General features: G+C 44.3%; 55 protein-coding genes and 2 tRNA genes (1 of these 57 running past the window's edge). 7 read left to right on the forward strand and 50 right to left on the reverse strand.

The window, feature by feature from the left end; genetic code table 11:
* Nucleotides 1-164: 164 nt before the first annotated feature.
* From DXD92_RS16640 to DXD92_RS16785, 32 genes are all read right to left on the reverse strand, one after another.
* Complete coding sequence (locus DXD92_RS16640) at nt 165-1,562, reverse strand: ATP-binding protein (RefSeq protein WP_118641044.1); 1,398 nt, start codon at nt 1,560-1,562, stop codon at nt 165-167.
* A gap of 360 nt (nt 1,563-1,922) precedes the next feature.
* On the reverse strand, nt 1,923-2,081 hold the full coding sequence (locus DXD92_RS18620) for a hypothetical protein (protein WP_158581799.1): 159 nt from the start codon (nt 2,079-2,081) through the stop codon (nt 1,923-1,925).
* Nucleotides 2,082-2,105: 24 nt separating this feature from the next.
* On the reverse strand, nt 2,106-2,246 hold the full coding sequence (locus DXD92_RS18625) for a hypothetical protein (RefSeq protein WP_158581800.1): 141 nt from the start codon (nt 2,244-2,246) through the stop codon (nt 2,106-2,108).
* Nucleotides 2,247-2,357: 111 nt separating this feature from the next.
* Nucleotides 2,358-3,131: a hypothetical protein gene (locus DXD92_RS19115; protein WP_243104938.1), complete on the reverse strand. Its 774-nt coding sequence runs from the start codon at nt 3,129-3,131 to the stop codon at nt 2,358-2,360.
* 1 nt (nt 3,132) lies between these two features.
* Nucleotides 3,133-3,516 (reverse strand): SMU1112c/YaeR family gloxylase I-like metalloprotein, encoded by a 384-nt coding sequence (gene gloA2, locus DXD92_RS16650; RefSeq protein WP_118641046.1) that lies wholly within the window; start codon nt 3,514-3,516, stop codon nt 3,133-3,135.
* A gap of 139 nt (nt 3,517-3,655) precedes the next feature.
* The gene (locus DXD92_RS16655) at nt 3,656-3,988 is read right to left on the reverse strand and encodes a hypothetical protein (protein WP_118641125.1); all 333 of its coding nucleotides are present in this window, start codon (nt 3,986-3,988) and stop codon (nt 3,656-3,658) included.
* Between the two features lie 45 nt (nt 3,989-4,033).
* Nucleotides 4,034-4,339 carry a hypothetical protein gene (locus tag DXD92_RS16660; protein ID WP_147399082.1) on the reverse strand — a complete coding sequence of 102 codons (306 nt, stop codon included), beginning with the start codon at nt 4,337-4,339 and terminating at the stop codon, nt 4,034-4,036.
* 191 nt (nt 4,340-4,530) lie between these two features.
* Nucleotides 4,531-5,469 carry an acyltransferase family protein gene (locus DXD92_RS16665; RefSeq protein WP_158580172.1) on the reverse strand — a complete coding sequence of 313 codons (939 nt, stop codon included), beginning with the start codon at nt 5,467-5,469 and terminating at the stop codon, nt 4,531-4,533.
* Nucleotides 5,470-5,602: 133 nt separating this feature from the next.
* The gene (locus tag DXD92_RS16670; protein WP_118641052.1) at nt 5,603-6,439 is read right to left on the reverse strand and encodes an SDR family NAD(P)-dependent oxidoreductase; all 837 of its coding nucleotides are present in this window, start codon (nt 6,437-6,439) and stop codon (nt 5,603-5,605) included.
* A gap of 9 nt (nt 6,440-6,448) precedes the next feature.
* Nucleotides 6,449-8,206, reverse strand: a complete 1,758-nt coding sequence (locus DXD92_RS16675) for a thiamine pyrophosphate-binding protein (protein ID WP_118641054.1) — start codon at nt 8,204-8,206, stop codon at nt 6,449-6,451.
* A 47-nt stretch (nt 8,207-8,253) separates the two neighbouring features.
* Complete coding sequence (locus DXD92_RS16680) at nt 8,254-9,804, reverse strand: lipopolysaccharide biosynthesis protein (RefSeq protein WP_118641056.1); 1,551 nt, start codon at nt 9,802-9,804, stop codon at nt 8,254-8,256.
* Between the two features lies 1 nt (nt 9,805).
* Entirely contained in the window at nt 9,806-11,038 is a 1,233-nt protein-coding gene (locus tag DXD92_RS16685; RefSeq protein WP_118641057.1) for a polysaccharide pyruvyl transferase family protein, read from the reverse strand.
* Nucleotides 11,039-11,050: 12 nt separating this feature from the next.
* Nucleotides 11,051-12,001 (reverse strand): hypothetical protein, encoded by a 951-nt coding sequence (locus DXD92_RS16690; protein ID WP_147399057.1) that lies wholly within the window; start codon nt 11,999-12,001, stop codon nt 11,051-11,053.
* Nucleotides 12,002-12,018: 17 nt separating this feature from the next.
* A complete protein-coding gene (locus tag DXD92_RS16695) occupies nt 12,019-12,933 on the reverse strand; it encodes a glycosyltransferase (RefSeq protein ID WP_118641061.1) in 915 nt (304 codons plus the stop codon).
* Between the two features lie 24 nt (nt 12,934-12,957).
* The gene (locus tag DXD92_RS16700; protein WP_118641063.1) at nt 12,958-13,986 is read right to left on the reverse strand and encodes a glycosyltransferase family 2 protein; all 1,029 of its coding nucleotides are present in this window, start codon (nt 13,984-13,986) and stop codon (nt 12,958-12,960) included.
* A 19-nt stretch (nt 13,987-14,005) separates the two neighbouring features.
* On the reverse strand, nt 14,006-14,914 hold the full coding sequence (locus DXD92_RS16705; RefSeq protein WP_118641065.1) for a glycosyltransferase: 909 nt from the start codon (nt 14,912-14,914) through the stop codon (nt 14,006-14,008).
* Nucleotides 14,911-16,101: a hypothetical protein gene (locus tag DXD92_RS16710; RefSeq protein ID WP_118641067.1), complete on the reverse strand. Its 1,191-nt coding sequence runs from the start codon at nt 16,099-16,101 to the stop codon at nt 14,911-14,913. The genes DXD92_RS16705 and DXD92_RS16710 overlap by 4 nt, the downstream gene beginning before the upstream one ends.
* On the reverse strand, nt 16,098-16,946 hold the full coding sequence (locus DXD92_RS16715) for a glycosyltransferase (RefSeq protein WP_118641069.1): 849 nt from the start codon (nt 16,944-16,946) through the stop codon (nt 16,098-16,100). Before DXD92_RS16715 ends, DXD92_RS16710 begins: the two co-directional genes overlap by 4 nt.
* A gap of 11 nt (nt 16,947-16,957) precedes the next feature.
* Nucleotides 16,958-18,202: a beta 1-4 rhamnosyltransferase Cps2T gene (cps2T, locus tag DXD92_RS16720; protein WP_118641071.1), complete on the reverse strand. Its 1,245-nt coding sequence runs from the start codon at nt 18,200-18,202 to the stop codon at nt 16,958-16,960.
* 19 nt (nt 18,203-18,221) lie between these two features.
* A complete protein-coding gene (gene rfbC / locus DXD92_RS16725; RefSeq protein ID WP_118641073.1) occupies nt 18,222-18,830 on the reverse strand; it encodes a dTDP-4-dehydrorhamnose 3,5-epimerase in 609 nt (202 codons plus the stop codon).
* Nucleotides 18,831-18,847: 17 nt separating this feature from the next.
* Nucleotides 18,848-19,762 (reverse strand): dTDP-4-dehydrorhamnose reductase, encoded by a 915-nt coding sequence (gene rfbD / locus DXD92_RS16730; RefSeq protein ID WP_118641075.1) that lies wholly within the window; start codon nt 19,760-19,762, stop codon nt 18,848-18,850.
* Between the two features lie 14 nt (nt 19,763-19,776).
* Nucleotides 19,777-20,796, reverse strand: a complete 1,020-nt coding sequence (rfbB, locus tag DXD92_RS16735; RefSeq protein ID WP_118641077.1) for a dTDP-glucose 4,6-dehydratase — start codon at nt 20,794-20,796, stop codon at nt 19,777-19,779.
* A gap of 49 nt (nt 20,797-20,845) precedes the next feature.
* The gene (rfbA, locus tag DXD92_RS16740) at nt 20,846-21,742 is read right to left on the reverse strand and encodes a glucose-1-phosphate thymidylyltransferase RfbA (protein WP_118641079.1); all 897 of its coding nucleotides are present in this window, start codon (nt 21,740-21,742) and stop codon (nt 20,846-20,848) included.
* A gap of 1,060 nt (nt 21,743-22,802) precedes the next feature.
* Entirely contained in the window at nt 22,803-24,032 is a 1,230-nt protein-coding gene (locus tag DXD92_RS16745) for a peptidase U32 family protein (RefSeq protein ID WP_118641081.1), read from the reverse strand.
* Complete coding sequence (locus DXD92_RS16750) at nt 24,029-24,694, reverse strand: O-methyltransferase (protein WP_022461075.1); 666 nt, start codon at nt 24,692-24,694, stop codon at nt 24,029-24,031. Before DXD92_RS16750 ends, DXD92_RS16745 begins: the two co-directional genes overlap by 4 nt.
* A 30-nt stretch (nt 24,695-24,724) precedes the next feature.
* A complete protein-coding gene (locus DXD92_RS16755; protein WP_022461074.1) occupies nt 24,725-25,138 on the reverse strand; it encodes a hypothetical protein in 414 nt (137 codons plus the stop codon).
* A gap of 26 nt (nt 25,139-25,164) precedes the next feature.
* Nucleotides 25,165-25,500: a YlbF family regulator gene (locus DXD92_RS16760; RefSeq protein WP_158568317.1), complete on the reverse strand. Its 336-nt coding sequence runs from the start codon at nt 25,498-25,500 to the stop codon at nt 25,165-25,167.
* Nucleotides 25,501-25,505: 5 nt separating this feature from the next.
* Nucleotides 25,506-27,170 carry a ribonuclease J gene (locus DXD92_RS16765; RefSeq protein WP_055218756.1) on the reverse strand — a complete coding sequence of 555 codons (1,665 nt, stop codon included), beginning with the start codon at nt 27,168-27,170 and terminating at the stop codon, nt 25,506-25,508.
* Between the two features lie 178 nt (nt 27,171-27,348).
* A complete protein-coding gene (locus DXD92_RS16770; RefSeq protein ID WP_022461718.1) occupies nt 27,349-27,609 on the reverse strand; it encodes a DUF1292 domain-containing protein in 261 nt (86 codons plus the stop codon).
* A gap of 15 nt (nt 27,610-27,624) precedes the next feature.
* Complete coding sequence (ruvX, locus tag DXD92_RS16775) at nt 27,625-28,068, reverse strand: Holliday junction resolvase RuvX (RefSeq protein ID WP_022461717.1); 444 nt, start codon at nt 28,066-28,068, stop codon at nt 27,625-27,627.
* Between the two features lie 11 nt (nt 28,069-28,079).
* Nucleotides 28,080-28,343 carry an IreB family regulatory phosphoprotein gene (locus DXD92_RS16780; RefSeq protein WP_022461716.1) on the reverse strand — a complete coding sequence of 88 codons (264 nt, stop codon included), beginning with the start codon at nt 28,341-28,343 and terminating at the stop codon, nt 28,080-28,082.
* Nucleotides 28,344-28,549: 206 nt separating this feature from the next.
* Nucleotides 28,550-29,032, reverse strand: coding sequence for a glycoside hydrolase family 3 N-terminal domain-containing protein (locus tag DXD92_RS16785; protein WP_416388409.1), 483 nt, complete (start codon nt 29,030-29,032; stop codon nt 28,550-28,552).
* Between the two features lie 136 nt (nt 29,033-29,168).
* Here DXD92_RS16785 and DXD92_RS16790 point away from each other — a divergent pair, with 136 nt between their 5' ends.
* Nucleotides 29,169-29,411, forward strand: coding sequence for a hypothetical protein (locus DXD92_RS16790; RefSeq protein WP_055265060.1), 243 nt, complete (start codon nt 29,169-29,171; stop codon nt 29,409-29,411).
* Between the two features lie 38 nt (nt 29,412-29,449).
* Entirely contained in the window at nt 29,450-29,650 is a 201-nt protein-coding gene (locus DXD92_RS16795) for a hypothetical protein (protein WP_147398277.1), read from the forward strand.
* Here the strand turns inward: DXD92_RS16795 and DXD92_RS16800 are convergent.
* Nucleotides 29,636-29,911 carry a hypothetical protein gene (locus DXD92_RS16800; RefSeq protein ID WP_118641083.1) on the reverse strand — a complete coding sequence of 92 codons (276 nt, stop codon included), beginning with the start codon at nt 29,909-29,911 and terminating at the stop codon, nt 29,636-29,638. The two genes, DXD92_RS16795 and DXD92_RS16800, sit on opposite strands and share 15 nt — an antisense overlap.
* Nucleotides 29,912-30,060: 149 nt before the next feature.
* On the opposite strand from DXD92_RS16800, the gene DXD92_RS16805 reads away from it, so the two are divergent.
* The gene (locus tag DXD92_RS16805) at nt 30,061-30,696 is read left to right on the forward strand and encodes a helix-turn-helix domain-containing protein (RefSeq protein WP_118641085.1); all 636 of its coding nucleotides are present in this window, start codon (nt 30,061-30,063) and stop codon (nt 30,694-30,696) included.
* The gene (locus DXD92_RS16810; RefSeq protein WP_118641087.1) at nt 30,677-31,498 is read left to right on the forward strand and encodes a hypothetical protein; all 822 of its coding nucleotides are present in this window, start codon (nt 30,677-30,679) and stop codon (nt 31,496-31,498) included. Before DXD92_RS16805 ends, DXD92_RS16810 begins: the two co-directional genes overlap by 20 nt.
* Nucleotides 31,499-31,582: 84 nt before the next feature.
* Here the strand turns inward: DXD92_RS16810 and DXD92_RS16815 are convergent, their stop codons facing one another.
* The 3 genes from DXD92_RS16815 to DXD92_RS16830 form a co-directional block, all read right to left on the reverse strand.
* Nucleotides 31,583-33,610, reverse strand: coding sequence for a glycoside hydrolase family 31 protein (locus tag DXD92_RS16815; RefSeq protein WP_118641089.1), 2,028 nt, complete (start codon nt 33,608-33,610; stop codon nt 31,583-31,585).
* A gap of 84 nt (nt 33,611-33,694) precedes the next feature.
* Nucleotides 33,695-36,013, reverse strand: coding sequence for an alpha-xylosidase (yicI, locus tag DXD92_RS16820; RefSeq protein ID WP_118641091.1), 2,319 nt, complete (start codon nt 36,011-36,013; stop codon nt 33,695-33,697).
* 303 nt (nt 36,014-36,316) lie between these two features.
* On the reverse strand, nt 36,317-37,267 hold the full coding sequence (locus tag DXD92_RS16830) for a phospho-N-acetylmuramoyl-pentapeptide-transferase (protein WP_118641095.1): 951 nt from the start codon (nt 37,265-37,267) through the stop codon (nt 36,317-36,319).
* 167 nt (nt 37,268-37,434) lie between these two features.
* On the opposite strand from DXD92_RS16830, the gene DXD92_RS16835 reads away from it, so the two are divergent.
* Nucleotides 37,435-38,310, forward strand: coding sequence for an AraC family transcriptional regulator (locus DXD92_RS16835; RefSeq protein ID WP_117509585.1), 876 nt, complete (start codon nt 37,435-37,437; stop codon nt 38,308-38,310).
* Between the two features lie 45 nt (nt 38,311-38,355).
* Nucleotides 38,356-38,997 carry an endonuclease III domain-containing protein gene (locus tag DXD92_RS16840; protein ID WP_117509586.1) on the forward strand — a complete coding sequence of 214 codons (642 nt, stop codon included), beginning with the start codon at nt 38,356-38,358 and terminating at the stop codon, nt 38,995-38,997.
* A 90-nt stretch (nt 38,998-39,087) separates the two neighbouring features.
* On the opposite strand, the gene DXD92_RS16845 is transcribed toward DXD92_RS16840, so the two are convergent.
* From DXD92_RS16845 to tadA, 12 genes are all read right to left on the reverse strand, one after another.
* The gene (locus DXD92_RS16845; protein WP_022463033.1) at nt 39,088-39,525 is read right to left on the reverse strand and encodes a MarR family winged helix-turn-helix transcriptional regulator; all 438 of its coding nucleotides are present in this window, start codon (nt 39,523-39,525) and stop codon (nt 39,088-39,090) included.
* Nucleotides 39,526-39,688: 163 nt separating this feature from the next.
* Nucleotides 39,689-41,038 (reverse strand): MATE family efflux transporter, encoded by a 1,350-nt coding sequence (locus tag DXD92_RS16850; protein ID WP_118641097.1) that lies wholly within the window; start codon nt 41,036-41,038, stop codon nt 39,689-39,691.
* Nucleotides 41,022-41,486, reverse strand: a complete 465-nt coding sequence (locus DXD92_RS16855) for a MarR family winged helix-turn-helix transcriptional regulator (RefSeq protein ID WP_022463031.1) — start codon at nt 41,484-41,486, stop codon at nt 41,022-41,024. Before DXD92_RS16855 ends, DXD92_RS16850 begins: the two co-directional genes overlap by 17 nt.
* Before the next feature lie 173 nt (nt 41,487-41,659).
* A complete protein-coding gene (locus DXD92_RS16860) occupies nt 41,660-43,801 on the reverse strand; it encodes an ATP-binding protein (protein ID WP_118641127.1) in 2,142 nt (713 codons plus the stop codon).
* Nucleotides 43,802-43,947: 146 nt separating this feature from the next.
* A complete protein-coding gene (locus DXD92_RS16865) occupies nt 43,948-45,792 on the reverse strand; it encodes an ABC transporter substrate-binding protein (RefSeq protein WP_118641109.1) in 1,845 nt (614 codons plus the stop codon).
* Nucleotides 45,793-45,850: 58 nt separating this feature from the next.
* Complete coding sequence (locus DXD92_RS16870; RefSeq protein WP_117509590.1) at nt 45,851-49,057, reverse strand: response regulator; 3,207 nt, start codon at nt 49,055-49,057, stop codon at nt 45,851-45,853.
* Between the two features lie 510 nt (nt 49,058-49,567).
* Complete coding sequence (locus DXD92_RS16880; protein ID WP_242857168.1) at nt 49,568-50,353, reverse strand: Cof-type HAD-IIB family hydrolase; 786 nt, start codon at nt 50,351-50,353, stop codon at nt 49,568-49,570.
* Nucleotides 50,354-50,452: 99 nt separating this feature from the next.
* Nucleotides 50,453-50,526, reverse strand: a tRNA-Pro gene (locus tag DXD92_RS16885).
* 236 nt (nt 50,527-50,762) lie between these two features.
* Nucleotides 50,763-52,058, reverse strand: coding sequence for a PcsB-like coiled-coil domain-containing protein (locus DXD92_RS16890; protein WP_117761688.1), 1,296 nt, complete (start codon nt 52,056-52,058; stop codon nt 50,763-50,765).
* A 190-nt stretch (nt 52,059-52,248) separates the two neighbouring features.
* Nucleotides 52,249-53,682, reverse strand: a complete 1,434-nt coding sequence (locus DXD92_RS16895) for an RsmF rRNA methyltransferase first C-terminal domain-containing protein (protein WP_118641111.1) — start codon at nt 53,680-53,682, stop codon at nt 52,249-52,251.
* 172 nt (nt 53,683-53,854) lie between these two features.
* Nucleotides 53,855-53,940, reverse strand: a tRNA-Ser gene (locus DXD92_RS16900).
* Between the two features lie 179 nt (nt 53,941-54,119).
* Nucleotides 54,120-54,668 (reverse strand): tRNA adenosine(34) deaminase TadA, encoded by a 549-nt coding sequence (gene tadA / locus DXD92_RS16905; RefSeq protein ID WP_022461309.1) that lies wholly within the window; start codon nt 54,666-54,668, stop codon nt 54,120-54,122.
* 107 nt (nt 54,669-54,775) lie between these two features.
* Here tadA and DXD92_RS16910 point away from each other — a divergent pair, with 107 nt between their 5' ends.
* The gene (locus tag DXD92_RS16910; RefSeq protein WP_118641113.1) at nt 54,776-55,957 is read left to right on the forward strand and encodes a DUF6128 domain-containing protein; all 1,182 of its coding nucleotides are present in this window, start codon (nt 54,776-54,778) and stop codon (nt 55,955-55,957) included.
* An 8-nt stretch (nt 55,958-55,965) separates the two neighbouring features.
* Here DXD92_RS16910 and DXD92_RS16915 read toward each other — a convergent pair whose 3' ends face one another.
* Together DXD92_RS16915 and trpS are read right to left on the reverse strand one after the other, a co-directional pair.
* A complete protein-coding gene (locus DXD92_RS16915; RefSeq protein WP_118641115.1) occupies nt 55,966-56,661 on the reverse strand; it encodes an anaerobic ribonucleoside-triphosphate reductase activating protein in 696 nt (231 codons plus the stop codon).
* 102 nt (nt 56,662-56,763) lie between these two features.
* Nucleotides 56,764-57,671, reverse strand: partial view of a tryptophan--tRNA ligase gene (gene trpS / locus DXD92_RS16920; RefSeq protein WP_055228307.1) — the 3' portion only. Its footprint extends 178 nt past the window's final position; the window shows 908 of its 1,086 coding nt (coding positions 179-1,086); the start codon falls outside the window, past its right edge — the gene reads right to left on this strand; it ends in the stop codon at nt 56,764-56,766.

Here is a 57,671-nt window from a genome sequence, read left to right on the forward strand (position 1 = left end):
CATTTTGGTGCAAGCGTAATTCATGAGTAATGTAGCAATATTTTGCGCTTACGAATAAAAAACAAAAAAACAGATACGGATGATTACCTACTTACGAGCAGACAGGCTAAAAATGGGTATAAAAATACCCTGCCAGCTTTCACCAGCAGGGTTGATTAGAATTTTTACTTGTAAAGGTCTTCCAGCGTTATCAGCCGAACTTCACCTCGCTCTTGTGCCTGAAGAAGTCCATCTGTGAATCCGCCTTTCGAGAAGATATAGTAGTGATAGTTGTTGCCCTTTCCAAAAACTGAGGCATAATTCCGAATCAAATCGAGTTCATCCACACCGATTTTCTCATTACGGTATTTGCATGAACCGATGATATAGTCTTTGCCCTCAACAGGAGTTCCGACGATATCAATCTGTATCTGCTTTTTCTTCTTCGGGTCTGTCCCCCACCAATGGCCGATTTCACTCAGCTCAATAGGAAGGCTATCCGAATAATAGAGCAGATAATCCTGACACATCTTCTCATAAATTAGACCCATGTAATCAGGAAGATACTGCTTTACAGCGTGTGGATAGGTCTTTGCAATTCTGCCAGAGTCAATGGCACTCATATTGATTGGCACAAACCGATACCAGAAACGGAAGAAGTTATCAGCCAGCAGATAGATGGTTTTCTTACCCGGTTCTTCTGTAATCGGTGTTTCTTTCTTCGCAATGCCAAGGTCGATCAGCGTTTTCAGGTACTTCGATACGACCGAGTTTTCCTCGCCGACCTTCATCTTGATATCGTTCATTCGGGAAGCGCCTTCTGCAATCGCTTTAATGATTGCATTATAAATGGCCGGCTCCCGGAGTTCCTGCTTCAGTAAGTTCCCCGGTTCCTCATACAGATAGCTGGAGCGGTCAAAGAAATTATCCAACAGAGCTTCATCCACACTATCTCGCACATCCAACTTATTGATATAGTGGGGAACTCCTCCCGTGATCCCATAAATCAGGGAATTGTCTTCTGCAGACAGATTTGGGTGGAACCCAGCGGTTTCTTTATAGTCTAGCGGCTCAATCTTAAACTGGCCAGTACGTCTGCCATACAACGGACTTTCCTTTCCAAGCACCTGACTCTCCATGAAGCTCATAGAGGAGCCGCAAAGAATCAGGTACATCTTGGACTCTGTCCATTTGTGGTCGATGATGTGCTGCAGCATCGCTGAAATAGCTGGTTTTGCTTTTGCAAGATAAGGATACTCATCAATGACAAAGACAATCCTCTTTTCCTTTGAAAGTGCTGTCAGCTCATCCAAAGCTGCATCATAGGACCTGAACTCCGGTGCAGACTCCATATCCGGCCGCTCAAAACTCATAATCGACTTTGAGAGAGCTTCCAGATTTTCCTTTCCTGTCGTGTTCAATGCAGAAAAGAAAATGGTAGGCTTATCTTTGCAGAACTCGTTGATCAGTGCCGTTTTACCAACACGCCGTCTGCCGTAGATGACAATGCACTCAAACTTATCACCTGCATACCGTTTATTCAGTTTCCGCAGCTCATCCTCACGGCAATAGAATTGACTCATCTGCTCACCTCCAATAATTATACTCGTGAGTTAGTAACTCGTAAGTTACTTCTTTACGAGTATAATAAATCAGATAGTCTGCAAAGTCAAGTAAAATAAGTCGAACCTTTAAAATCGATCGAAGTCCGACTGACTTGCCAGCTCTTTGTACGAATGTAAGCGCCAAATAATAATGCGGTTAGATACAAGATTACTCCAGCCCTTTGCGAGTTGGAGCAATTCACTATAATTCACATGCGATTTTTGATAGATTGGAGTTTTTCACTCCAAGGTGCCAGTTCCGCCAGCTGTTCATCGGTCATATTTTTACTCGGTCGGTTCTCCAGCAGAAATTTAAGATAGGAGTTCATTTTATTTCCATTACAAACTATACGCTTCCACCATAAGCCGTATCCCGACTTTCAGACCTTCCTCAAAAGCAGTCTTCTCCCATGCACAACACACCGTCCCCTGCCGGTCCATGATCTTTTCCCAGAGCGGAATCTTATCTCCGACATAGTCATCTACCAGCCTATCCACACCATCTAGCCCACGCAGCCACTCTTACAGTTCCTTTTCCTTGGCCTTCGCTGCCCTCCCAGCAACTGTGTTTTTCTCTACTGGGTTTTTCTCTGTATAATGCTCGTAGATCAGATCCAGCAGATTCTCCACTGGCGGGTAATACTCCGGCTCTGTTTTCTTCAAATACTCCTCCAGCATTTCCTTCAATTTTTCTATAATGCTACCGTCCTTCCCAACTGAGATTCACCTCCTCAGTTACGGCACATATTACCGTAGACTTTTGCACATAGCAACCTATTTTTTGTGGTCTTTTGGATGCCCTATCTTCTCCTTCACTTCATCCGGCACATCGATCAATCCGAACCGATAGAACATTCCGTAGATGTAAGTCACTCCCCGGATATCGCCCAGAGCCTTTGGCCTCTCTACTACTTTCCCTTTAATATTTCCCAGTGCCAGTAGCACAGAACTCCACGCCAGGCTTTTACTCTTCTCCCGTCTGTCGATCCACAGTTCTTTCGTGTACTCGCCATTCCTGCCTTTTTTTATTTCGTAAGAGAATGGCAACCCAGAGTAGGTTTTGAATTTCACACCGGCATAGACCAGAACCACACCCCAGAAGTTTTCTTCTGTCGGATCAGCCCTCCATCGCTTCATTGCCCTGTATCTCTGCTGCCGCTCTGCTCCGACACTGATCTTCTCTTTTTCTGCTGTACTTGGGAAGTACACACCTTTCTGATATGGCAGGTACGAGGTGATGGAGGCTTTGGAGAGTTGAAGAGTAGAGGATGTTGAAAGTATGGAGGTTTTGTAGTCCTGTGTTTCTCGGTATTCTTCAAAAGTGTTTTTTACTTTTTCCGCCACTTCAGATTCATACACACCAGCCGTGATAAGGAGCTTCCTTACTTTGATAGGGTTTAGGTTCAGAGCATTGCCGATGGCCTGCAAGGACATCTCAGAATCATAAAGCGTCACAGCAGCATTCATCTGCTCTTTCAGATTTTTCTCGGCATCGTACTCCGGCTTCAGCTTCTTCCGGCCGCCACCGGGTTTTCTTGTTTTCTTCATTTTATTCGTGCAGTTCCAGCGGCAGTCCATCCGGGTCGTGGAAGAAAGTCATCTTCTTGCCGGTATAATCATCTACACGAACCGACTCACATTCAATTCCTACCTCCGCCAGCTCGTTCACCGTCTGCTCCACGCTATCAACGCAGAACGCAAGGTGACGCAAACCACATGCCTCCGGGCGGTTCACACGCTTCGGCGGGTTTTCCTCAGCGAAAATCTCCAGCTCTGTGTATTCATTGACACGCAGATCCAGTTTCCAGTCCTTACGCTCCGGGCGATAGTTTTCTCTGATAACAGAGAAGCCCAGCTTGTTCACATAAAAATCCTTTGCGGCTTCGTAGTCAGATACGATGATTGCAATATGATGTATTTTTGATAAGTTCATTATTCTCACACTCCATTTCTTTTAATTATGTTTTTCTTTTATTTCCGTTATAAACTATATAGCAACCTTCAAAAATTACCGTGTGAACTCCTGGAGTTCAGTTTGTTCACACGGATTTTATTTTTTCTTGGGCTCTTGTTTATTTCAGTTTTTCAAGGATCTCATCCGCGCTCATCCCGCTTGCCAGTAGCTTCTTCAACACAGCCTCCGCTTCTGCTTTCTTTGCTTCTTCTGCAGCCTTAGCATCTGCCTTTGCCTTCTTTGCTTCCAGGAATGCCACTTCTTTTTCGGCCTTCTTCAGAGCAGTCTTCTTCTCTTTCAGGTCAGCCTTCAAAGTGTCAATGTTGGCGGTGATGGATGCGATCTCAGTATTCAGAGATGCAATAGTTTCCTGCTTCTCCGCAATCTGAGTTGCGTAGTCTTTGGTGACATTGGTTTTGGGACGGTTTTTGCTGCCTTTTGTTCTGGGCATATTCATTCAGCCTTTCTTTTACACGCACTCATTTTCCATTGAGTATTAAATGTACTGCTCGACAATTGAGCTGAGCTCATCAATATAATTTCTTACCTCATCGGCTGCATTATTCTCGTCCGGATATTCAAAAATAGTCTCATATTTATTGAGGAACTCATCAAACTGGTACGGACCACTCTCACGATGATTAGCATGAATATAAGAAACAACCAAAACTGCTGCCTGAATTGGATGACCTTCAAAATAATCTGCTTCAGCCATACCAGAAACACCGCCTCGATCACAGCCATAAAGTCTTCTAACCTGATGTTCCAACTCAATCGCATCATTGTGATTAATTCTAAACATATTATTGTCCCCCAATCTAATTTTCTTTTCTCACATCTTCGCCGATCGTAAGACCGTTGCCTGCTGCTCACCACGAAGAGGTGTGTGAAATTTCGAGCAGCGTAGGGAGCATCCGCTCCCAGTATATCACAAGTCTGCAAATAAATCAGCCTTGTACACGCCTTTTTCTAACATCTTCTTGAAGCTGTCTTTCACTGCTGCGACATCTTCTGACGATAAGAATCCAATCGATAAATTGTAGCACCAAAAAGCCATTCTCTTATGCAATCAATCAAAGTACAGCTTATAAAAATCATTGTTCCTATTCCTATTGCAATAATCGGGAATAAAGGAGATTGAAACTTAGTAGAAATTTTTAACAAATCATTCCAAATGAAATCTCTATACATATTGTCGTGCAATAAATATATTCCAAATGTAGATTTAGCAATTATATTAATCGTCTTGTTACTATAAGGATTTGCCGAGACGAATATCAAAAAAAGTGATACAGCACAACTGACAATAATTAAGCCATTAAAAATTATACTATCACCAATTGCACTAAACAGTCTGCTGTTATTCCCTCCAGAATAGTACACATATCCAATAGGAACATATATAATCCATATCAGAGTAAATGCCATCATTAACTGCTGCTTAAATGTTCGTATTTTATCAATATCTATTTCCGTCCTAATATAAGCACCCAGCAAATAAAAAAGGACACCTCTTTCCAAGCCATAATACTGCACAGAAAAAAGATACGGCAACGTGTAAAGAAATGCCCACGCAAATGCAATCATGATTTTTTTCTGTTTTTTATTCAACTTCAAGAAATATTCATTTATTGCCGGCGAACAGAGCATCAATAAAATATAACTAGATACATACCACCAGTTACCTGAAGCAATTGGTAAAAAACTTCTTATCAGGCTTCCTAATGACCCTATTTTTAAAATTAAAGCAATTACTTGTAGAAATATGGAATAAAAAATTGTTTCCCCTACAACTTTCTTCACCGAAACAGTTGATTTGCATATTTGAAAATATCCCGATATTAAAAAAAACAAAGCAACTCCAACCCTACCGCCTGGAATTAAAAGGATGGCAAATAATTTATTGAGCGTTGCCCCCCAGCCACATTTCAAAAGAATCTGTCGTTGTAACTTTTAATATTCCATGTCCCGCCAAATGTCCCACAACAATAAACATCATTGCTATAATGCGAACCATTTCAATTGAAGAATTCCTTTTCACATTTTCCCCTTCTATTTCACATTATCAATATTGGATAGTTCCAGATCCCCCACTAATATAAAATGTATCTCCTATTACCAAATCACACATATCACTAACCATTATCACTGCCAGTTGTCCAATCTCTGAAGGTGTTGCAAAACGCTTTGCCGGAATACAATCTGTATACAAAGTATCTCCCTCCTTGCGCCCAAGCATTGCCGTTGCAACTGGTCCTGGAGCAATTGCATTTACAACAATTCCATATGGGATCAATTCAGCTGCTGCTCCCAATGTAAACGAGCGAACGCCACTTTTTGATATTTCATAAGGAGTATAACCAGGTTTTAAGGCAGCGGCCGAACTAACATTAAGAATATGTCCTTTTATTTTTTTCTCTTTCATATAGTTACTCACTATCTGCGTCATAAAAAATAATCCTTTAAGATTCGTATTCATAACTGCATCATATGTTGCTTCTGAAACAATTCCAAATTTTTGATCGCCATGTACTCCTGCGCAATTCACAAGAATATCAATCCTATTTTCAGGAAACAAACTAATAGACTGTGAGACTTTATTATCAAATTCTGTCACATTGTTTAAATCTATCTGTATACCTCTTGCAGCATTTCCAAGTTTTTCAACAGTCTTTGTTACTTTTTCTTCGCTTGTTCCTGAAATAATAACTTTTGCACCAGCTTCCAAAAATGACTCTGCGATTGCTACTCCAATACCACCAGTTCCGCCAACTATCAATGCAACTTTATTTTCCAGTAAATTACTCTTGTTTTTCGGAATATTGATTGGAACTACATTCTTTTCATTCTTTTTTGAGTAATAATAATCTATCAACTCTCGGATTTTTGAACCCACTCCCATTTTTACACCTCAGTCATTTTTGTGCATAACTTTTTGAATCATTTTTACTCCATTTCGGCCAAGAATATTTTTAGCTAGTTTTTTTGTTTTAGCCATAACATTTTGGTCATTTTCTGAAAAATCTCTTAGACTCTGAATCAAATCAAGAGCACTTACATCCTCATGTTCATCCATAAACACTTCAAAAAGTATCGGCTTTTCCTTATGTTCCGTAGCGGTAAACTCTTTCATTGCCGCAAGAAAGCTTGTTTTATCATTTGCCGACAAATACTGAAATCCCAAATCTTGTGCATAATGCTTTAAAAGTTCCTGTGATTTCTCGCCATAATGCCCATAAGCAGAAATATACGCATCTGCCGAGTCACCAAGGCCTGCTTTCTGAACGTTTCCCAACGAATTTTTAAATTCTCCTCCCAATCCATTATTGGCAACAAGAATACGTACATTCGATGAAATATGTCGGTTTCCCAAGCTATTCATATCGTAAAAAAATGCTAAATCTCCAAAAATACCATAGTATATGGTATCAGAGTTCACAAGGGATGCGCCTATTAAACTTGATACACCTCCATCAATTCCAAAACCGCCTGTATTCGAATAACCGCGAATGCTACGATCAATTTCAAAACAATTCCAACAACGGAGAGAATTCAAAATTCCAAAATGAATAATGGAATTCTTTGGCATTTCTTTATACATGTTCTGTGCAATCCACAAAGAAGAAAATGCCATATCATTATTACTGTTCTGCATCGCCTCTATTTGTGAACGATATACAGCATGCCACTTTTCATATTGTGTAATCCGACTTTTTGGATTGTTTCCGCAATATGCCTTAAAGAAATCTTCTTCTTGCATTTCAAATACTTTTGTAAGATGTTGATATGTATCACGAATCTCGCCATCAGGATTCACTCTCCAGATTTCTTCGGCAGATGCTGGCCATGATGCTGAAATATTCCCCAAATGAATCAAAAGATTTATCTTTAAATTAGGAAACCCTACAATATCGAATACGCCACAAGGAATACCATACTTTCCGGTATAATTGCTTGTTTGATCATAAAAAACAAACGCATTATATTCTTCACAGAATGATTCAACCGAGGCTTTTAGTTTCTCATTCCATACCGAATGCGCTCCTACAAATATTGCAATATTTCCCTTAGATAATTCAGGTAATTTACTTTCTAAATCAACTCTTTGAATTACACGTTCTTCTGGAAGTTTGCTTACAGAAAAATCAAGGCTGTAGGATGTAGTCAAATTTATATGTACGGGTCCGCCTCCATTTCTTCGAAGTTCCAATAAAGCATCATTAATTTTTAAATTACATTCCCATTCATCTTGCTCATTCTCTATTACTGGAAGATGTACACTTTTTACTGCAATATCCTTTGGTATAACAGTTCTATCAATTAGCTGATCACGATTTTGCCCCAGCCATGCAATTGGTCGCGTTGCCGTTACCGCAATAACAGGCAATTTTCTATAGTATGCTTCTGTCAATCCGGGCATATAATTTCTTGATGCTGTAGCTCCAGTGCAACAAATCACAACAGGCTCTTGAGATTCTTCTGCTAGCCCACAGGCAATATATGCTGCGGATCGCTCATCAACAGAAGAATACAATTCAAAATCTCCATCATATTGTGCACTTGCTACAAAAGACGCGTTTGCACTTCCTGGGCTTAATACCATTTTTTTTATTTTATGCGCTTTTAATAGCGATAATAGCATTTGCACATTTCTTTCACTTGAATACATAATTTATTTTCCCCTTTACTATATGCTTTTGCAGAAAGGTTTCCTTGCTATTTTTTTATTATTTTCAATACTCGTGTAAATTTAAACTTGGTTATCCTATCAACCAGTTCAACCATCTGATTATAATAGCTATTTTTTCTATATATAACAAACATTGCTATATTTGACAAAACAACTGAAAAAATCAAATTTATTATAACCTGTCCTAACAAGGAAAGCTCTCTTGTTATTCTACATAAAATACAGCATAAAAATGTAATAATGCATGCGGCAATGAAATATGTCACAAACTCTTTCATGAATTGCTTCAAGCTTCTATGAAATACATACCTAAAAACATTACTAATCATCCATGGCATTGATATAAAAACATAACTAATGATGGTTGAAAGTAATATTGCGTAAATACCCCAAAATTGAACTAATACAATGTTAAGAAACAAATTGACCATTGCCGCAATAAGCGGACGAAATCTATCCTGATGCCATACGCCCGCAGCATCCTTATACATTCCATTTACCTGCTGCATCGTTACAAGATAAAAATAAACGCAAAAAAGTGCAACAACTATTTCATCAAAAATATAATCTTTTCCTACCCAAAGTTCTATAAATGGTTGGTATACTGTTGCAAAGCAACACATACAGACAGTAACGATCCAATTTATTAAAAATGTAAGAACTCTAAAATCATTATAATTTTTTTCTGCACTCTCCGTCACCATGCTATTACCGACTCCAGCTAAACAGGAGCTAAAAACTACTGTCAATATACCCATAACAGAGGACATAATAAAATAATAGTTTTGATACATGGCAAGAATTGTCAAACCTAAAAACGCTGATATAACAATTGTGTCTGCCGAATTAACAATCGTTGCACCAAGTTTTGCGGTAAACAAGTCTTTAATTCTTTGATTAATTGTTTTGACCGTTCTATCAGGCAAGTCTCCTTTTGGTTCCATGTCTGGATACAGATGCGATGCTGCCATCGCAGTAATAACATTCGCCATTGCCTGTGTAAAAAGCATAACGATAATGTAAAGATAATAGTTATGAAACAACCATAGGACAATTAATTGTGTCGCATATTGGAGCGATGTTGTTACAATCGTTATCTTGCTCGCTATATCGCTTCGTTGATAAGCTTGAAGTAAAGAATTTTTATAGGCAAACAGCCAATATGTCATTACTGTAGCTGCTAAGTTTAGCAGATATAAAATATAAACATTTAATTGTCCAGGAATATCTCCACTAATTAGTTTTGGAATCAAAGGGGTCAGCAAAACACCTACACAAGCGATTATTAGTCCAATAAAAAAATAGTATTTTTTATATAACTTTAACAATGCGCAAATAGTTGATTTGTCATTCTCAGCAATTGGCTTATACATACTATAAACCATCGCCGAACCCACTCCCAGTTCTGCAAGATTCAAAACTTGCAAAATGGATGTAAACAAACTATTTAATCCCAGATATTCTACACCCATCAGATAAATCATTGCCGTTCGCATTATAAACGGCAATAAAATCTGGTAAATCTTTAAAATGACTCCAAACACTATATTTCTTGTTGCGTTTTGAGTTCTGTTCATATCACTGTGCCTTCTCTTTTCTTTCCAATACCGTTGCTAAAATATCTGTTGTTTTATGAGCTTCAGACTTCATAAAGGTATGTTTATTACAGAGATACTTCTTGTATTCATCATAATGATTTACAAGCTGCTCAAAACGATTTTCAATAGTATCTTTTGATAAGTTTTTAAGGTCAATGCAATATTCTGCCAAATTCATTTTTTCCATAAAGCCTTTCATCTTTTGCTCATATGATATCGAAATGAAAGGTGTTCCCATCTTTGCAGAAAAAATATTACTATGGTATCGCATACCAATAACTGCGTATAATTGACCTATCAAATACTGCTGAAAGTAAGTATCATATCGCTCATCACTTGCTGTTACTACAAAATAATCATTTGTATCACAACAGAATGTACGCATCAAATCATAATCGTTTCCGTTTCCATATAATTGCGGAATAAACACCACGCCATAACCAGCCTTTGTAAGACTTGAAAGAAATTCGTGGAATACATCATGAATATTTTTTGAAATTGCAGGATTTTTAGAATACACCGGATGCCACAGTAAATCAGTAATTGTCACACCTACACATTTTTCATGTTTTTCTAAAAATCTCTTTAATTCCATATATTGATTCAGCTTTTCTTTGTTCTGCTCAATATTCACATCGTGTTGAAAAGCTGAGTCTAAGGTCAAAGAAATTGTTTTATCCGGAACAAAATCTCGTACATATTTCTCTGAAATAGGATCTCTTAACACAATAGCCTCTGAATGTTCCAGTACTTTTTTGCGCCATGAATTACGTTCTTCTCTCTGAAACGGTCCCATAGACGGAGCATAAAACATATATGGTTTATGCATTGCAATCAGCAAATCATAAATTGCAAGATAAGTTGGCTCATCACTATAATATGTATCTCCAATGCTTGGACCACCCGGTGCATGTAAAACAATATCAGCTTTAGAAATCTCCGAAATCAAAGTTTTTTCATTTGAAGAAATTGATACCCTTCCATCTGTCAGCACAGCGATTCTATGTGCAACCTTAGCTTTAGAAGAAATTGGCATAAACTGATGTATCATTTTTACATTTGATGGCATATTAGGGTACTTTGTACCCGCACCACGGATAGCTAATGTAATTTCAACTCCTGGATATGCAGCACTTATTTCATCTACCATCGCATGAACAGCCGCTTCATCGCCACGGTTGTCTGGATGACAATTAATAACTAGAATTTTCATTTTTCTTTATCCTTATAAATCAAATTTTTTTAACCATTCTGGAATAGCCAATGCTTGATACCCCGTTTCAATATATGGCTTATTTATAAACGCATCATCTATGACTATGTTGTTCCTGTCTACAATCAAGATGTTATCAGAATAAATTGGATATTCTTTTATGAACGGATTTACTGTGACCACTTTCGTTTTTGTTAACAATGCATCAAATGAACGTGTAGTAGGGCCTTCTTGTGTAGATTGCGGTACGTCTATAAGAACTTTTGACTTTCGCATATATTCGATATATTTTTCATATGTCAATGGCTGGTCATGGCAAAACTGTCCATTTGTATGTGTAGGATCATACAAATAAATGAATAGCCTGTACTCTTTTCCGTATTTTGAATACAATTCATCCGCAATTTTCTGTCGATCCGAGTGCGCTGATCCGATAAAAAGAATGTCATATAAATCTTTGGAATCATGCCCTACTATTTCATTTTGGACAAACATCGGGCAATACGAAAAATTGTACTTTTTACATTCAGAAATATTATATGCAAACTTCTCATTAAAGAACTTGATATGTGATTGTTTTATCAAATTTTTCACATCATCCCACGCATAGTAAATAAACCGCGCTTGCGGATTTCTTTCCTTTACTACTTGATAGAATTTATCAGACAAAAAAGATCCATTGATGCAAAAAACCACTGAATAGTAATTCTTCGCTGAATTTATCTTTTTAAGCGTTTGCATCAAATACTTAGCTTCAGCTCTTTCTTGATCATGTTCCTTAATTACGGAAAAAAGATTTCGCACCATCCACCGAAGTTTACTGCATTTTTTATATTCTTCGAGAATCGCTTTATCATATTGGTCGCAATTAAGCAATGTTACTTCATATTTTTTCCCCAACTGATTTTGCAAGCTTTTCTCATATCCCATAAATGAGGGCATTAAAAGTAAAAGCTTCTCCACCTAAACCATCCTTTCAGTTATATATGCTCTCTTAGCAACAGTGTTGTTTTTTCAACGATATCTCTCCAGAAAAATCGATTTATCGGAATTTGCACAGTGCTTTTTAGTTTTTCAATCCCGGATCCATTTTTTAACAGTTGCTTTGCGTTTTTATAGTGCGAAAGTTGTTCAAGCTGCCAATTGAACTTTTCGGAATTGAGAAATTTTGTAATGGCATCTTCCGTAAGCGAATCAATTTGTTTCATATTTTTGGCAAGATAATCTCTGAGCAGGAACTGCTCTGCCTCATGTGATTTCGATACGCCACTTTGACGTATTCTATAACTCAGTTCAACTTTAGGGATATTTCCAACTTTATATCCATGTGCTATTGCCCGAAGAATAAAATCATAATCTTCACAATGTGGTGTTTTGCGGTATCCTTGTAATTCAAAACAAACTTCTCGTTTTAGAAGCCACGTAGGATGACAAATACAGCTTCCCCATCGCATAAATTTTACAATTTGATTATGATTTATTGGAAACCTCATCAAAGATTTTATCGTTTTTCCATTTTCATCAATCGTTTCAATATAGCTACCAACCATATCCAAATGATTGTTTTGCAAATACAGTAACTCATCCTGTATTCTGGATGGACAACTTATATCATCAGCGTCCATTCTTGCCACATATTGACCGTTACAACATTTTAATCCGCTGTTTAAGCTTTTTACAAGTCCTAAATTTTTTTCATTATGTATAATTTTAATTCGACTGTCCTTATATGATTTCAATGTTTTTTCCAGTGCGTAATTATTGGGATTATCATTGATAATCAAAAATTCAAAATTGGAATATGTCTGGTGTAAAATGGAATTTATACTCTCATCCAATTCTTTTGTTGTTTCATTGTAGGTACTCATAAGGATAGAAATTAAAGGAGTATCCATACCACATCCTCCATTTTCAAAGGTTTACTCGATTCTCTTTTTTTTATTCTGAAGCCATGTCAGAAAATAAATAGCATAAATCCACCTATGCTCCATTGTAAAATTGTATATATACTGCGACTTATTAAAAGAGGCTTTAGGATAATTTTCTATTAATATTTGGACATCTTTTCTGGAACATATTTTCCTGATATTTTGAATTGCCGTTCCAAAACCATTTTTATCAGCATAAAATACTTCAAGTTTAATGCAGGTGCGAATATGCCCAATAAAATTCGTATTCAAACGATATTGTGCCTCTTTCGGCAATCCTAATTCCTGTATTTTTGTGCCCATATAATGATACAATTCCATAACAAGTTCTAACTTATTCGGCTTGTACGTATGTGTCAAAGACCCCTCATTAAAGCAATAATAATAAACAGGTTTATGGAGAACGTATACTTTTTCGCACAGAGGATATGCCTCTACACTAAACGCCAAGTCTTCCCAGATAAGTTTTCGTTCAGATGGAAAGACAAGATTGTTTTTAGTGAACAGTTCTTTTTTATACAATTTCCCCCATGCCGTATAAGATAGGGCATCAAGTTTGTTTCCGTTGTTGCCCATCATATGAACCATAAGTGCTTTCTTAATTTCATTTCCGCTATATAAACGCTCTGGTATTGCAACTCCTTGTACTTCATTTTTATAATAGTGAGTCGCAATTACCACATCTGCGTTTGTCGCAATAGCTCGATCCAGCATGGCTGTAATCGCATCCGAAGTTAAATAATCATCCGAATCAACAAATGTAATATACTCACCAGTAGCTCTTTCAATACCATAATTTCGTGTCAAGCCAAGACCTTCATTTTCTTTATGAAATACTCGAATCCGAGAATCTTTCAGCTCATATTCCTTACAGATTGAAAGTGAACTATCTTTTGATCCATCATCTACCAAGAGGATTTCAAGATTAGAATAGCTTTGTCCAATAAGCGAGTTCACGCATCTCTTCAGATACTTTTCTACATTATACACGGGAACAACAATTGATACTTTCTGCTCCATCCTTTCTTCCTCCTTTCCCTCAATACCAATTTAATAAAATCCCCAATTTTAGAGCAAGTGTTCCGCTGAATGTCAGCCTTTTGAAAGTTGGATCAAATAAAAGTGATATTTTGTCTTTGAACACTTTTTTGTAATCGCTTGCCTTTTTCAGAAAAGCGCGATCCTCTGACTGCAGAAGGTCACTATAAGCCTCTAACATAGCTGTACTGATATTAGGATACGATTTCTTTTGTAGCGTCTTTTTCAGTCTATATTGAATTGCAGTTCCTTTTGTTCCTTCTCCCGTAACACTGGTATCATACCGAATCCAATAATAAAGTTCTTCATCCACAAAGTATACCTTACCAAACCAGTGGCATAATGTTCCAACCCACATATCATGAGGCAAATCGTCCACTTCAGGCCACACTCGACAAACCAGCTCTTTTGCACTTTTATTGATAACCGTCGCTGCACCATAATTATATGTTTTGATCAGCGTAAGTTTTTTTGTCAGCTGTTCAGGCTTCAAAACTTCAACCTGTTCATCCAAGCGATTCAGCTGAACGTCACTCCGTTGCATTTTGCAATATGCCAGCTGTGGAACTTTATCTACCTCCTGCATCACATTAATACACCGAATCAATTTATTCGGTTTCCAGACATCATCCTGATCTGCAAATGCATAATAGTCTGCATCCCTGCACATCGAAAGACCAAGCCAAAAGCTTTTTGCAAATCCAACATTTTCTCCCTTAATAATTTCAATTTTGTTTTGTGGATGATTTTGTGCATATTTTTGTACAACTTCTACCGTATTATCTTTACTGCAATCATCTCGCACTAAGACTTGAACATCTACACCAACCTGTTCAAAAATTGAATCCAATTGTCGTTCAATATGTTTTGCGCCATTATATGCAGAAATTACAACTATTACTGTTTTCATATTTTTTCTATATTTCCTTTATATATTTCGTCGACTTTCTTTTCCACGTTTTTAATGATACTATCAACTCTAACATCATTAAAAGCCCAAAGAATAAACGGAAGAAACGAGTAATCCACCAAGTCATTATCAACAAAATTTGCTATAAAGACTGCGATTAATGCTCCTAATACACATGCGTTTTCCTTATTCTTTTTCGCCAAACAATAGGCAATCAAAAAGTAAACAAGTATAATTAAGATTCCATATCTCAATATTACATACAGATATCCATTATCCAAAACAATCGAACTTATATCTTTTCCATCAACATAAGTAGTGTTGTCTTTCACGAACGATTCATTACTCATAATATTTATAAGGTGAAGACCAATTCTTCTCATTTTAAATATCGCCAGTCTAAATCTACCTGAAAAGAAAGTGTCAATTGTGTTCCAAATTCCGCCTTTTAGTAGTAAAAACATCATTGAAAATGAAAAGATTGACATACAAGGTATACTTAAAACCGTAGTTCGATACAATATTTTATGCTCATCTTTCTTCATTTGCTTTGCAAAAACAACAAATAATGATAAAGCTAATGACAGAATTAATGCATTTCTCGAATGACAGAAAGTATTTGTGGCTCCTGCAAGTAACACAAAAAGAACTATTACGTTATCTCGTATTTTTTCTTTTACAATACAGATATAATACACTTCTAAATAAAAAATCAACAATGGCAAAACATTGCTATGGTAGAATCCAAATGAATGTCTGTTATAGTTAATTTGCTCTACTGTATTACGAGACGTTAAAATATCTGGCAACACTCCAAACATACAAAGAACCAAAACACTGATTATGCCGATTGCAATTATTCTTGAACTTGTTTTATAAACCCTTTCTATATCAACCTTTTTTGAATTATAAATAAGTAAGATTAAAACACTCCAATATAAATCTCCGGTTTTCACTCCATACAGCAATGTCACCATTAAAATAGCAACCATCCGGAAAAAATCTTTCTTCCTCAATCTCATATTAATGCAAGAAATAAAAATCAATATATATGATCCTATACGCAAATATCTCGCCAATATATCCATGCTACCGATATTATAGACATCGCCAATAAACAATGATATATACTGTATAATGTAGGACAAATAAAATAAAATTTCATCCTTTTTAAATTTTGTTATCACTTTTCTCCCCCATGATTCAACATCTGCGCAATACAAAGTAAACTAAATTTAATCGATCTAAGTTTTATGCCATAAACCAAGCTCCAACCCAAAATACGAATATATCCACAAAGCTTACTGCTAAAACCATTAAGGCTAGAATAATATAACGTATCATTTATTCTGATGCGGAACCGATTCCAGTATTTTTGAACATTCCTGCTGTCACTACGCTGAAAAAAATTTTGATATATTTTTACCGGAAGCGTGCAGAATTTCAACTCTTTTTTCCGAAAATCATCAAACAATTTTGTGTCAACGCAATCCATAAACAACCCTTCGTCATAGGTATACCCTTTGTATGCTTTTAATCTTACAGCAAGACAACTGTTGATCGCATTGAATTTATTCTGTGGAATTTGTTGTTCTGGGGATTTAATATACTTTCCTTTCAGCCAACCTGACTCATTTGGCGAATAAATCACGCCATTTTGCCCATATATCACCGGCACAAATACATCAAACGTTTTATCCACCACTTTATTTTTCAAGCAATCAAAGTATTCCTGTTTTACAGGTGTATCATCGTCAAACCAGATTACAATATCATCCTCAGACTTATCTTTTAGGATAGAAAGTGCATAATTGTATGCTTTTGATAATCCAACGTTTCCTCCCATACTATGATAGGTCAGCAAATCAATTGGGAAATATTCCTTGTTTTCTACCACATAGTCATCTGTGCTATTATCTAATACAATAATATGAAGTTGCTCTTCCTTGAGCTGCATTAAATGCGAAACCGTAATCGATTCCTGTATTTTTTTGTTGTATAAAACAACAACTGCATAATATTCGATCATCATTCCCGCCTTGCTTAGTTTTTTTTGTATTTGAGAAATACATCTTCATACTGTCCGCAGATCTTATTCCACGTGTACTCTTCTGCCACTCGTTTTTTTGCCCTCTGTCCCATCTCTGTAATTTCATCTGCACTCATTTGATCTGCTTTATCTATCAGCTTTGCAAGGCTCCCCGGCTTACGGCTCCAATAAAGAGCACAATCCTCTGCGACTTCTTTATTAAAGCCAACATCAACCAGCAGATTCAGATCCGTGCTGCCAAGAGCCTCAATCAACGACGGGTTTGTACCACCAACCGTATGGCCATGGAAATAGGCATAGGCGTTCTCTCGAATTTTCTTCAGCAATTCCTGATCATAAACAGTGCCAACGAACTTAATTCTCTTATCGCTCTTGAAATGAAGTTTTTCCTCAAGCTCATTCAGGAATTTGTCATTTACATTTGTGATAATGGCAAAGTCTTTTTTGCTCTTGCTCTTCATGAACTCTCGGATCATAACTTCAAAAGAGTTCTCCGGTACAAAGCGACCGACGACAAGGTAATATTCCTTCTTCGTCAGTCCTTTTTCTTTATACCAGTTCACTAGCTTTTCATCATCATCGGACAGCTTGCTAAGGGTCAACTCTGCACCATACGCAATAAACGTAGTCTTCGGATTTCGACCCTTAATGCCCTTTCCGTCATAGCACTCGTGGATATACTTCTCGATGTTCACTGAGTCACAGATAGCAAGGTCGCAGTATTTAACCATCATCTGCTCAGAAATCTTCCAGTATTTCCGAATCGGTGCAGACCACTTCGCTCTCATCCACTCGTGTCCGTCCGGATTCAGGTACACAGTGCCGCCCAGCTTATGAATTTCTTTGTAGAAATGAGCCGCAAAAGGTCCAATGCGGCAAGCCATAATGTAAACAATCGGATTTTTGATCTTATGTTCTTTTATGTATTTGCAGCAAGCATTCAATGCTGCAACATCATAATAAATGGCCTGCGCCGCACCAATTTGAGGGATATCAATTTTGAAACAATGTGCATTGTGGAACTCGAACTCGTGATCATTAATTCTGGTCACACCTTCCACTTTTGTTTCATCCATGCAGCCGTCACCGTTAGCCTTACACGCCACATGATATTTAATATTTTTCTTATTCTGATGGTACTCCGTGAGCTTGTAAACAAAGGTTTCATATCCACCGTATGCGCCTAAGCTCTTGGCTCCTACCAGAAATACGTGCTGTACTTCGTTTTCCCGCTGCATTCTTCCTACCCCTGTGTTCTTAAAATTTAAAAGTATCCTTCAGACCAAGCCACTTCTGGTCCTTATCACTCAAGTTCAGTACAGTACCATCTTCCAGCGTGTAGCCTTCTGCGCTGGCACTACCCTTGTACTCGCCCTTCAACTCCGGCCATTCAATGCCAATCTCCGGGTCATTCCAAGCCATGCCACCTTCATCATTCGGATGCCAGAAGTCATTGACCTTGTAGCAGAACTCTGCTTCATCACTCAGAACCAGGAAGCCATGTGCAAAGCCTTCCGGAATGAGGAACTGTTTCTTATTCTCCGCGGACAGTGTAACGCCATACCACTTGCCATAGGTTTCAGAGTTGCTTCTAAGATCAACCGCAACATCAAACACAGTGCCACGCACGGCACGTACCAGCTTGCACTGCGGATACTGCTTCTGGAAATGCAGGCCACGCAGCACGCCCTTTGTGGACATAGACTGGTTATCCTGTACAAAATGAATGTCGATGCCAGCTTCCTTCATATCTTTTTCGTTGTAGGTTTCCATAAAATAGCCACGGGCATCACCGTGAACAGCAGGCTCAATAACACAAAGTCCTTCAATGCCGCCTACATTTTTCTCAACTTTAATCTGTCCCATTTCTTCTATCTCCTCTATTACTGCTCGATCTCTTTCAGGTAACGGCTCAGTGCATCTTGCCAAGTCGGAAGCGGAGTAAAGCCAGCTTCCACCAGCTTGCTCTTATCTAAACGACTGTTGAACGGACGAGCTGCCTTGCTCAGACCATACTCTGCCGTGGTCACCGGCAGGACTTCCGTCTTATATCCAGCCTGACGATAAATTTCCTTTGTGAAATCATACCAACTGATATAGCCACCCTCATTAGTTGCATGGTAATAGCCGTACTTCTCAGTCTCATTCATATCGACGAGCAGTCGAGCTAAATCATATGTATAGGTCGGTGTGCCAATCTGGTCATTAACCACACGAACAATATCGTGGGTCTTGCCGACATTCAGCATGGTCTTGATAAAGTTCTTACCATTCAAGCCAAACACCCATGCAATGCGGACAATGAAATACTTGTCCAGCGTCTGGCTGACTGCCAGTTCACCTTCCAACTTCGTCTGGCCATACACATTCAGTGGCTTGTAATCCTTGCAGTCCGGCTGCCAGGGCTCAGTGCCCTGACCGTCAAACACATAATCCGTGCTGATATAGGTCATCTTGCAGTCCAATTTCTTGCAGATATTTGCAATGTTCTGAGTGCCACCTGCATTGATAGCACGGACTTTCGCCACTTTATCGTCGTCCTCTGCCATATCCACAGCAGTCCATGCTGCACAATGGATCACGGCATCCGGATTTACTTCTGTAATAACTTTTTCAACGGCATCTTTATCAGTAATGTCCAGTGCTACATACGGTGCTTTTGTTACCGCAGAACCGTCTGACACGCCGCTGTAGTTTTCCTGAATATCAGAACCCACACCTTCGTGACCGCGCTTTAGCAGCTCATTCATCACATCATGTCCCAGCTGACCGCCAACGCCTGTTACAAAAAACTTCATGTTCTTTCCTCCTGTTAGCGGTTGCTGTACATTTTCTCGTAGTAGTTCTGGTATTCACCGCTGATAATGGTCTCCCACCACTCACGGTTATCGAGATACCACTGAATAGTCTTCTTGATGCCATCCTCAAACTTGGTCTCCGGCAACCAGCCCAGCTCATTGTGAATCTTGGTCGGGTCGATGGCATAACGCATATCATGACCCTTACGATCACCAACATGGGTAATCAGACTCTCCGGCTTGCCCAGCTCCTTGCAGATAATCTTCACGATCTCAATGTTCTGCTTCTCGTTGTGGCCGCCGACATTGTAGACTTCGCCCACACGACCCTTGTGGATAATCAGATCAATAGCCTTGCAGTGATCTTCAACATACAGCCAGTCACGGACATTCAGACCTTCGCCATAAACAGGCAGCGGCTTGTCAGCCAGTGCATTGGCGATCATCAGCGGAATCAGCTTCTCCGGGAAGTGATACGGGCCATAGTTGTTGGAGCAACGAGAAATGGTCACAGGCAGGCCGTAGGTACGGTGGTAAGCCAGAACCAACAGGTCAGCAGCAGCTTTGGAGCTACTGTACGGAGAGCTGGTATGAATCGGAGTCTCCTCAGTGAAGAACAGGTCAGGACGATCCAGCGGCAGGTCACCGTAAACCTCATCGGTAGAAACCTGATGATAACGCTGAATACCGTACTTGCGGCAAGCATCCATCAGCACAGAAGTGCCGATAATATTGGTCTGAAGGAAGATGCCAGGATCTTCAATAGAACGGTCAACATGAGACTCTGCCGCAAAGTTGACCACGATGTCCGGATGTTCTTCTTCAAACAGTTTATTCACAGCTTCACGGTCACAAATATCAGCCTTCACAAAGCGGAAGTTCGGATTATCCATAACAGGTGCCAGTGTGGACAGATTTCCTGCATAGGTCAGCTTGTCCAGACAGATAATCCGATAATCCGGATACTTCTTCAGCATGTGGAACACAAAGTTACTACCAATAAAACCAGCACCACCGGTAACAATAATTTTCATGATTTTAATCTCCTCTACACTTATCTATGTATTTTTTACTCGTTTCTAATTAGTACAGATGTTCCTGATACTTGCCGTCCATGACGTCCTTCAGGTACTGACCATACTGGTTCTTCTTCATGACCTCATAGACTTCCATCAGTTCATCCTTGCTGATCCAACCATTCAGGTACGCAATCTCCTCCAAGCAGGCAATCTTGCGATGCTGATGCTGCTCCACGGTCTTCACAAAGTTGGTAGCATCAACAAGGCTCTCATGTGTACCAGTATCCAGCCAAGTAAAGCCCTGACCCAGCAGTTCTACATTCAGAGTACCATCTTCCAGATAAATACGGTTCAAATCGGTAATTTCTAATTCACCACGCGCAGAAGGTTTCAGGTTCTTTGCAAACTCGACCACACGGTTATCGTAGAAATACAGACCGGTTACGCAATAGTTGCTCTTCGGATGCTCCGGTTTTTCCTCGATAGAAATGGCCTTACCGTTCTTGTCAAACTCAACAATTCCGAAACGCTCCGGATCGTCCACATAATAGCCAAACACCGTTGCACCCTTGCCGCTCTCAGCGTTTTCTACTGCGGCAGTCAATCTTTTCTTTAATCCATGACCGGCAAAAATGTTATCGCCCAGAACCATTGCCACAGAATCGTTTCCGATGAAATCAGCACCAATGATAAAAGCCTGTGCCAGTCCATCCGGGGACGGCTGAACAGCATAAGTCAAATTTACACCAAACTGGTGTCCATCGCCCAGTAGGTTCTCGAAACGAGGTGTATCCTGCGGTGTGGAGATGATCAAAATGTCACGGATGCCAGCGTTCATCAGAACGGACATCGGATAATAAATCATCGGTTTATCAAAAATAGGTAAGAGTTGCTTGCTCGTCACTTTCGTTAATGGATACAGACGAGTGCCCGATCCACCTGCTAAAATAATGCCTTTCATAACATCTATTCCTCCGTCTTTTAATCTTTAAAAATATCTATGTACACATCCATATGGATGGTATTTCTCTCTAATTTCTGCTGTGTTCACCACACAATCGGCTAAATGTTTTCTTATGCTGTCGTATCCAATTACCCCAGCAATCGTGTTTTCTACTTCATAAAACATCCGTTGAGTACACTCGTCTCTATTTCTCTATAGCCGAAGTGCTGTTTTATACAGTCGAACCCCGTATACCCTGCAATGATGTTTTTTCTAAGTGTTGGATTGTTGAATCGAACCCTGTCGGCGCATAAGTTTTGTTAAAACCGTATATATCACCCAGTCCAATTTCGTCATTCATTGTTCATTATGAATAAATCATGCACTCTCACCGCCCAAAACATGTATTTATCATCGCCATCTATGCTCTACTCAACAGCTGTTTTATGAAGTAGAAATCATCTGTTTTTCTCTATTTTTCATGACTCAACAAACCGTAATGATGTAGGTGTCATTAGTGGGTCAGATAGTGTACTCAACAGCATTTTCAGACGTTAATGATAAACTCATGGATTTTTGTTGTTTTCTCCTGTTTTCCGCCATTTCTATGATTCTTCTGAAAAGGATGTGCCAATTTTGTGCCACAGGGGTCAAAAGTTCAGCGTTTTGTATGAGTATCTAGCATTTATAGCTCATATAGCTGTGAAATATAGCCAATTTCAGCAACTCAATTAGTGTGCAAAACAGGTTCTTTTCGACTATGCTACGTCAATATGGTTTGTTGAGTAGACATTGCCAGTTATATACATTCCGTTTGTAATGATACTTAACATATTTTTGTGACTTATGGCCTATTAAAACAGCATTTAGCCTTGGTCCAATAATATCATGTACATTCTAGCTTATTTGCTCCAGTTTGTAAACATTATGAAGCAACTTTTTTCACAGAATGTCGAACTTTTTCCTATTTGTTTCTTTTATCATTACCATTATTTTACATAATCTCTATTCGCACAAAAAAAAGGATTAGCAACCTTTCGAAAATGACACGTTCCTAATCCCCTTTTATTTTCCTATCCTATTCCATTTCTTTCCTTCTCAAAATATCAAACCTATCCAATTCCACACCAAGATCAATCCAAAGTTTCTGTTTCGGATGCGGCGCGCTCTCCATGGCATTTCCTTCGTCATCCCAGATTCCTTTCACGGTCACGACAACATTCTCCCCATTCGGTTTCATCACTTCGATTTCTTCCCCAACGGAGAATTTATTTCTCTGATTAATCGTATACCGTCCCTGTTCATTTTTCTCCCCAACAATCCCCAGATACGTATACTCCTTCACATACGTATTACTATCATAAATCTGGCTCTCATGATCCGGCTTCCCATAGAAAAATCCCGTAGTAAACTGCCTGTACGTACAGTTCGAGATCTGATCCCGATACCACTCCATATTCTCCTCATACTTCTTAGGGCTCTCCAGATAATCATCAATCGCCTTCCGATACGTCCTTGCCACCGTCGCCACATACAGCGCCGTCTTCATTCTTCCTTCAATCTTATAACTGTCAATCCCCGCATCCAACAAATCCGGGATATGCTCAATCATACAAAGATCTTTCGAGTTAAAGATATACGTCCCTCTCTCATTCTCATACACCGGCAGATACTCCCCCGGTCTGGACTCTTCCACGACCGCATACTTCCACCGGCACGGATGTGTACAAGCCCCCTGGTTCGCATCTCTTCCCGTGAAATAATTGGACAGCAGACATCTACCCGAGTACGAAATACACATCGCCCCATGAATAAACGTCTCGATCTCCATCTCCTCCGGAATATGCTCCCGAATCTCTTTGATCTCCGCCAGAGACAGTTCTCTTGCCGTCACGACACGTTTCGCTCCCTGCTCATACCAGAACTGATACGTCCCATAGTTCGTATTATTCGCCTGTGTACTGATATGTCGCTCAATCTCCGGGCACACTTCCATCGCAATCCGATACACTCCCGGATCCGAAATAATGAGTGCATCCGGTCCAATCTCTTTCAATTCGGCAAAGTAAGCCCGCACACCCTCCAGATCCTGATTATGTGCCAGAATATTCGCGGTGACATACACTTTCACTCCATGCGCATGCGCAAACTCCACGCCTTCTTTCATATCTTCCATCGAAAAGTTCTTCGCCTTCGCGCGGAGTCCGAAGACTTCTCCGCCGATATATACGGCATCTGCGCCGAAGATCACTGCTACTTTTAATACTTCCAGACTGCTGGCTGGAACCAGTAATTCCGGTTTTCTCATGTTGTTTCCTCTCTCTTCTCATGGCTTTTCATCGTGATCGCGATTCCATCTCCCAGCGGCACGACCGATGTCAGCAGCCCTTCATTGTGTGTCAGTTCAAATAAGTATTCCCGCATCCGTTTGTGGATCGTGCGGTTCCGGCGTTCCACGGCGAAGCGGGATTCGATGACGTCGCCGTCCTGCAGCACGTTGTCGGTGATCAGTACGCCGTTCTTATCAAGGACACGCAGGACTTCCGGCAGGAAGTGGATGTACTGTCCCTTAGCGGCGTCCATAAAGATAAAATCGTACGGACCATCCAGGGTTTTTAAGACTTCTGCAGCGTCTCCCGGGATCAGCGTGATGCGGTCGGCGAAGCCGGATTTTTCGAAGTTCTCCCGTGCGATCGGGATGCGTTTTTCGTAATTTTCTATTGTGGTAATCTCTGCGTCCGGTTCGCCGTACTGTGCCATGAAAACAGCAGAGAATCCTACGGCAGTTCCTACCTCCAGGATTCTCTTTGGCTGTTTCATCTTTAAGAATACTTTTAAAAAGCTCTGCATTTCACGGCGAATGATCGGCACTTTTGTCTGTTTGGCCGTCCGCTCCAGATTTTCCAGAAACGGGGTGTGGCCGGTGTCCAGGGAATTGATGTAGGTTACCATTCGTTCGTCTATTATCATGTAAGATTCCTCTTGTTTTGCAAACGTGCGTTATTCCGCGGACGGCTGTCCTTCGGTGTTGACGCCCGCCAGAATTTCCAGCATTTCATCGACGGTCTGTGCGGTGTTCAGCACGTAGGAACCGTCCTTGATGCCGCCGTAGTAGCCGGACAGGCGGTACTGGACTTCGAAAACCAGAAGGCTTTCGTCGATCAGTCCGTTGTCTTTCAGGAGTTCGCCAAGTTCTTTCGCCTCCATGCCGGAACGCACCTGTACGGTGACTTCCTTTCCTTTTCCTCTGGATGCGACTGGCTCCTCGGCAAACACGTCATGTCCAAACTGATATGAAGTTTTCGCTGCCAGAATGATCACAAGAATCACGCAGACGTAAATGAGCAGGCGCACGGTTCCTTTCGCACCTGTCAGCGCTGCGCGGTATCCGGCATCCCTTTTCTTTTCGGACATGGGCGCTCTCCTTTTGATTTTCGGTTTTAGATTTCCGGTACTCCGATGCGGATTGCCTCTGAAATGCAGTCCTGCACCTTCTGTACCATCTTACAGACCTCGAGTTCCGCTTCAAGATAGGCGTTTGCTTTCTCGCTTTTGCGGAGTGCGTAGGAATCCCGCTCCAGGGAATCTACCGCATCGTAAAGGTCTACGTTTTCGGACTGCTGCAGTCGGTAGTTGCGGATTCGATAGTCGTCGACCCGGCTTTTTAAGTCCGGGTCTTTTTCAAGTTCCTCTTCCATCCACAAGTAATTCTGATATGCCCTGCTCTCCCTCATTTCTTCGATGAGCGCATCCAGACATTCTGTTACTTTGTCCATGGTATTTATGCCTCCATGATGATCGGAAGGATCATCGGTCTTCTCTTTGTTTTCTTCCATACATAATCGCCGAGGGCATCTTTGATCGTGGATTTGATCTTGCCCCAGTCGGAGATATTTTTGGAAAGGCAGCCATCCAGCGCCTCTTCTACAACTTCTCTTGCCTCGCCCATCAAATCCTCGGATTCGCGTACATAGACGAAACCGCGGGATACGATGTCCGGGCCGGCCAGAAGCTGGTTCGTTCTCTTTTCGAGAGTCAGTACAACGACCATGATTCCGTCCTCGGACAGATGCTGGCGGTCACGCAGGACGATATTTCCTACATCACCAACGCCGAGTCCGTCGACCATGATGGCTCCGGTGTGGACTTTGCCAGTTACTGCTGCGCCGTCCTCATCGAGTTCCATGACATCACCGGAATACATGAGAAAGATGTTCTCTTTCGGGATGCCGAGGCTCTGTGCTACTTCTGCGTGTGCTTTTAAGTGGCGGTATTCGCCGTGTACCGGAATGGCGTATTTCGGTTTTACCAGGGAGTAGATCAGTTTGATTTCCTCCTGGCAGGCATGTCCGGATACGTGAACGTCCTGGAATACGACGTTGGCACCCTGTGCAGACAGTTCGTTGATGACGTTTGAAACGGCTTTTTCATTTCCCGGGATTGGGTGGGAACTGAAGATCACGGTGTCGCCCGGCAGGATCGAGATCTTTTTGTGCAGGTGTGCCGCCATACGGGACAGTGCTGCCATGGACTCGCCCTGGCTTCCGGTGGTGATCAGGACAAGCTGCTCGCCGGTGTAGTTTTTCATCTGCTCCACATCGATCAGGGTATTTTCCGGGATATTGATGTAGCCAAGCTCCTGCGCGATGGAGATGATGTTGACCATACTGCGGCCTTCGATGACAACTTTACGGCCGTATTTATAAGCAGAGTTGATGATCTGCTGCACACGGTCAACGTTCGATGCGAAGGTTGCGATGATGATTCGGGAATTCTGATGCTCGGCAAACAGGCCGTCGATCGTCTTTCCTACGGTCCGCTCGGACATGGTAAAGCCAGGCCGCTCTGCATTGGTACTGTCGCACATCAGTGCCAGAACGCCTTTCTTTCCGATCTCTGCGAATCTCTGCAGGTCGATGACATCACCAAAGACTGGTGTGTAGTCGACTTTGAAGTCTCCGGTGTGGACGATGATGCCAGCCGGGGAGTAGATTGCCAGTGCTGCTGCATCTGCAATACTGTGGTTTGTTTTGATAAACTCAATGCGGAATGCGCCCAGGTTGATGGACTGTCCGTGTTTGATGATTTTCCGTTTTGTGGTGCGGAGCAGGTTGTGCTCCTTTAATTTGTTTTCGATCAGGCCAATCGTCAGTTTGGTGGCGTAGACCGGTACATTCACTTCTTTTAAGATGTAAGGCAGGGCTCCGATATGGTCCTCGTGGCCGTGGGTGATGACGAAGCCTTTGACTTTGTCGATGTTTTCTTTCAGATATGTTACATCCGGGATGACCAGGTCGATACCGAGCATGTCGTCTTCCGGGAATGCAAGTCCGCAGTCTACGACGATGATACTGTCCTCATACTCGAAAACGGTGATGTTCATACCGATCTGTTCCAGACCGCCAAGCGGTATAATTTTTAATTTACTTCCATTATTCTTTTTCAAATAGCACCTCCGCGCATGTTTTCCAAACGATTCCGTTACCGGTACGGCTTCACGCACGCATCCCCTGAGCGTCACTTCAGGCTGATGGAGCATATCCCGCACCTGCAGGATTTGCCCTTTAAAGCGCTGTCCCGGTCCCGCTTCGTCTGCGTCCCGGTATGGCTTCAAAACGGCTGGTTCAATAGGTGATGTCTGCCTCGTCATCCAACATGGAAGCAAATACGCCGGAAACGGCATCGAATTCGGTGTCGTCTTCTACCATAACATACTCTGCCTCTGCGTCGGTGTCGGTGGAGATATCCTTCAGAATATAGGCATTTGCCTCGTCGTCCTTCGAATCGGATACCAGAATATAGTTGACTCCGTTGATTCTGGTCTGCTCCTCCACGTAAAATTCTTCTTTGCCGCCATCATCTGTTACAAATGTTATTTTTTCCATACAATATTCCTTTGTTCAGTTTTCCTGTGATTCCTTCTGATGGGAAAGATAGTCCAGATATCCCTGCAGGATAAAAACAGCTGCAATCATATCTACGTACTCCTTGCGGTTTTCCCTGCGGATTCCGGTTTCCATCATGGTGCGGTCTGCTTCGACCGTTGTCAGCCGCTCGTCCCACATGACAACGGGCAGACCTGTCCGTCTCTCCAGCATTTCTTTGAACTCGAGAGATTTTTCGGCCCGCTCTCCGATGTCGTTGTTCATATGTTTCGGGAAGCCGAGTACGATTTTTTCCACGCCGTACTCTTTTGCTATCTCTTCAATCCGGGCCAGCGTCTGACGCAGCTTATTCTCCGATTTTCTGCGGACAATTTCGATTCCCTGCGCAGTAAGACCCAGGGCGTCGCTGACTGCCACCCCTACTGTTTTTGAGCCGTAATCTAATCCCATTATTCTCATAGTAATTACGCTCACTTCCAGGATTCATTTTTGATGTACTCTTTTAACAGTTCCTCTACCAGTTCATCACGCTCTACTTTCATGATCAGGCTTCTGGCCCCCTTAAAGCTTGTGATGTACGTCGGGTCGCCTGACATGATATAGCCTACGATCTGGTTGACTGGATTATACCCTTTTTCTACCATGGCGTTGTAAACGGTTTCGAGTACCTCTTTTACCTGAATCTCCGGCTCTGTTTTTACTTTAAAATATTGTGTGTTACTTAATCCTGACATTCTTTTCACGTCCTCGTATTTATTGATATCATTTATATTCTAATACATGTTATGGGAAATTTCAATCGTGAAATTGCCCAACTATTTGAATGTTACAGTTCACTGCATCTCAGCGAACTGTAACATTCAAAGCCCGCATGGAAAATTTTGCTTTGCGAAGAGGCGGCAGCTATTTCTGATGTTATTTTATCCCTGAAAACGCCGCATTATTCATATGAATTGGAAGTAAAAATCATTTCCAGGATTCTCTGGGCACAGGCGGTCAGGTCTTTTTCCTCGAGATACTGGTCATTTTCGGCACTCAGCGCATCCAGGATTTCGCGGCGGTCGGTTTCGGTTCCCGGCATCACAAGATCGTTTCCGGCAGCAATGCATTTTGCGGCAGAGGAGCCTCCGTCGGCGTTTGTTGTGGTCCAGTCTGTCATGATGATGCCGGCAAAGCCCCATTCCTTTCTTGCAGCGGTTGTGCACAGATCGTAGCTGTTGGCGGTGTGGACACCGTTTACCTTGTTGTAGGAGGTCATGATCGCCTTTGGCTGGGATTCTTTGATTGCAATTTCGAAGCCCTTCAGATAGATCTCACGCAGAGCGCGCTCGGAGACGATGCTCGATACGCCGCGGCGGTTTTCTTCCTGATTGTTGCAGGCGTAATGTTTGATGGTCGTTCCGACCCCGTGCTGTCTCTGCACACCGCGTGTGAGAGCTGCTGCGATGATTCTGACCAGAATTTCGATTGAATTTTCTCCCGCCCTGTTCTATACTAATGTAAACAAATGTAGCTGTTTTTTATTCCAGATAACTACAAAATCGGAGGTATCACGCTTTATGCATATGACACAAATTCAATCTGTCTTAAACGAGAAAAAAATCACGTTTTCCTATACGGAAGAGGACAACTGCGGAAGCATCGACTTTGAGCACCGCGGTCTGCGGTATCATATCTGGGAATTTGCAGACGATGTGGAGCCGGTCGGCGTGGAGACCAATCTGCGGTATGCAGGGCGCGATGAGGAAATCGAAGGCGATTACGATACGATTCTCGCAGAACATTTAAAGAAAGAATTTTAAGCGATTTCATTTCATTTTTGGGAAAAGATGTGTATTTTATGACGCCAGTTCTTCAACCACAGCTCGAAAAAGTCACGCTGGAACAGTATGAAATGCTTCCAGAAGAGAAACGCTTCAAAGTTTTTGACGGTGTCGTCTACGACATGGCAAGCCCTTCGCAGGTTCATCAGGCACTGTCCATGCAGCTTTCCACACTCATCAATACTTACATTCTTCGCAAAAAATCATATATTTTCTAACGCTGCCAGAAACAGCTCATAGAAGTCATCTTCCCCTTCAAGCGCCGGGGAATTTTCTCCGCCGCCATTGGTGCTGCGTTTGATTTCTGCGTAAAATTCTTCACCTGCCATGGCAAGATCCATTTCATAGATGGAAACGTCATAGGCATGGCAGATTTCGCAGAATGCGTGGATTGGATTCGGATTTTCCCTTGTCTGAAGCAGTTTTTCACGCAGAATGGGGTCTGCCTTTGCTTTTTTCTGCCAAGCTTTTGCCTGCACTGCAGGGAAGTTCTTTCATCGCCATGATTGCTGTTCTCAGACATCTGCGAGCCGTAACTTTTCTCAATCAGTTCGTTTTTTGTCAATAAATGATTTCTTGACGCTTTCAGATCTCTGTGATACAGTAATGGCAGAAACGAGGTGATTGCATGAAAAACACATTTGAGCAACAGATTTACGAGATCTTTGGAACAACGGACCCAAAGGAGCTGCGCAAGCTTTCCAAAGACGCGAAACAATACCAGCAGTTAGCGAAAAAAGAAGCACTGCGCCATGCAGCTGGAAGAAAACCTGCTTTTTCGCTGCCACAAATCATTCAGATGGCTGCCATGCAGCAGCAGGGAAAAAGTATTGCCGAGATCGCGCGCACCTTTCAGGTCAGCAGGCAGACGGTATACAATCAAATTGCCCGTGCTCACTGTTTCAGCACGGATCCCGATGTCAAAACGCGGATGTGTTTTCTTTACCGCGATCAGCTTTGCACAACGATTGATATCGACTTCCGTCATGAGAAAATTGCAATCCAGAATTACACAAAAAAAATTCCGCTTCGTGCCTTTGGCGTTGTGGAGCATCCGACCTGGGATGATTTTACCTGGTTTCTGGAAAGCCGCTGTTTTCCCAAAACACGCGATCATGCCAAAGACATTTTAAAAGAAATGGGACTTCCCTTTTATGATCCGCTGCTTATCATTGAAAAAACAGATGGGCGAATGGCCGGTGACGAGCAATGGCTCCTGATTCTGAAAAATAAGGAGGCACGCCATGGAACAGATCCGTCTTGATCATCAGCTGCCTGTCAAAAAAACAGATCACACCTCAAAAGGGGACCAGCTCAAGTGGAAAATCGGTAATATCTGGTACAAATCCGACTATATGGGATATGAGGGACTCTCGGAGACACTGGTGTCTCATTTACTGCAAAAAAGCACTCTTTCCCATCCGTTTGTCCTGTATCAGCCTGTTCGGATTGCATACCGCGGCACTCTCCGCAGTGGCTGTTCCAGTCCTGATTTTCTAAAAGCAAATCAGATGCTGATCCCATTGGAAAAACTGTACCGCCAGAATACCGGAGACAGTCTGGCAATCACGCTTGCTGCTTTTTCAGAACCGGCGGAACGCATTCGTTTTCTGGCAGATCAGATGGAACACATGACGGGAATTCAGAATTTCGGTGCATATCTGACCGCTATGCTGGAAATTGATGCCTTCTTTCTAAACGAAGACCGGCACACCAACAACATCGCTGTTCTATATGATACAGAAACAGAGCAATATTCTCCAAGTCCTCTATTCGATCAGGGTTTATGCCTGTTTGCAGACATTAGCAATGACTATCCTCTGGATCTGCCGATGGATGTCTGTATAGAACGCATCGAAGCCAAACCTTTCAGCTCTGATTTTGATACACAGCTGGATGCTGCGGAGGAATTATACGGTATCCAGCTTCACTTTTCCTTTACGCCAAAAGATGTCTGCACGGAACTGGCTTCTCTGGCCGATTACTACCCTCTGGAAATCCGCCAGCGTGTTGAGCAAATCATACGCCGACAGATGCGCAAATATGGATATCTGATGCGCAGTTAGAGTCGAAAAGAAAACAGTACAGAAAAGTCCCCACGCTGTGTGTGTCTTCTGTACTGTTTTCTTTTTTGACCTTTTTACACGATCTTATGCCATTTTCTTAAATACCGGAATCGAATCGATCGGTGCAGCGGCACGGATAGTCTGTCCGCCTTCGTACACTTTTCCGTCTCTGGTGTCTTCCCAGCGTCCTTCCGGAAGATATACTTCACGCTCAAACTCGTTCAGATGGAAAATCGGCGCTACCAGGTATTCGCTTCCGAACATATACTGATCCTGCAGCTCCCAGCATTTTTTGTCATCCGGGAACTCATAGAACATGGTACGGATCAGCGGAGAACCGTTTTCGGATGCCTCGTCATACAGCTGTTTGATGTAATCGTGCATGCTGATGCGGATGTCGTAATATTTCTTCATGATCCGGTAATTTTCTTCTCCATAGCTCCACAATTCATTGGACTGGCCGGTATACAGATAGCCGCCGCCAAAGTCACGGTCATCGAGCGGTGGAATGTTGTGCGGTCCGCGGTCGCCGTGCATACGGAGAACAGCAGAGTAAACGGCAAACTCATACCATCGGATCAGAAGCTGCTGGAAATCCGGGTCATTGACATCATCTGTCATAAAGCCGCCGATATCGGTTGTCCACCACGGAATGCCGGCAAGACCCATATTAAGGCCGGCCTGGAGCTGATCATAGAAGGCTTCAAAGGTACTCGGCACATCGCCGGACCATACAACATTTCCGTATTTCTGACTTCCGGCCCAGGCGCAGCGAAGCAGGTTTACAATATTTTCTTCTCCTTCTGCTTTCATGCCGTCATAGAAGACACGGCTGTACAGCTGCGGATAGATATTGCTGCAGGAAAGAGCCGGTCCGTCGATATAGCGGTAATGATCGAAATCGTAAACGCCGAAATCCGGTTCTGAGTTGTCCAGCCAGAAGGCATCGATTCCAAAATCATAATAGTTTTTCTTGCAGACTTCCCAGACGTATTTTCTGGTTTCCGGGTTGAACACATCGATTTCCACGCAGTCCCCCTGGAAATCATACGTCTGCAGGGCGCCGCGCTCTGTTTTAATCAGCAGGCCGCGGTCCAGCATCGGCCAGAAGTTCTCGCTCTTCCGGTCTACGCTTGGCCATACGGAAACGATAACTTTGATTCCCATGGAATGCAGTTCGTCCACCATGGCTTTTGGATCCGGCCAGTATTTTTCATCGAATTTCCAGTCGCCCTGTACGGTCCAGTGGAAGAAATCGATGACAATCTGATCGATTTTGATGCCTTCCTTCTGGTAGCGGCGTGCCACTTCAAGCACTTCCTCCTGCGTACGGTAGCGCAGCTTGCACTGCCACAGGCCCATACGGTCCTCCGGGAATTTCGGCGCGCGGCCGGTCACTGCGGTGTAATTTTCCAGGATCTCTTTCGGTGTATCGGCTGCGGTCAGCCAGTAGTCCATATCTTTGGTCGAGCGTGCAGTCCATTCGGTGTAGTTCTTTCCGAAGGTTACCTGTCCGACAGCCGGATTGTTCCACAGCATACCATATCCTAAGCTGGATACGGCGAATGGTACGCTGATCTGGGAGTTCCGCTGCGCCAGCTCCAGGGTGCATCCCTTCAGATCCATGTATTTCTGCTGATACTGGCCCATTCCGAAAATCTTCTCTTCGTCGTTGCTCTCAAATTTCAGGTTCAGGCTGTATTCGCTTCCGCCGATCACACCTTTCCACTCACGGTTGACCGTTTTTAAGCAGCGGCTCTCTTTGCTGATCGTTCCGTCGTAGCAACGGTGATATTCTCTTAAAATTTCCTGTTCTTCTTTGTAGAAGGTGATAACTCCTGCAAAGTTGACCACAGCACGGATTTTTCCATTGGTGATGGATGCGCTGGTTCTTTTTCCCATCGATCCGTCGATTTCCAGATGATCGACCTCAAACTGCTCTGCTTTTGCCTCTGTTTTTTCCGGCACTTCGGTCAGCGCCCAGTCTTTTCCGGAAAATTCTGGAAGCATGGTTGCGCGGACACGTAAGGAATCTTTTCCCCACGGCTCAATCCGCAGTGTTTCTCCGTTTGCCTGTGCAATTAACACACCATTTTTTGTCTGAAAACGCATTGTTTTATTCTCCTTTTTTGAAAAGAGAGGTCACAGAACAATTTGCTTTTCCGTGCCTCTCCCTATATTCTTACATTCCGATGCTTATGCAACAACAACTTCGTTCGCATCTGCTGCGAGTACAGCTTCTTTCTTCTCGTTTCCGACGAATACTTCTACTTTGAGTTCCGTATGTGCACCTTCTACGGATACTTTCACTGTGTCGCCGTCTTTCACTGCTTTTACGGTGAATACATTGTTTCCGTGGATATCCGGAACTTTTGTCTCGGCTGCGTCTTTTAACTGATATACGCAAACAGTTGCGTGGTCAGCGTAGTCGTAATCCGGTTTGGTGTCGCAGTTTCCTCTTACTACGATGCTGTTCTCTCTTACATACAGCGGCATGGAGAAGTAGTCGTAGGTTCCCTGATACCATCTTCCGCCCTCTTTTGTCTCGCCGGTCAGAAGCTCAGTCCAGGTGCCTTCCGGCAGGTAGTACTGTGCAACTTTATCCTCGCGGAATACCGGTGCAACCATAAGGGCATCACCTAACATGTACTGCTGATCCAGATACGGAACGGCCGGGTCGTTCATGAACTCGAATACCATCGGGCGCATTACCGGGGTTCCTTCCTCGTGTGCCTCTACAGATTTCTGGAAAATGTACGGCATCAGCGAGCATTTCAGGTTGGTGAAGAATTTTACTACGTCGCAGGACTCTTCGTCGAACAGCCACGGCACACGGTAGCTTGTGGATCCGTGCAGACGGCTGTGGGTAGACATCAGTCCAAATGCGCACCATCTCTTGTACAGATCCGGTGTTGCGGTGCTCTCGAATCCGGAGATATCATGGCTCCAGAAGGAGAAGCCGCTCATGGCGAAGGAAAGGCCGCCGCGCAGCGTTTCTGCCATGGACGGATAGTTTGCAGAGCAGTCGCCGCCCCAGTGTACCGGGAATTTCTGGCTTCCTGCTGTTGCACTTCTTGCAAACAGAACTGCCTCGTTCTCACCTTTTACTTCTTTTAACAGGCTGAATACTGCCTGGTTGTACAGGTATGTATAGTAGTTGTGCATTGCCTGCGGATCGCTTCCGTCGTGGTAAACAACGTCAACCGGGATTCTCTCGCCGAAGTCGGTCTTAAAGCAGTCTACGCCGCAGTCCAGAACAGTTCTCAGTTTATCGGTATACCATTTAACCGCATCCGGGTTGGTAAAGTCCACAAGGCCCATACCTGCCTGCCAGTTGTCGGTCTGCCATACGCCTTTTCCGTCTGCTCTCTGCAGCAGATAGCCGTTTGCAGCGCCTTCTTTGAAGAATGCGGTTCCCTGTGCAATATACGGGTTGATCCATGCACAGATGTGAAGACCTTTGTCGTGATATTTCTTTAAGGTTGCGCGAATATCCGGGAAGCATTTCTTGTCCCACTCAAAATCGCACCAGTGGAATTCGTGCATCCAGAAGCAGTCGAAGTGGAAAACGCTCAGCGGAATATTTCTCTTTTCCATTCCCTCGATGAAGGATGTGGTAGTCTCTTCGTCGTAGTTTGTGGTAAAGGATGTGGACAGCCACAGACCAAAGGACCACGCCGGAGGAAGTGCCGGGCGTCCGGTCAGCGCGGTGTACTCGTTCATGATCTTCTTCGGTGACGGTCCGTGGAACAGATAGTATTTGATTCTTTCGCCCGGTACGGAGAAGCCGACATACTCTACTTTTTCACTTGCTACTTCGAAAGAAACGTTGTCGGTACTGTCAACGAGAATACCGTAGCCGTTGTTTGTCATGTAGAACGGTACGCATTTGTAGCCGATTTCGGATGCCGTACCGCCGTCCTCGTTCCAGGTGTCTACAACCTGTCCGTTTTTTACGAATGGAGTAAATCTCTCGCCAAGGCCGTATACGCACTCGCCGACGCCAAGGGAGAGCTCGCTTACCATATATGGCTGATATTTTTCGGTCATGTAATTCTGGGCTGGCAGCATGGTGCTCTGCTGACGGTCCCATCTGATATAGGAAAGGTTGCGGAAGCCGCTTCCGGTCAGAACTTTTCCATCTGCCTCGAAGGTGTAAGCAAAGACACCTTTTCTCTGTACGCGGACCTGTACGCTTCCGGTATCAAGAACTGCCTCATCCTCGTTGATCGTTACAGTTACGTCCTCGTATACGCTCTCTGTTTTGTCGAAGGACGGAACTTTGTTGTCGTAGGCTTCGTAGTGCCATGCCTCCATGGAGATGGTGTCCGGTGTATGTGCTACGAACTCAACGGTGATGGTCGGCAGGTTCAGGGTCATGCCTCTGTGCTCGATCGGACGTGTGGTAGCCAGGATACGCATACCGCCTGGAATCTGCTCTACTTCATAAGCCTGCATTGCATGGGATGCATTTGCTTTTTCACTCGGAAGCCAGTAACCTTCTGTGAATTTCATCTTTTCATTACCTCCTGATTTGATGCGCCCGAAACAGAGGATGAAAAGCACTCTCTTTTCATCATTTTTTACAGAATTCCTGTTTCAGGCTGACGTTTTTTGGTAATTTTATCCTACCACACTTTTCCTGTCGAAAACAGGGAGGATTCTGTGAAAAAATACGGCGATATTATCTTTTTTCCGGTTTGAACCTTTTTCTGGTTCCAATATGCAAAACGGGAGTGTGTCCCGCAAAAGTATCCTGTTGCATTTCCAATTACTTTTGCCGGGACACACTCCCATCTTTCTTCTTTTGTTTTTTCTTTATGCCACAATCAGATAGGCAACAACTGCCAGCAGGATCTGCAGGATCACAAAGCGGATCACAACCTGACTGTCGGACCATTTGTATTTCAGGCGGACATGGTCATGCAGCGGTGTTCTTGTATTTTTGAGGATCGCGATTTTCAGGAAACGGAGTAAAAATACTTTGACAAGGCCGATTCCTCCGTCGACGATCATCACGCCTGCCATCAGCAGATATAAGAACGGATGGCGGGACTGCATGGCAAGGATGGCGATGTAGAAGCCAAGTGCTCTCGAACCGGCGTCGCCCATCAGCATGCTGCTCGGCGAGGTATTGAAATACAGGTACGCGAGAAGCGCTGCCACGAACAGGTAATTGGCTACGGTGAAGCTTCCAAGGACATCGTGGAAAATCATACTGAACGCGAAGATGACCACGCAGGAAAGGCTCGCGCAGAGTCCGTCGACACCGTCGGAACAGTTTGTAACGTTGATCGAAATCCAGATCAGGATGATGCCGAGGATTATGTAGACCACTTTCGGAATGGTAAGGGACATGCTTCCGAAGTAGATCGTGGTGGAATTGTAATTCACAAAGGTGATGACGGTCACAATGGAGATGACGAGGTCAATCGCGCCTTTTTTGTAATCGCTCCACGGGGTTTCGGATGCATCATCGAGGTAGCCGCTCAGCATGATGCAGACGAGCAGGATCGCGTAGATCACATACTCGGCGCCAAGAGGCAGGAACAATACGCTTCCGATCAGGAAACAGATGACGATCACGAGGCCGACGCCGCGCAGTTTTCCGCGGGAGAGGCCGCCGTTTACGGCAAATTCTCTGCCGTGATCGCTCGGCAGAAAGGAAAATGGATGCTTTAACGCCAGAAAGGTCAGCAGAAAGGTGACCACGATTCCCAGCATGGCGATCTGGCCGGGATTTAAAAAATTACTCCATACTTGATACATACGTTTTCTTCCTTCACTTTTCTTTAGATTGAGTTTGCACGAAGCCGTATGTGACGTGGCTTTGTGTTCATTTATTATAACAACTTCATACAAAAATTGCTATACCCAATTCGGGGGTTTCGTGATAAGATAGTGATACACTAAGTTGAACAAAAAAGGAGTTTTTTATGCCACGCAAAGATCATCTGCCGCGCCAGACACGCCAGGAACACATCACGCTGCAGCCGAACCGCAGCATCGAATTTCGTGTAACCGACGATTTCGGCAGTTTTTCGCCGCCGCACTGGCACGACGCGCTGGAAATTATTTATATTCTGGAGGGTTCCTCCATTGTCACGCTCTCGGACCGCACAAAGACCGTCCTTCCGGGTCAATTTCTGCTGATCAATTCCGGGCGTATCCACACGGCGCGCTGTCCGTCCACGGGAAACCGCTCGATTCTGATGCAGATTCCGGATGCGTTCCTTGCGAACTATCTGCCTGATCCGTCACAGCTCTGGTTCTCGATTGACTACGACAGTACGAATCCGGAAGTGCAGAAAAATATCAGCCAGCTCCGGCGTCTTCTGCTTTCGATGATGCAGCTTCATGACGAAATGCCCGACGGCTATCTGCTGACGTTCCAGCGGGAGCTTTTTACGTTTCTCGATCTGCTCTACACGAAATTTTCCGAGAAGAGCCCGCTTGCGCACCACCCGATGAGCTCCCGGACGCAGACACGGCTCGATACGATTCTGACGTACACGCAGGAAAATTACCAGCGGCCGATTACGCTGAAGGAGGCTGCCGATGTTGTCTCGCTGCAGCCGGAATATTTCTGCCGGTTCTTCCGCCAGAACATGGAAACGACGTATCTGGAATACTTGAATTCCTACCGTCTTTCCCGCATCTACCGCGACCTGATCGCCACGGATCTGCCGGTCGGCACGCTCGCGGAAAAGCATGGTTTTACAAACGATAAGCTATTTCACCGCCTCTTCCGCGAGCGGTTTCACACGACGCCGCTGCAGCTTCGGAAGGCAGCACGCGAGAAAGGATCCTGATAGCTTTCGCTGTTTTAATATCTTTGAGAATGGGAGTTTAACACGATGACAAAAGAAAAACTGGCGCTTGCCGTCATTGAACGTTTGAAACAAGAATATCCTGACGCCGACTGTACGCTTGACTATGACCAGGCGTGGAAGCTGCTCGTCAGTGTCCGCCTGGCCGCACAGTGCACCGATGCGCGGGTCAATGTTGTGGTGGAGGATCTCTACGCAAAGTATCCTGATATCGATGCGCTGGCAAACGCGACACCGGAGGAAATCGAGGAAATTGTGCGGCCGTGCGGTCTTGGAAAGAGCAAGGCACGCGACATCAACGCCTGCATGCGCATGCTGCGCGACGAGTACCACAGCCAGGTGCCGGATGACTTTAACGCACTTTTGAAGCTCCCGGGCGTGGGACGGAAAAGTGCGAACCTGATTATGGGCGATGTATTCAAAAAGCCTGCGATTGTGACGGATACGCACTGCATCCGACTGTGCAACCGCATCGGGCTCGTGCATGACTGCAAGGATCCGAAGAAGGTGGAGATGGCACTCTGGAAAATTGTGCCGCCGGAAGAAGGAAGCTCGCTCTGCCACCGGTTTGTGGAGCACGGACGCGAGGTCTGTACTGCGCGGACGACACCGCACTGTGAACGGTGTGTGCTCGCGGATATCTGTGAGAAGAACGGCGTAGAAAAATAGCATTTTTCTATGCGTTTCCATGCGAAAAAGGCTTTTGCATACCGGACAGATTTTTCTGATTCTGTCCCGGCTGCAAAAGCCTTTTTGTTTCTATTTTTTATACGACCGAAAGAAGTCCGTCAGCGCTTTCAGCGTTTTCCCGAGCACCTGCACTTCCTCTTCTCCGAGTTCCGCCATCACGGCATCCGTCATCTGCTCGTGGAATTTTGCGTGATGATGGAATGCCTGCCGTCCCTTTCCGGTCAGGTGGATGTAGACGATCCGGCGGTCCTTCTCGCTGCGCTCCCGCTCGGTGTAGCCTTTTTTCACCAGACTGTTCATCGACGTTGTCAGCGATCCGACCGTGATGTCGAGCTTTGCCGCGATTGATGACATATTGCCGCCCTCCAGGCCGACGGCTTCTATGATGTGCATATCGTTGTTCGTCAGATCCTTGAAATCCTCGGTGATGATCGCCTCTTCTTCCAGTTTTTGTATCTCGTGAAACAGATGGACCAGTGTCTCATTGATGATTTCTCTGTTATCCACTCCTCTTCCCCTTTCCGTCTGTTCTGTCCCTTCTGAACAGGGTTCCGCTCTTTCTGTCTGTATTGTATCAAAAAAGTTCCAGACAAACAATACCAAAAACTGCCTGGGAAACGGCGGATCGCTCCGTGCCGTTTCCTAGGCAGTTCTGTTATGTTTGATTCAATTACATCTGCCCTTTTTTCTTTAACCGTGTAAAACAGATCATGAAAAAGCAGATGCCGTATACGGTTGTGATCGGGGTGGACATGCCGACGAAGGTCAGGTTCGTATTCGGCAGGTGTGAGAAGAACAGCGCCAGCGGAATACGGATCAGGCAGGCGGAGGTGATTCCCTGGATCATAACCGGGATGCTGATGCCGCGGCCGTTGAAGTATCCGATGCTGCTGAACAGCACACAGGTCAGAATACATTCCGGTGCGAAACCGCGCAGGTAAGCGGCGCTCTGCTCGATAACGGCCGGATCGCTCGTGAAGATTCTGGAGATGACACTTCCACCGAAGAAACCGATGCAGAAAATCACAACTCCAAGAGAGCAGCCCGTTGCGATTGCGGTGAGGAAGCCCTTCCACGCGCGGTCTTTCTTTCCGGCTCCGGTGTTCTGTGCCACGAATGCTGACACAGACTGCATCACAGAGGACGGGATCAGCATGATGAATGAGGTCAGCTTCTGCGCCACACCGTATCCGGCGGACGGCATAAGGCCCATGCCGTTGATGATCGAGTTGATCACAAGGAAGGAAATCTGTACGGTCGTCTCCTGCAGCGCGATCGGCACACCGACGTTCAGGACTTTCTTCAGCTCGTCATGGTCGATGCGGCAGTCTTCTTTTTTGAATTCAATCGGCAGATTGCCTTTTTTCAACACACCCATGGAGGCGATGACAGAAATCAGCTGCGCCAGAACCGTCGCAAGCGCTGCTCCCGCAACGTCCAGTTTCAGCACACCGACGAAGAACAGATCTCCGGCAATATTGGCTGCGCAGGCGATGCCGACGAATAAAAGCGGCAGATTTGCATTACCGATTCCGCGAAGCACGCTGCTGATGACGTTGTACGCGATGATGATCAGAATACCGCCGGAACAGATCCGCAGGTAGAGGACGGTTTTGTCAAAAGACTCCGCCGGGACCTGTAAAATATTGGCAATCGGACCTGCGAACAGCTCCAGAATCACCGTCATGGCGATACCGATGATGGCGAACAGAACAATCGAGGTTCCCACGGTTTTGCCGGCCTTATCCGGCTTGCCCTCGCCGATGTGCTGGCCGATCATAACGGTCGAACCCATCGCAAGGCTGGTGATGATAAGTGTTACCATCTGCATGAAGTTGCTTCCGGTTCCGACAGCGGAAATACTCGACGCATCGCCGAACCAGCCGACCACGAGAAGGTCGACCGCACCGTAAGCCGCCTGCAGAATCAGCGCGCCGAGCACCGGCAGCGCAAAGCGGATCAGGGACTGGAAAATCGGTCCCTCTACAAACGATATTTCTTTCTTATTTTCTTTTGCCATTGTTTTTCACTCCTTTTATTCCCGGCATCGTTTCCTGCATCCGTGTGATTGCATGCACAAATTCGTCCACCACCGCGTCGTCCAGATCTGGCAGGCGGGATGCCCATTCCCCGTGAAAGTGCGTCACGCGGAGTTCCACAAACTCTTTTCCCTCTTCGGTCAGTGTCAGGTTGATCACGCGCTTATCTTTTTCATCCGCCTGTTTCACGAGAAGATTTCTCTCCTCCAGTTCCTGCACCAGCTTGGTGATGCTCGGCAGCGTTGTGTTCATATAGCTGCTGATGTCGCTGACGCGGCAGAAGCCCTGCTTTTTCTGAATCTCATTCACCGCATCCAGCACATGCACTTGCCGCGGCTTCATACCGTCCGGCAGGTCCGGGAGCTTCTCGATCAGACGCTTTGCATCAAAACACGCATCCAGGAACTGCTTTAATTTTTCCTGTGTCATGGAAAATGGTCCTTTCTTCTTGAAATTTAGTTATCTTTAGTAATTATCTTTGATAAGTATAGCAGGAAATGAAAAAATGTCAAGAGGGAACTGATGATAAAAAAGAGCTGATTGAAAGTTCTGGCAATGCGAGATTCTTTCATCAGCTCTTTTCCATATCCATTTGTCACTGTTCAATGAGCTGCATTTCGGTGCCCCCCGCCGGATTTTATGCTTCTGATCGTCTTTTCCAGTACCTTCATCTCAACCGGTTTTGAAACATGGGCATTCATACCGGCTGCCAGAGAATGCTGAATATCCTCAGAAAACGCATTGGCGGTCATAGCAATGATTGGAATTGTCTTTGCCAGTTCATGGGAGCTTCTTCGGATTGCTTTTGTTGCCTCATAACCATTCATAACCGGCATCTGCACATCCATCAGGATCATGTCATAATCCCCCGGAGCAGACTGCTCAAATGCCTCTAAGACCCTTTTACCATTTTCACAGATTGTACACTCTGCACCCTCAATCTTTAACAATTCCATCAGGATTTCTGCATTCAGCTCATTGTCCTCTGCACACAGAAACCTCATTCCTTTCAGGACATTGCCAGCCGGTTCATCCTTTTCTGCCTGTTCTGCTGAAGAAACAAATCTATCTTCTGCTATTCTCAGATCTATAAGAACCTCAAAACAGCTTCCCTGGCCCAGTTCACTCTCCACATCAATGGTGCCTCCCATTGCTTCAACCAGATTTTTGGTAATAGCCATTCCAAGACCAGTTCCCTGTATCTTATTCGTCATAGAACTTTCAGCACGAGTAAAAGCATCAAAAATTGTATCTTTGAAATCTGCCGACATTCCCATGCCATTATCGCTGACCAAGAAACGGTACTTTGCGTAGACAGATGACTTTGTCTCACATTCTTCTACCAGAAACTGAATTTTTCCACCTTCCTGCGTGTACTTCACTGCATTAGAAACCAAGTTGCTGAAAATCTGCATCAGATGAACCTGATCTCCGTTCACCCACTCGTGCCGGATGTTTTCTTTTATGATTGTAAGAGTCTGATTTTTTTCGTCTATCTGTGAATGGAATATGGTATTGAGTTCTGTAATAAAATCCAAGATGGAAAAATCGGTATACTTAAAAACTGTTTTTCCTGCCTCAATTTTGCTCATATCCAGAACATTATTAATGATTCCTAACAGATGCTGTGATGAAATGTCTATTTTATCTGCATACTCTATTACTTTCGCTTTATTACCGGCATCATGTCTGATCAATGATGTCATGCCGATAATTGCATTCATTGGTGTACGAATATCATGTGACATATTGGACAGGAAATCCGTTTTCGCCTTATTTGCATTTTCAGCGGTCTGCAAGGCTTCCGTTGTAATGTCCTTTGCTTTTTTCAGTTTTTTATTGGACTCCTCCATATCCTTCATTGCCTGCGTCTGAATCTCATTATTTCTTTTTTCGTATTCAGCTTTTTGCTCAGCAAGACTGCGTCTGGAAATACTGTAGAATAATCCGGCAAAAAGCAAAAGTATAAAACCTGCCATGAGTATTGTTTCAAACACTATTGTTTTCTGATAGTCTCTTAGTACATTATCTACAACACTTTTTTCTACAATACAAATCAGCATGGTGTTATTATTTTCTATCGGACAGTATCCCAGATAGTAAGGTTTTTCACTTTCCACAAGTTCTACCCCCTGTTCTCTGCCATCCAGCTTTTTTTGAAGAGAATCAGCCTCTTCCTCAGTGATAGCCTGATCTCCTTTTAAATGCTTTAACAAGAAATAGTTCCTGAAAAATTTATCTTCTTTCTGATTTGTATAAGTAATATTTCCGTCGTTATCCAGCATAAACAGATACGCATTCCCGTTATAGCTTTTCACACTTAACATGGAATCTAATTTTGAATGATCATACAAGGTTCCAATTGCCGTATAAGTTTCCCCCTTAATCGTATATTCCTGACATGGAATTGCAACCAGATAACCATCTTTTTTCTTCTGGTTGTAATCAAGAGAAACCAATTTTCCAATATTATATCCGTTCCTCAAATCCAACAAAAGTTTACTTGGCATGTCAACCCGAAGTTTTGTTCCATCAGTGGTTATTGCCTTTCCATTTTCCTGGAGAAATATAAGTGTACTTTCAGATTCTTTCTGCCATGCCTCAAAGAACTTCTTGTTTCTATCCAGTTCAATAGATCTCACTCCCTCTTGAGTAAGAAAATCCTCAAGCATATGCAGCCGACTGTAGTATCCATTCACCTGCAGATCATAGGTCTGCTGTATCTGTTCAACAACTGCTCCCATACTGCTTTTCCCGTTTTCTGCGATATAGCTGTTCATCCTGTTCAAAAGGAGCTTTACAAAAATTAAGTTTAAAAAGATAAGAATTAAAAAGAACAATGGTACTATCATCTTTTTTCTTTTTGTTTTCGCCTGTTCTGTTCCCACTTTTATTTTTCAACCTCTATATAATCTTCCGGTGCTGACGGCTGCTGTCCGTTTTCCATTGCTGCGGTCCATGCACTTGATAATGTTGTGTTACCAAGCCGCCTGATCTCACATTCCGGATTTATTTTTTTCAAAACAGACATTGTAGTGTCTGTAAGAAGAATAGAGTACTCCTTTTCTTTGTCGATTTTTTTCTTATTTACTTCTATGTCCTTTAATGAGAATCCGTTTTCCTCCTGCCTGACGATTATTTTCATACCGGATGCAATTGGTAATTCATATTTATTGGTTATATGGAATTTCTCATCAGAATCAGCAAGATATTTCTCCGCAAGTTCATAAATCTCTTTGCCATTGATTTTTGCCAGGTATAATGGTGTATCTGAACTCTTTGCTGTCATCAGACCAACCCGGCTGCAGGTACACTCCCCTTTGTAAATGGAGGAAGTAAAATAATAATATGGTGCCAAAGCCAGCTGAGCATCCTTTTCTTCTCTAATCGTAGTTAAAATAGAAGATGCCGCATCACGACCGTTTTTATCATTTAGCGAAATGGAATATTCATTTTCAAAATTAACTGTGGTTTCTTCTTTTGAATCCTTACTGTTCATTGTGCTGCGAAAAGCATCATAAGCCTGTGTTTCATCCATTTCCCCTGACAATAATCCGTGAACAGCCTCAAGACTGGCATAAAATGATTTTTGAGCAGAATATCGGATATAAACAGAATTATTATTAATTTCATCTTCCAGTCCAGGTACATCTTCCATCATGTTTGGAACATCTACATTTAATGAAATTACACCCTTTCCATCTGCGATCAATGTTTGTCCTTCTTTTGAAATCATACACTCCAGGACATCGAATGCCAGGTCCAGTTTTTCCTGATCTTTTTCCAGTTCTTTGTTAAATGCAATATTCAGAGAAGGGGTCATATTTATAAAAGCTTCATCCGAAATCTGTGAAAAAAACGGTATACGAGTTAATTCTGCATCCATCTGTTCCTGAAATTCCTGCATAAGTGCCGGATAACCATGAAACATTGCTGCTTTTCCCTCAAGGAACATCTGCGTTGCAGTATTAATATCGACACTGATATCATCACTTGTAAAATGTGAGTCCTTCAAGAATGTATTGGTTTCTGAAAAAATACGTTTCCATAACGCATCATCAAATGCGATATCCCCTGATGCACTTTCAGCTGAGCTTCTCCATTCGATTCCATCCAGACTCATGAATTCACCAATTGCACCTGTCTGAATCACCTCATGAGCGGACCAGTCTTCTGCAAGATCCAGGGAATACGGTTTTATACCATTATCATAAAATTGCTGGCATGCCTGTGCATATTCCTTATAGTTTTTCGGTATCTTGATTCCATACTGTTCAAACAATGTCTTGTTGGCAATAATCGTCTGCGGTATACCGCAGATAGGAAGCCACTGAATCTCATTTTTTGAATTTTTATAATATTGCAATGCATAGGAGTAATACCTGGAAACCACATCATAAGAAGCAAAATCCATTAGATATGGCTCCAGATCCTGTGCATCTTTTCCAGAAAATCGACGTACGGTTATGATATCCGGCAGTTCACCATGTTCCTCAAAATAGCTATATAAATCGGTATCATTGTTACCGGTAATAAACTCAATATCCTGATCTGGAAACTGCTCATGGATATAGGGTACAATATTTTTCATTAAACGATTTTCCCACAGATACACGGTAAGGTGATCGTCATTTTTAGATACTGCTTTTTGAGATTGTCCACAGCCAGACAAAACAGTAATTGCTAAAAGCACACCTGACAGTAATGCTATCAGACATTGTTTTGCCTTTTTCATCCTCGTATTTTCCTCATTCTTTCCTGATAAAATCATTAATTCAATAATTGGGAAACAATTACAGCCAGTTTTCCAGAACATCATTCAGCTTATTCATATCCAGCGGTTTCGCGATATGTCCATTCATGCCTGTATTTTTTGCCAGCTGTACATCTTCTGCAAAAGCATTTGCTGTCATGGCAACAATCGGTAGTTTTCCCTGTTCACCCGGAAGGCTCCTGATTGCTGCGGTTGCCTCATAACCATTCATGACAGGCATTTGGATATCCATAAAAATAAGGTCATACAAGCCTTTCGGTGAAGCTTCTACTTTTTCAACTGCAATTTTTCCATTTTCTGCCGTTTCCACTTCCGCCCCTGTCATCTGCAGAATTTCAACAGCAATTTCTCTGTTTAACTCATTATCCTCGACCAGCAGAATTCTTTTTCCTGTGTAATCTGCTTCAGACAGCTCATCCAGATAATTTCTTGCTGTTTTTTCTTTTCTGCCAGAAGTAAACTGCCGCAATGTAGCCGCCAAACGGGAACGGAACAGCGGTTTTGCAATAAAAGCATCTACGCCTGCAGCCTTTGCTTCTTCTTCGATCTCGCTGAATTCATAAGATGTCAGTACAATAATGGTAATCTCTTTCCCTATCCGTTTCCGGATCTGTCTGGCTGTTTCAATTCCGTCCATATCCGGCATTTTCCAATCTAAAATAACAGCAAAGTAATCATTTTTTAGCTCATGATGTGCATAACAGCGCTCAACGGCTTCTCTGCCGGAGAGAACCCATTCGCCTGTAATCCCAATCTCCTTCAATGTGGCAACTGTACTTTCACAACATGTCTTATCATCATCCACAACCAGAACAGGTAGATTCATCAGATTTCTGTCCTGTTCTTTTTCTTTTTCCTGAAGTTCCAGATAAATTGTTACTGTAATTTTAGTTCCCTTATGTAAGGTGCTTTCCACTTTAATATTACCATTCATCAGGTTCACAATATTTCTGCTGATTGCCATTCCCAGACCTGTTCCCTGGACTCTGGTTGTCCGATGGTCATCTGCGCGGCTGAAAGGATCAAACATGATTTTCTGGAATTCCGGTGACATACCGATCCCATTATCCTCAATCGTAAATTCATAGCATCCAAGTTCCGAAAATCCATTTGGCTTTTCCTCTATGGAAAAAGTAATATTCCCACCATCCGGTGTATACTTGACCGCATTACTCATCAGATTCACAAATACCTGCTGGATTCTCAGGCTGTCACCACAGACACTCTCATGTTCAATGTGATTAATGTGTATATCTAAATTGTGTTTATGTTCATCAATCACCGGTTTTGTGAGTGTTATAAGATTATCCACCAGATCTGGCAGATTGAAATCCTCCTGTGCCAGCGTCATTTTTCCACTTTCAATACGTGCCATATCCAGCACTTCATTAATCAGCCCCAGCAGATGACGGCTTGATTTTGTAATTTTGCTGAGACATTCAATGACTCTGTCCTGGCTCTCAATATTTGCTCCTGCAATTGCTGTCAGGCCGACAATGGCATTCATCGGTGTCCGGATATCGTGGGACATATTGGAAAGGAATTCTGTTTTCGCACGGTTTGCATTTTCTGCAGACCGGTAAGCCTCTTTCAGTGCCTGACGGGATTCAATCTCTGCTTTCTTCTCCTGTGTCACATCCATGGATGCCAGCAATACCTTTTCCAGCTTTCCATTCTTCCATTCCAAAGGAATATAAGAAGCGATTTTATAAGTCTTTTCATCCAGGCTGCAATACTCAAACTTATAAATATCATTTTCACTTTTCAGATTCTTCCGGATATTTTCCGGTGCGATCAGGATGTCCATAGTTTCCAATGGTTCCAGTGTCTTATATTTTTCAAGAACCTGCATCTGAAAATCATGATAGAATCCCAGAGGTTTATATATCATCTGTCCATTCAGGTTATAGAATTCATATCTGTCATTTTCCAGATCACAGACAACAAAGCGGTCAACCAGACGCACAATACTCTGAATTATCTGCTCCATGGAAGCATTATCCGCCGCCATCTGCAGATGCCGTGCGCTCTCTACCTTTGTCTCTGTGATATCACGCAGAAAGATCATGGCATATTCTGAATCCTCTATTTCGCCACGTATGACCACATTGCGGACCCATCGTTCTTCTCCATTCAGAGTGATACGGCACTCTAAAGCCAATTCGGTTTCCAGACCCTTCAGCCTTTCTGCAATATAACCACGGTCGTAAAAAGAGGATACCGCCTTCTTATCTGTCTCCACAACATAGGAATCCACAAAATGACGGATCAGTTCATCCCATGTATGACTCTGTTCAAAGACTGTCATCAGGGACGGTTCAACCTTAAAGGTATCAAAAGTATTCGCTTCCAGATTTACATAATACTCACACAGGTCTGCTTTCGTAAAAGCCCGGTGGAAAGCAGCAGATTTTTGTGCCTGCATGGCCTCTTTTTTTTCCGCATCAATATTAATAAAAATCCCGGCAATCCTGCTGGCAGAACCATCCAGACGGCGTATTACTTCTGCCGATGCCCGAAACCACTGGTATTGATTATCCTTCATTCTCATACGATACTCTACCTGGTATTTTATCTGGTTCGTCTTATCCTTAATTGCCGCCTGAAGCTGCACCATTACTCTTTCTTTATCCTGTGGATGCAGAAGATCTGACCAGGATTCCAGTTTATTCGGAAAGTCCAGAGTGTCATGATAGCCAAGCATTTTTCGGAATTCATGACTCCAGTTTGCATTCACAATCTCACTGTTTTCGTCACAGTCAAAATACCAGAAGCCGGAACAGATAGCCTCATTGAGCAGTGTCAAATTTACATGATCCCAGTTGACTTGTACGGACATAACCCAGATCTGTCTGCCCGCCTCATCTGTCGCATCCTCTTTACAAAGCCGTACATTTTTCACTGTACCGTCTGCTGTAAGGATCTGTGCTTCCCCTGTTCCGTGAAGCTGCAAAAAACGGTCTCGCTCCAGTCTATCTTCCTCGTCATAAAAGAAGTTTCTCAATGAGCCTTTTGTCTGTTCCATGAAAGTATCGAATGTATATCCTGTACTATGCAACAGCAGATTATTCACAGACAAAATAGACAGGTTTTGGTCATAAGATCCTGTCATTATACCTACCCCGCCGTTATTTTCCAGTGTTTTCTGTACGGCCTGTGACATAGCCTGTGTCTGTCCCGTTACAGCCTCACCTAAAGAATATATTTTGTCTTCATACTTTTCCATTTTATAAAAATCCTCTCTCTGTTTTATGCTTCATTATCCTGCTTTTATCTGTATACAGAGAACCTGTCCCTGCCAGTTTTACATTTACGTTATAATATCCTACAAAACGTGAAAAACAGGTATACGGATTTGAGAAGTTGCAGCCACTACACACAATATTCACACAAAATTCTCTTTATGTTTTCAATTTTTATAGGCTTTGCCAAGTGAGCATTCATTCCTGCTGCCAGACACTTACTCCGATCGTTCCTGCTGTAAAACGGTATCTGAGGCTTTTTTTATTTATCTGATTTTTTTCTGTTTCCATGGAACTTCTGAACGCTCACCTCCTGGTATCATTACAAATATACATAAAAACTCATTTTTATATTACCATGAAATTTTTTACTTTGCAATGCACATACCTTTTCAGACGCTGCTTTTCTTGTTTCCTTTTTCAGAAAATTGCAACCAAAGGGGCGCACCTGAAAATTTCTTTTCAAATGCGCCCCTTCGCTTTCTTTTTTTCTGTCAGATCAATCCGTAATGCTCCATCGCCTTTGCCACGCCGTCCCGCTCGACGGTATCGGTTACGTACTCTGTGTACGGATCCAGAATCTCATCATGTTTTCCAAGCGCAATGGTGTGTGCGCCGCACCGGAACATGGTAAGGTCGTTGCTGCTGTCGCCAAATACGTATGCATCTTCTTTCTCCAGCTGAAACTGTTTCAGCGCATAGTCCACAGCTGTTCCTTTGCTGCAGCCGTGCGGAACGATTTCGTATACACCGCCGCGGCGATCCATGATATCAAACTCCTGCTCAAATTCACGGTACATACGTTCTATATCAGACTGTGCATCGGTTACGATACAAAATTTATCGTAAATGATTCCTTTTGTCTCCGCTGTCTCCGCGAGTCCGATTCCGACAGCAGCGAAATAGGCACGGGTCTGCTCGACCTCCCGAAAACGGGATACCTCCGACGAAAAATAAACATTATCCGTTCCCTCCAGAATCATGCCGATCCTGCACTCCTTTAAAATAACCGGGATTTCCTCACAGCGTTTTTTCGGAATCGTCTGATGCATCAGGATTTCGCCGTCCCGGCGCAGATAGGTCCCGCAGCCGCACAGAAATCCGGAAAACGGAAGCTTTTTCAGCTCCTCGGGCAGCTCCGACCAGGTGCGGCCGGTATTAATAAACGTAAGATTTCCTTTTTCCGCTGTCTTTTTCAATGCATCGAGCGCGCTCTGCGGAATTTCTTTTGTAATCTCACTCAGTAACGTTCCATCAATATCAAAAAATAATGCTTTCACAAAAATTTCCTCCTCGTGTACTGTTTCCTGTTCTCTTTCTGACATACGAAAAAATGCCGAAGCTCTTGATTGTCAAGGCTTTCGGCATTTTCATTCCAGTCGAAGCGACGGGATTCGAACCCACGACCTCTGCGTCCCGAACGCAGCGCTCTACCAAACTGAGCCACGCTTCGATTTTATTTGTTTTCTGAACTCTCGTCCGTCAACAATAGCTATTATATATGATGTCTATAGGAATGTCAACACCTTTTTTGAAATTTTTTTAATTTTTTTTATTATTGCTTCAAAAGGTACATTTCACACGGGTTTGCGGCCTTTTTGGTGTTCTTTTAGAATGACAGTTTCTGAGAAAGTCAAAAAAAGAGATATGCCGGAAGTTCTGTTCCGGCATATCTCTTATCTTTGTTTCTCAGCTCAGCTGATATACATCTGCATACTGCACGCCGAAGCTCAGCGCCTCGGAATGGCTGCTGCAGAAGATGTCTACGTGGCCGTAAGCGGTTCCGCGGTCTTCTACCGTGTAAACCTGGCCGTTGATCATCAGTTTCGTTCCGAATGGTACACCGCCCATGGCAATCGTTCTTCCTGCGGTCGGTGTGGTTCCGCTCGCGGTGGATCCGCCGGACCACTGTCCGGTACAGATGGAACAGGAGCAATAGCCTGTCAGTTTAAATCTTCCAAGGTATGTTCCGCTGGAGGAGCTGCTGGAAGTATCTGACGCGGATGGACTCCCCGTTGTCGTGGAGGATGCGCTGCTGTCCGAAGAACTGCTTCCGGAGCTGCTGCTTGTATCGGTATCTGCTTTCGCTGCGGCATTTGCTGCTTCTGCGGCTGCGACTCTTGCGGCCTCGGCTGCCTGTTTTCTGGCGGCCTCTGCCTCAGCTTCTGCGGCAGCCTGCTGTGCGGCGGCTGCTGCGGCTGCTTCCTCTTCTGCTTTCTTCTGCGCTGCAATCTCCTCTTCTTTCGCCTGACGGATCAGGTCGTTGATTGCATCTGCTTTGCTGTTGATTTCATCTACCAGTGCACTCTCGCTGGATTTTGCATCGTCCAGCTCTGCGGAGTAGGTACGGAGTTCCTGATAAGCTGCTGCATACAGCTCCTGGATGGCTTCCTGCTGATCGCTGCTCTGCTGCTGCAGTTCTACGATCGCTGCCTGCTCTTCCTGCACCTGTGTTTCTTTTTCTTTTACCTGGTCTACCGTGTCTTCATACTCCTGCATAAGATCGCGGTCGAAATCGGAAATTTTCTGTATGTATTCTGCCCGGCTGATCAGCTCTGAAATGCTTTTGGAAGAAAAGAGCATTGCCATGTATCCATTTCCGGAAGAATTTTCATACATATACTGGATACGGAGCTTCATCGCCTCGTACTGCTCTTCTTCTTTTGCTTTTGCATCTTCCAGATCTGCCTGAATCTGTACCAGTTCGTTCTGCTTCGCATCATACTGATCCTGAAGCTCCTGCAGACGGTTCTGCAGATCGTCCAGCTGCTGGTTCAGTTCGGAAAGATATTCTTCTGATTGTCCCTTTTTGGAATTGAGTTCGTCAATCCTGCTCTGTATGCTGTCAAGCTGAGACTGTGCGGCAGCCTGTTCTGCCTGAGCATTTGAAATTTTCTCCTTTGTACTGGCACCATAGCATGGCAGAACGGTTGCTGCCGTAAGCACTGTGGCCAAAACCAGGCTGAATAATTTCTTTTTTTTCATGTCGTACACCTCATACTTATTACGTTCTGTTGCTGATTGTCACTCCAAGTTACTGCGGAAAATGGGCCTTTTTTCCCGCCGTACTTTGCCATTATAACACAAGTATGTCTGAAATGAAAGTCTTTTTTAATTTCTGTTAATAACTTTGTAATATTTCGACGTTTTTCCTGCAAAAACTGGCATGATTTTTCTACTTTCTCCATCCAACAGGGTACTTATTTTTCAAGGTTCCATTGACCAGTTTGCCCCATCCAAGGCCGAATCCATCGACGCAGACCAGCTTCCAGCCCGACGGCGATGCGGTCTCTCCCGGCTCTACGGAAATTGTCTCACCGTGGAGATATTTTTCGGTACGCTCGTCATCTGCCTTTAAATTCATGTAATCTTTGAACTTGTCCGCGGAGAGTGTCACGGCAAACGGCTGTGACGGCTCGAAACGGTCTTTTTTCAGTTCACCGAGATACAGACCGTTCCGCAGGAAATGAAGATTCCGCACGCCATCCGGCAGGGACGGGGAATGGTATACTTTTCCGGCGCGGACTTCCAGTTCCTCCACCGGGATCGGTGCTGTCATCCGGGACAGGAAATCGGAAAGGATCTGTTTTTCTGCTTTCGACGGACCCGGTGCTTCCGTTCCGCGGTCTTTTTTCCGGTTTTTCTGTTTTTTGTTTTTCTTTTCGATCGGTTTTTCTTCTGTCTCATAAGGAATGGCTTCGCCTTTTTTGCGGAACAGGGCAAGGTAATGGCCCTCGCCGTTCATTTTATGCGGCCAGATGCGCACGGTCTTTTCGATCTCCGGATCGCCGTTTCCCCAGACTGGATTGCCTTTTGAAAAACCTTCGTAGCCTTCCATCTCGATCAGTTCCATTTCCGGGAAGTTTTCCAGAAGAAAAGAAACGGTTCCCTCGTCCTCCTGCGGGGCGAAGGTACACGTCGAATACATCATGAGGCCGCCCGGACGCAGCATTTTGACAGCATCCGAGGTGATCTCGCGCTGCAGCTCCGCAAAGAAATCCGGCCGCTCCGGGGTCCAGGTGCCGATGACTGCCTCATCTTTCCGGAACATGCCCTCGCCGGAGCACGGTGCATCCACGAGGATTTTATCGAAGAAGCCCGGGAAGACGTCTGCAAGGCCTGCCGGTGTCTCATTGGTGACAAGCACGTTTTCACTTCCGAACAGCTCCAGATTGCGCAGCAGTGCTTTGGCGCGGGCGTTGCTGATGTCATTGGCGACGAGAAGGCCGGTTCCTTTCAGGCGCGCATTCAGCTCCGTCGCTTTGCCGCCCGGTGCGGCGCAGAGATCGAGCACACGCTCACCCGGTTTGATCGGGAGGCGGGACGCCGGGGTCATGGCGCTTGGCTCCTGCAGATAGAAGACGCCTGCCGCATACAGCGGAGACTGGCCCATGCGCATGCCGTCCGGCACGAAATAGCCGTTTGGAATCCACGGAATTTTCTTCCACGTTCCCGGAACAAGCGGCGGGAAATCTTCGGTCCGGCATTTTTTTGTATTCACACGCAGCCCGGCTGTGCGGGGTGCGTCGTAGGAAGTTAAAAATGCATCAAATTCATCGCCCAGCATGTCCTGCATGCGGGTCAGAAATTCCTGTGGTAACTGCGCCATGTATTGTCTCTCCTTTTTATTTTGCTTTGTTGTGCATCGGTCCCTTTTCGTGAACTGGCGATGCTTTTTCTGTCTTTGTTTCTTTTGTTTTGCATCTATTTCATAATTTCTCACAGAAAAAGAGACAGCTTTTTCGATTTTTCAATCTTTTTGCTGTCTCTTTTTTGCATAGCGGAGAAGAAGGGATTTGAACCCTTGCGCCGTTTCCGACCTACTGGTGTTCGAAGCCAGACCCTTCAGCCTCTTGGGTACTTCTCCGTATTTTGTCAAATACATCATATATTATAGTGCTTTTTTCGGGATTCGTCAATGATTTTTTCATTGGTTTCCGATGGAAATACGGGGATTGTATTTTTTACGGAAATATTCGAAAGTGCAACTTACTCAAACAAATAATCTTCCTCAGGCAGCATCCCATCCCGATGCTGCCTCTTCTTTTATTCTTTCCCTTCTTCCGCCCTCTTCCTCTCTTCTTTTTTCTTCTTTTTCACCACCCGCAGTCTCCGGAAAAACGCACTCAGCATCTCCGAGCACTCTTCTTTCAGCACGCCGCGCTCGACCTTCACCTGATGGTTAAACTCGTGCATTTCCAGCATATTTAAGATCGATCCCGCGCAGCCCGCCTTCGGGTTCATGCTGCCGATGACGACTTCGCTGACTCTCGCCTGTACGATCGCACCGGCGCACATCTGGCACGGTTCCAGGGTGACATACAACGTACAGCCCTCCAGCCGCCAGTCGCCGAGCTTTTTGCTGGCTTTCCGGATCGCATTCAGTTCCGCGTGGGACAGCGTGTTTTTATCCGTATTTCTGCGGTTATAGCCCCGCGCAATCACCTTTCCCTCGTACACAATCACACAGCCGATCGGCACTTCCATCAGCTTTTCCGCTTTCTTCGCCTGCGTAATCGCCTGGCGCATGAAGCGTTCCCGTTCTTTCCGGTGCGTTTTTTCCTCCGGCGTTTCCAGCTTTGTTTCTTCTTCCATTGTGCACTTCCTTTCTTCTCTGCGTATATTTTCTGTCCTTCCCGCATATCGTGAACTGTAGCGCAGTATCTTTTTCTACTCTTTTTACTTCTATGCAGGAGGTTTTTATGTCTGATTACCGGCGTTTCATTGCCTATCTATACGAATACCCGAACAACCGCAAGCGCGGATGCTGCGGCTTTGTCCGCGTGGAGTCGCAGAACGGCTTCTGCCGCATGGACTTCCAGATCAAATCGCCGTCTCTTCCGCCGGAGACCTCGGTCACGGTCTACGGATTTATCCGCCGGTCAGGGCGGATGTACGGCATTCCGCTCGGAAATCTCCTTGCGGGGCGCTCTTCTACGAGCGGAAAACTCTTCACGCACTCCGATGCCATTGGGCAGACGGATGTCACGCTCGACGAGCTTGGCGGTCTGATCCTGCTCTGCCGCCAGACCGGCGTCATCGCCACCCAGTGGGACGATCTTCCGATTCAGCCGGAGTTTTTCGCTCCCACGCTCCCGCAGGAGCCCAAAACCTCCGAAGACAATGGTACCAGACCGACCGAAGAGAAAACTGCCGAAACACCCGAACCTCTGGATCCCGCCGTACCTGCGCAGTCCCTGCCATCATCAGACGCTTCCAAAGCACAGTTCGATGAACTTTCCACAGAATTCAGCAGCAATTCCGAACCTTATCCACAAAATTCCAGCCCGGAATCCACCGTCTCCACAGAATCCACATCAACTGACACGGTAAACACCGTTCCTGCAGACAGGATCACGCAATCATCCGCCAACACACTCCATCCCGCATCCGCGGAATCTGTGAAAACCGCAGAAAGCTATCCCTCTGCCAACCCGGAACCGCCGCAGCCCATCCCGGATTCTGCCGCCCAGCCGCTACATATGACTTCCGCCGATTTTCCCGCCGCAGCAGCCGTGCCGCCGTCCCGGGCTGCTCTCTATCTCCAGCTTCAGGACCAGTTCCCGGAGTTCCATCCGTTCCCAGATGATGATCTGACCGACTGCCTGCGCCTCTCACTCGACGATCTTCCACAGCTCCGCGCCGCCGGTCTTTCGGTGGATGCGAACCGCTTCGTCCTCCATGGCTCCTCGTCCTATCGCCATCTGCTCCTCGCCCGGAACCGCGACCAGCAGGAACTCTGGTATTTCGGCGTCCCCGGCGTCTACACGCCGAATGAGCAGTTCATGGCAAGCCTCTTCGGCTTTTTCCACTTCAAGCAGGCGATGCGCCCCTCCGAGCTCGCGCCCGATGCCCGCTTCGGCTACTGGTACCGCACGCTTTAAAGCGTTTTTTAATCCACGCCGCGGATCTCCACCGTCTCAATCTTTCCGCGCAGGATCTCGCAGAACTGTTCGAGCTGTTCCCTCGCATACCCCGAGAACCTCGGATCAATCACATAATCCGATTCCCGATAATTCTGCAGGAAGTACCGTTTTGCCCCGGAAAGCCACTTTCCGATCGCTTCGATCTCTTCCCTTCCATGCAGCTCTTTGCAGAGCGTTGTCCGGAACTCATAGTCCACCACGCCGCTCTTTAAAAACTCGACCGACTCATTGATCCGCATCACATCGATCTTTTTCACGCCCGCCGTCTCGCCGTACCGGGACGGCGCGTTTTTGATGTCCATGGCGACGTAGTCGATTTTCTTCTCTTCCACTAGCTTTTTCAAAATCTCCGGCCGGTATCCATTCGTATCGAGCTTCACAAGATATCCCAGTTCCTTAATTTTCGTCACGAACCGCTCCAGATCCGGATCCAGCGTCGGCTCACCGCCCGTCACGCAGACGCCGTCCAGCACGCCGCGCCGCTTTTCGAGCACTGCAAAAATCTCCTCCTCCGGAATCACCGGCTCCCATTCGGGATGCTGCACGAGATTTCCGTTCTGGCAGAACGGGCAGCGGAAATTACATCCGCCCGAAAACAATGTGCACGCCACCTTGCCCGGGTAATCCAGCAGCGTCAGCTTTTGAAATCCATGTATGACCATATGCTATCCTCTCCGACCGCAGGACTTCGAACTTTCGTCCGCCCTGCAACAGAAAAAGCGGAACCATAATGTCCGCTTTTTCCATTCATCTTCTATTGGTAATTATTTGCCGTAACGCTCTGCCTGGGAACGGATCAGGTCCAGATCATCAAAATAGTTGATTTTCATGGCTGCTTTGACATCCGCCAGTGTCTGAGCGGCAACTTTTTCTGCCTCTTCGCTGCCTTTTTTCAGCATCTCATAGATCGCCGGAATGTCTTTTTCCAGCTCTTTTCTGCGATTGCGGATCGGCTCTAAGGTCTCCTGCAGTACATTGTTCAGGAACTTCTTCACTTTGACATCGCCAAGGCCGCCTCTCTGGTAATGTGCTTTCAGCTCGTCGAGATTTGCGTAATCCGGCAGATAGCGCTCGAAGTGCTCCGGATGGCAGAATGCATCGAGATAAGTAAATACGGTATTTCCCTCGATCTTGCCCGGGTCGGTGATCTTGATGTGATCCGGGTCGGTGTACATGCTCATGACTTTTTTCTTGATCTCATCCGGCTCCTCGGACAGGTAAATGCAGTTTCCGAGCGATTTGCTCATCTTCGCTTTTCCATCGATACCCGGCAGACGTCTGCAGGAATCATTCTCCGGCAGCATAATCTTCGGCTGCACAAGTGCCTCGCCATAAACCGTATTGAATTTGTGGACGATCTCCTGTGTCTGCTCGATCATCGGCATCTGATCCTCTCCAACCGGAACGGTCGTTGCCTTGAATGCAGTGATGTCGGCTGCCTGGCTGATCGGGTAGGTGAAGAATCCAACCGGGATGCTCGCCTCAAAGTTTCTCATCTGGATCTCCGATTTTACGGTTGGGTTTCTCTGCAGTCTGGAAACCGTAACGAGATTCATATAATAGAAAGAAAGCTCGCACAGTTCCGGAATCTGAGACTGGATAAAGATGGTGCTCTTTTCCGGATCAAGTCCGCAGGAAAGGTAATCCAGTGCTACCTCCAGAATGTTCTGGC

This window comes from Blautia sp. TM10-2, from assembly GCF_003480845.1.
In the GTDB taxonomy this organism is placed as follows: domain Bacteria; phylum Bacillota; class Clostridia; order Lachnospirales; family Lachnospiraceae; genus Fusicatenibacter; species Fusicatenibacter saccharivorans.

Bases quoted from the DNA above. Each gene is read 5' to 3' on its own strand.
- DXD92_RS16640 (WP_118641044.1), bottom strand. From the start codon at position 1,562: ATGAGTCAATTCTATTGCCGTGAGGATGAGCTGCGGAAACTGAATAAA.
- DXD92_RS19115 (WP_243104938.1), bottom strand. From the start codon at position 3,131: ATGAAGAAAACAAGAAAACCCGGTGGCGGCCGGAAGAAGCTGAAGCCG.
- gloA2 (WP_118641046.1), bottom strand. From the start codon at position 3,516: ATGAACTTATCAAAAATACATCATATTGCAATCATCGTATCTGACTAC.
- DXD92_RS16655 (WP_118641125.1), bottom strand. From the start codon at position 3,988: ATGCCCAGAACAAAAGGCAGCAAAAACCGTCCCAAAACCAATGTCACC.
- DXD92_RS16660 (WP_147399082.1), bottom strand. From the start codon at position 4,339: ATGTTTAGAATTAATCACAATGATGCGATTGAGTTGGAACATCAGGTT.
- DXD92_RS16670 (WP_118641052.1), bottom strand. From the start codon at position 6,439: ATGGGAGTGGGTTCAAAAATCCGAGAGTTGATAGATTATTATTACTCA.
- DXD92_RS16675 (WP_118641054.1), bottom strand. From the start codon at position 8,206: ATGTATTCAAGTGAAAGAAATGTGCAAATGCTATTATCGCTATTAAAA.
- DXD92_RS16680 (WP_118641056.1), bottom strand. From the start codon at position 9,804: ATGAACAGAACTCAAAACGCAACAAGAAATATAGTGTTTGGAGTCATT.
- DXD92_RS16685 (WP_118641057.1), bottom strand. From the start codon at position 11,038: ATGAAAATTCTAGTTATTAATTGTCATCCAGACAACCGTGGCGATGAA.
- DXD92_RS16695 (WP_118641061.1), bottom strand. From the start codon at position 12,933: ATGGATACTCCTTTAATTTCTATCCTTATGAGTACCTACAATGAAACA.
- DXD92_RS16700 (WP_118641063.1), bottom strand. From the start codon at position 13,986: ATGGAGCAGAAAGTATCAATTGTTGTTCCCGTGTATAATGTAGAAAAG.
- DXD92_RS16705 (WP_118641065.1), bottom strand. From the start codon at position 14,914: ATGAAAACAGTAATAGTTGTAATTTCTGCATATAATGGCGCAAAACAT.
- DXD92_RS16715 (WP_118641069.1), bottom strand. From the start codon at position 16,946: ATGATGATCGAATATTATGCAGTTGTTGTTTTATACAACAAAAAAATA.
- cps2T (WP_118641071.1), bottom strand. From the start codon at position 18,202: ATGCAGCGGGAAAACGAAGTACAGCACGTATTTCTGGTAGGAGCCAAG.
- rfbC (WP_118641073.1), bottom strand. From the start codon at position 18,830: ATGGGACAGATTAAAGTTGAGAAAAATGTAGGCGGCATTGAAGGACTT.
- rfbD (WP_118641075.1), bottom strand. From the start codon at position 19,762: ATGAAGTTTTTTGTAACAGGCGTTGGCGGTCAGCTGGGACATGATGTG.
- rfbB (WP_118641077.1), bottom strand. From the start codon at position 20,796: ATGAAAATTATTGTTACCGGTGGTGCTGGTTTTATTGGTAGTAACTTT.
- rfbA (WP_118641079.1), bottom strand. From the start codon at position 21,742: ATGAAAGGCATTATTTTAGCAGGTGGATCGGGCACTCGTCTGTATCCA.
- DXD92_RS16745 (WP_118641081.1), bottom strand. From the start codon at position 24,032: ATGAGAAAACCGGAATTACTGGTTCCAGCCAGCAGTCTGGAAGTATTA.
- DXD92_RS16750 (WP_022461075.1), bottom strand. From the start codon at position 24,694: ATGATAATAGACGAACGAATGGTAACCTACATCAATTCCCTGGACACC.
- DXD92_RS16755 (WP_022461074.1), bottom strand. From the start codon at position 25,138: ATGTCCGAAAAGAAAAGGGATGCCGGATACCGCGCAGCGCTGACAGGT.
- DXD92_RS16760 (WP_158568317.1), bottom strand. From the start codon at position 25,500: ATGGACAAAGTAACAGAATGTCTGGATGCGCTCATCGAAGAAATGAGG.
- DXD92_RS16770 (WP_022461718.1), bottom strand. From the start codon at position 27,609: ATGGAAAAAATAACATTTGTAACAGATGATGGCGGCAAAGAAGAATTT.
- ruvX (WP_022461717.1), bottom strand. From the start codon at position 28,068: ATGAGAATAATGGGATTAGATTACGGCTCAAAAACAGTAGGGGTGGCA.
- DXD92_RS16780 (WP_022461716.1), bottom strand. From the start codon at position 28,343: ATGTCAGGATTAAGTAACACACAATATTTTAAAGTAAAAACAGAGCCG.
- DXD92_RS16790 (WP_055265060.1), top strand. From the start codon at position 29,169: ATGCATATGACACAAATTCAATCTGTCTTAAACGAGAAAAAAATCACG.
- DXD92_RS16795 (WP_147398277.1), top strand. From the start codon at position 29,450: ATGACGCCAGTTCTTCAACCACAGCTCGAAAAAGTCACGCTGGAACAG.
- DXD92_RS16805 (WP_118641085.1), top strand. From the start codon at position 30,061: ATGAAAAACACATTTGAGCAACAGATTTACGAGATCTTTGGAACAACG.
- DXD92_RS16810 (WP_118641087.1), top strand. From the start codon at position 30,677: ATGGAACAGATCCGTCTTGATCATCAGCTGCCTGTCAAAAAAACAGAT.
- DXD92_RS16815 (WP_118641089.1), bottom strand. From the start codon at position 33,610: ATGCGTTTTCAGACAAAAAATGGTGTGTTAATTGCACAGGCAAACGGA.
- yicI (WP_118641091.1), bottom strand. From the start codon at position 36,013: ATGAAATTCACAGAAGGTTACTGGCTTCCGAGTGAAAAAGCAAATGCA.
- DXD92_RS16830 (WP_118641095.1), bottom strand. From the start codon at position 37,267: ATGTATCAAGTATGGAGTAATTTTTTAAATCCCGGCCAGATCGCCATG.
- DXD92_RS16835 (WP_117509585.1), top strand. From the start codon at position 37,435: ATGCCACGCAAAGATCATCTGCCGCGCCAGACACGCCAGGAACACATC.
- DXD92_RS16840 (WP_117509586.1), top strand. From the start codon at position 38,356: ATGACAAAAGAAAAACTGGCGCTTGCCGTCATTGAACGTTTGAAACAA.
- DXD92_RS16850 (WP_118641097.1), bottom strand. From the start codon at position 41,038: ATGGCAAAAGAAAATAAGAAAGAAATATCGTTTGTAGAGGGACCGATT.
- DXD92_RS16855 (WP_022463031.1), bottom strand. From the start codon at position 41,486: ATGACACAGGAAAAATTAAAGCAGTTCCTGGATGCGTGTTTTGATGCA.
- DXD92_RS16860 (WP_118641127.1), bottom strand. From the start codon at position 43,801: ATGGGAGCAGTTGTTGAACAGATACAGCAGACCTATGATCTGCAGGTG.
- DXD92_RS16865 (WP_118641109.1), bottom strand. From the start codon at position 45,792: ATGAAAAAGGCAAAACAATGTCTGATAGCATTACTGTCAGGTGTGCTT.
- DXD92_RS16870 (WP_117509590.1), bottom strand. From the start codon at position 49,057: ATGGAAAAGTATGAAGACAAAATATATTCTTTAGGTGAGGCTGTAACG.
- DXD92_RS16890 (WP_117761688.1), bottom strand. From the start codon at position 52,058: ATGAAAAAAAAGAAATTATTCAGCCTGGTTTTGGCCACAGTGCTTACG.
- DXD92_RS16895 (WP_118641111.1), bottom strand. From the start codon at position 53,682: ATGGCGCAGTTACCACAGGAATTTCTGACCCGCATGCAGGACATGCTG.
- tadA (WP_022461309.1), bottom strand. From the start codon at position 54,668: ATGGAAGAAGAAACAAAGCTGGAAACGCCGGAGGAAAAAACGCACCGG.
- DXD92_RS16910 (WP_118641113.1), top strand. From the start codon at position 54,776: ATGTCTGATTACCGGCGTTTCATTGCCTATCTATACGAATACCCGAAC.
- DXD92_RS16915 (WP_118641115.1), bottom strand. From the start codon at position 56,661: ATGGTCATACATGGATTTCAAAAGCTGACGCTGCTGGATTACCCGGGC.